This window comes from Pseudomonas sp. FBCC-B35 (assembly GCF_059133755.1).
Genome location: NZ_CP101439.1, coordinates 4,701,065 through 4,756,801 on the forward strand (window position 1 = coordinate 4,701,065; position 55,737 = coordinate 4,756,801).

Annotated in this window: 55 protein-coding genes (2 of these 55 only partly in view); 28 read left to right on the forward strand and 27 right to left on the reverse strand. The window is 61.8% G+C overall.

All coding sequences use genetic code 11. From position 1 onward, the window contains the following. Positions 1–158, forward strand: the end of a protein-coding gene (argB, locus tag NMB38_RS21460; protein ID WP_023532327.1) for an acetylglutamate kinase. It extends 751 nt beyond the left edge of the window; 158 of the gene's 909 nt are visible here — the last part of the coding sequence; the start codon falls outside the window, past its left edge; its stop codon occupies positions 156–158. Positions 159–260: 102 nt separating this feature from the next. Here argB and pyrE read toward each other — a convergent pair whose 3' ends face one another. Then, the gene (pyrE, locus tag NMB38_RS21465; protein ID WP_027913370.1) at positions 261–902 is read right to left on the reverse strand and encodes an orotate phosphoribosyltransferase; all 642 of its coding nucleotides are present in this window, start codon (positions 900–902) and stop codon (positions 261–263) included. 80 nt (positions 903–982) lie between these two features. Here pyrE and crc point away from each other — a divergent pair, with 80 nt between their 5' ends. Then, positions 983–1,762 carry a catabolite repression control protein Crc gene (crc, locus tag NMB38_RS21470; protein ID WP_023532406.1) on the forward strand — a complete coding sequence of 260 codons (780 nt, stop codon included), beginning with the start codon at positions 983–985 and terminating at the stop codon, positions 1,760–1,762. A 34-nt stretch (positions 1,763–1,796) separates the two neighbouring features. On the opposite strand, the gene NMB38_RS21475 is transcribed toward crc, so the two are convergent. Both NMB38_RS21475 and rph read right to left on the reverse strand, forming a co-directional pair. Continuing rightward, positions 1,797–2,165 carry a DUF4870 domain-containing protein gene (locus NMB38_RS21475; RefSeq protein ID WP_028686777.1) on the reverse strand — a complete coding sequence of 123 codons (369 nt, stop codon included), beginning with the start codon at positions 2,163–2,165 and terminating at the stop codon, positions 1,797–1,799. A 22-nt stretch (positions 2,166–2,187) separates the two neighbouring features. Next, positions 2,188–2,910: a ribonuclease PH gene (rph, locus tag NMB38_RS21480; protein WP_023532860.1), complete on the reverse strand. Its 723-nt coding sequence runs from the start codon at positions 2,908–2,910 to the stop codon at positions 2,188–2,190. A gap of 225 nt (positions 2,911–3,135) precedes the next feature. Here rph and NMB38_RS21485 point away from each other — a divergent pair, with 225 nt between their 5' ends. Continuing rightward, complete coding sequence (locus tag NMB38_RS21485; RefSeq protein ID WP_027913369.1) at positions 3,136–3,999, forward strand: YicC/YloC family endoribonuclease; 864 nt, start codon at positions 3,136–3,138, stop codon at positions 3,997–3,999. Positions 4,000–4,012: 13 nt separating this feature from the next. After that, on the forward strand, positions 4,013–4,633 hold the full coding sequence (gene gmk / locus NMB38_RS21490) for a guanylate kinase (RefSeq protein ID WP_027913368.1): 621 nt from the start codon (positions 4,013–4,015) through the stop codon (positions 4,631–4,633). Between the two features lie 63 nt (positions 4,634–4,696). On the opposite strand, the gene NMB38_RS21495 is transcribed toward gmk, so the two are convergent. Together NMB38_RS21495 and NMB38_RS21500 are read right to left on the reverse strand one after the other, a co-directional pair. Beyond that, a complete protein-coding gene (locus NMB38_RS21495; protein WP_345956461.1) occupies positions 4,697–6,238 on the reverse strand; it encodes an APC family permease in 1,542 nt (513 codons plus the stop codon). A 109-nt stretch (positions 6,239–6,347) separates the two neighbouring features. Beyond that, on the reverse strand, positions 6,348–7,730 hold the full coding sequence (locus tag NMB38_RS21500; protein ID WP_345956462.1) for a glutamine synthetase family protein: 1,383 nt from the start codon (positions 7,728–7,730) through the stop codon (positions 6,348–6,350). Positions 7,731–7,936: 206 nt separating this feature from the next. On the opposite strand from NMB38_RS21500, the gene NMB38_RS21505 reads away from it, so the two are divergent. The 5 genes from NMB38_RS21505 (at position 7,937) to NMB38_RS21525 (ending at position 12,671) form a co-directional block, all read left to right on the forward strand. Then, positions 7,937–8,809: a LysR family transcriptional regulator gene (locus tag NMB38_RS21505; RefSeq protein ID WP_027913365.1), complete on the forward strand. Its 873-nt coding sequence runs from the start codon at positions 7,937–7,939 to the stop codon at positions 8,807–8,809. Between the two features lie 237 nt (positions 8,810–9,046). Beyond that, positions 9,047–9,310: a DNA-directed RNA polymerase subunit omega gene (rpoZ, locus tag NMB38_RS21510; protein WP_012312123.1), complete on the forward strand. Its 264-nt coding sequence runs from the start codon at positions 9,047–9,049 to the stop codon at positions 9,308–9,310. 59 nt (positions 9,311–9,369) lie between these two features. Continuing rightward, complete coding sequence (gene spoT / locus NMB38_RS21515; RefSeq protein WP_027913364.1) at positions 9,370–11,478, forward strand: bifunctional GTP diphosphokinase/guanosine-3',5'-bis pyrophosphate 3'-pyrophosphohydrolase; 2,109 nt, start codon at positions 9,370–9,372, stop codon at positions 11,476–11,478. 23 nt (positions 11,479–11,501) lie between these two features. Continuing rightward, positions 11,502–11,882 carry a RidA family protein gene (locus tag NMB38_RS21520; RefSeq protein ID WP_009684531.1) on the forward strand — a complete coding sequence of 127 codons (381 nt, stop codon included), beginning with the start codon at positions 11,502–11,504 and terminating at the stop codon, positions 11,880–11,882. A gap of 57 nt (positions 11,883–11,939) precedes the next feature. Beyond that, complete coding sequence (locus NMB38_RS21525; protein ID WP_027913363.1) at positions 11,940–12,671, forward strand: hypothetical protein; 732 nt, start codon at positions 11,940–11,942, stop codon at positions 12,669–12,671. 60 nt (positions 12,672–12,731) lie between these two features. Here NMB38_RS21525 and NMB38_RS21530 read toward each other — a convergent pair whose 3' ends face one another. Continuing rightward, positions 12,732–13,583, reverse strand: coding sequence for an SDR family oxidoreductase (locus NMB38_RS21530; protein ID WP_027913362.1), 852 nt, complete (start codon positions 13,581–13,583; stop codon positions 12,732–12,734). Between the two features lie 165 nt (positions 13,584–13,748). Between NMB38_RS21530 and exbB the strand changes: the two genes are divergently transcribed. From exbB to NMB38_RS21560, 6 genes are all read left to right on the forward strand, one after another. Next, complete coding sequence (exbB, locus tag NMB38_RS21535; RefSeq protein ID WP_028686778.1) at positions 13,749–14,711, forward strand: tonB-system energizer ExbB; 963 nt, start codon at positions 13,749–13,751, stop codon at positions 14,709–14,711. A 3-nt stretch (positions 14,712–14,714) separates the two neighbouring features. Continuing rightward, positions 14,715–15,143, forward strand: coding sequence for a TonB system transport protein ExbD (exbD, locus tag NMB38_RS21540; protein WP_027913360.1), 429 nt, complete (start codon positions 14,715–14,717; stop codon positions 15,141–15,143). After that, positions 15,140–15,871 (forward strand): energy transducer TonB, encoded by a 732-nt coding sequence (locus NMB38_RS21545; protein ID WP_027913359.1) that lies wholly within the window; start codon positions 15,140–15,142, stop codon positions 15,869–15,871. The genes exbD and NMB38_RS21545 overlap by 4 nt, the downstream gene beginning before the upstream one ends. Before the next feature lie 94 nt (positions 15,872–15,965). Continuing rightward, positions 15,966–16,892, forward strand: a complete 927-nt coding sequence (locus tag NMB38_RS21550; RefSeq protein WP_023532770.1) for a hydrogen peroxide-inducible genes activator — start codon at positions 15,966–15,968, stop codon at positions 16,890–16,892. Between the two features lie 3 nt (positions 16,893–16,895). Further along, positions 16,896–18,974: an ATP-dependent DNA helicase RecG gene (recG, locus tag NMB38_RS21555; RefSeq protein WP_027913358.1), complete on the forward strand. Its 2,079-nt coding sequence runs from the start codon at positions 16,896–16,898 to the stop codon at positions 18,972–18,974. 75 nt (positions 18,975–19,049) lie between these two features. Next, entirely contained in the window at positions 19,050–20,453 is a 1,404-nt protein-coding gene (locus NMB38_RS21560) for an aminoacyl-tRNA deacylase and HDOD domain-containing protein (protein WP_027913357.1), read from the forward strand. A 32-nt stretch (positions 20,454–20,485) separates the two neighbouring features. Here NMB38_RS21560 and NMB38_RS21565 read toward each other — a convergent pair whose 3' ends face one another. The 4 genes from NMB38_RS21565 to NMB38_RS21580 form a co-directional block, all read right to left on the reverse strand. Further along, complete coding sequence (locus NMB38_RS21565) at positions 20,486–20,860, reverse strand: hypothetical protein (RefSeq protein WP_028686779.1); 375 nt, start codon at positions 20,858–20,860, stop codon at positions 20,486–20,488. A 146-nt stretch (positions 20,861–21,006) separates the two neighbouring features. Beyond that, complete coding sequence (locus NMB38_RS21570) at positions 21,007–21,306, reverse strand: HU family DNA-binding protein (RefSeq protein WP_023532344.1); 300 nt, start codon at positions 21,304–21,306, stop codon at positions 21,007–21,009. A gap of 189 nt (positions 21,307–21,495) precedes the next feature. Next, positions 21,496–22,644, reverse strand: a complete 1,149-nt coding sequence (locus NMB38_RS21575) for an NAD(P)/FAD-dependent oxidoreductase (RefSeq protein ID WP_027913355.1) — start codon at positions 22,642–22,644, stop codon at positions 21,496–21,498. Between the two features lie 14 nt (positions 22,645–22,658). Further along, positions 22,659–22,826, reverse strand: a complete 168-nt coding sequence (locus NMB38_RS21580) for a rubredoxin (protein WP_023532601.1) — start codon at positions 22,824–22,826, stop codon at positions 22,659–22,661. A gap of 167 nt (positions 22,827–22,993) precedes the next feature. On the opposite strand from NMB38_RS21580, the gene NMB38_RS21585 reads away from it, so the two are divergent. Both NMB38_RS21585 and ubiA read left to right on the forward strand, forming a co-directional pair. After that, positions 22,994–23,551 carry a chorismate--pyruvate lyase family protein gene (locus tag NMB38_RS21585; protein WP_027913354.1) on the forward strand — a complete coding sequence of 186 codons (558 nt, stop codon included), beginning with the start codon at positions 22,994–22,996 and terminating at the stop codon, positions 23,549–23,551. Then, positions 23,551–24,441, forward strand: coding sequence for a 4-hydroxybenzoate octaprenyltransferase (gene ubiA / locus NMB38_RS21590; RefSeq protein ID WP_028686782.1), 891 nt, complete (start codon positions 23,551–23,553; stop codon positions 24,439–24,441). Before NMB38_RS21585 ends, ubiA begins: the two co-directional genes overlap by 1 nt. 94 nt (positions 24,442–24,535) lie before the next feature. On the opposite strand, the gene NMB38_RS21595 is transcribed toward ubiA, so the two are convergent. Continuing rightward, positions 24,536–24,907 (reverse strand): COG4315 family predicted lipoprotein, encoded by a 372-nt coding sequence (locus NMB38_RS21595; protein ID WP_028686783.1) that lies wholly within the window; start codon positions 24,905–24,907, stop codon positions 24,536–24,538. A 172-nt stretch (positions 24,908–25,079) separates the two neighbouring features. On the opposite strand from NMB38_RS21595, the gene phoB reads away from it, so the two are divergent. The 3 genes from phoB (at position 25,080) to NMB38_RS21610 (ending at position 28,671) form a co-directional block, all read left to right on the forward strand. Next, positions 25,080–25,769: a phosphate regulon transcriptional regulator PhoB gene (gene phoB, locus NMB38_RS21600; RefSeq protein ID WP_023532543.1), complete on the forward strand. Its 690-nt coding sequence runs from the start codon at positions 25,080–25,082 to the stop codon at positions 25,767–25,769. 114 nt (positions 25,770–25,883) lie between these two features. Continuing rightward, positions 25,884–27,191 (forward strand): phosphate regulon sensor histidine kinase PhoR, encoded by a 1,308-nt coding sequence (gene phoR / locus NMB38_RS21605; protein WP_027913351.1) that lies wholly within the window; start codon positions 25,884–25,886, stop codon positions 27,189–27,191. Positions 27,192–27,330: 139 nt separating this feature from the next. Next, entirely contained in the window at positions 27,331–28,671 is a 1,341-nt protein-coding gene (locus NMB38_RS21610) for a hemolysin family protein (protein ID WP_027913350.1), read from the forward strand. Positions 28,672–28,704: 33 nt separating this feature from the next. Here NMB38_RS21610 and NMB38_RS21615 read toward each other — a convergent pair whose 3' ends face one another. The 8 genes from NMB38_RS21615 to NMB38_RS21650 form a co-directional block, all read right to left on the reverse strand. After that, positions 28,705–29,601 (reverse strand): M23 family metallopeptidase, encoded by an 897-nt coding sequence (locus NMB38_RS21615; RefSeq protein ID WP_027913349.1) that lies wholly within the window; start codon positions 29,599–29,601, stop codon positions 28,705–28,707. 110 nt (positions 29,602–29,711) lie between these two features. Next, a complete protein-coding gene (locus NMB38_RS21620; RefSeq protein ID WP_345956464.1) occupies positions 29,712–30,608 on the reverse strand; it encodes a response regulator in 897 nt (298 codons plus the stop codon). 165 nt (positions 30,609–30,773) lie between these two features. Continuing rightward, a complete protein-coding gene (gene phoU, locus NMB38_RS21625; RefSeq protein WP_027913347.1) occupies positions 30,774–31,544 on the reverse strand; it encodes a phosphate signaling complex protein PhoU in 771 nt (256 codons plus the stop codon). A gap of 106 nt (positions 31,545–31,650) precedes the next feature. Then, positions 31,651–32,484: a phosphate ABC transporter ATP-binding protein PstB gene (gene pstB, locus NMB38_RS21630; RefSeq protein WP_028686784.1), complete on the reverse strand. Its 834-nt coding sequence runs from the start codon at positions 32,482–32,484 to the stop codon at positions 31,651–31,653. Positions 32,485–32,588: 104 nt separating this feature from the next. After that, positions 32,589–34,205, reverse strand: coding sequence for a phosphate ABC transporter permease PstA (pstA, locus tag NMB38_RS21635; RefSeq protein WP_173645903.1), 1,617 nt, complete (start codon positions 34,203–34,205; stop codon positions 32,589–32,591). 71 nt (positions 34,206–34,276) lie between these two features. Beyond that, a complete protein-coding gene (locus tag NMB38_RS21640; RefSeq protein ID WP_104926653.1) occupies positions 34,277–36,565 on the reverse strand; it encodes an ABC transporter permease subunit in 2,289 nt (762 codons plus the stop codon). 137 nt (positions 36,566–36,702) lie between these two features. Further along, entirely contained in the window at positions 36,703–37,701 is a 999-nt protein-coding gene (locus NMB38_RS21645) for a phosphate ABC transporter substrate-binding protein PstS (protein WP_088522815.1), read from the reverse strand. A 158-nt stretch (positions 37,702–37,859) separates the two neighbouring features. Then, on the reverse strand, positions 37,860–39,149 hold the full coding sequence (locus NMB38_RS21650; RefSeq protein ID WP_023532734.1) for an MFS transporter: 1,290 nt from the start codon (positions 39,147–39,149) through the stop codon (positions 37,860–37,862). 352 nt (positions 39,150–39,501) lie between these two features. Between NMB38_RS21650 and NMB38_RS21655 the strand changes: the two genes are divergently transcribed. Together NMB38_RS21655 and NMB38_RS21660 are read left to right on the forward strand one after the other, a co-directional pair. Further along, the gene (locus NMB38_RS21655) at positions 39,502–39,900 is read left to right on the forward strand and encodes an acyl-CoA thioesterase (protein ID WP_003253317.1); all 399 of its coding nucleotides are present in this window, start codon (positions 39,502–39,504) and stop codon (positions 39,898–39,900) included. 70 nt (positions 39,901–39,970) lie between these two features. Next, on the forward strand, positions 39,971–40,876 hold the full coding sequence (locus NMB38_RS21660; protein ID WP_111475533.1) for a D-hexose-6-phosphate mutarotase: 906 nt from the start codon (positions 39,971–39,973) through the stop codon (positions 40,874–40,876). Positions 40,877–40,891: 15 nt separating this feature from the next. Here NMB38_RS21660 and NMB38_RS21665 read toward each other — a convergent pair whose 3' ends face one another. From NMB38_RS21665 to NMB38_RS21685, 5 genes are all read right to left on the reverse strand, one after another. Next, positions 40,892–41,425 carry a DUF3299 domain-containing protein gene (locus tag NMB38_RS21665; protein WP_049695282.1) on the reverse strand — a complete coding sequence of 178 codons (534 nt, stop codon included), beginning with the start codon at positions 41,423–41,425 and terminating at the stop codon, positions 40,892–40,894. Between the two features lie 47 nt (positions 41,426–41,472). Next, entirely contained in the window at positions 41,473–41,718 is a 246-nt protein-coding gene (locus NMB38_RS21670) for a GlsB/YeaQ/YmgE family stress response membrane protein (RefSeq protein ID WP_023532347.1), read from the reverse strand. 108 nt (positions 41,719–41,826) lie between these two features. Continuing rightward, positions 41,827–42,909 carry a 5-(carboxyamino)imidazole ribonucleotide synthase gene (locus tag NMB38_RS21675; protein ID WP_049695281.1) on the reverse strand — a complete coding sequence of 361 codons (1,083 nt, stop codon included), beginning with the start codon at positions 42,907–42,909 and terminating at the stop codon, positions 41,827–41,829. Positions 42,910–42,919: 10 nt separating this feature from the next. Continuing rightward, positions 42,920–43,411, reverse strand: coding sequence for a 5-(carboxyamino)imidazole ribonucleotide mutase (gene purE, locus NMB38_RS21680; protein ID WP_023532690.1), 492 nt, complete (start codon positions 43,409–43,411; stop codon positions 42,920–42,922). A 257-nt stretch (positions 43,412–43,668) separates the two neighbouring features. Beyond that, a complete protein-coding gene (locus tag NMB38_RS21685; RefSeq protein WP_027913339.1) occupies positions 43,669–44,586 on the reverse strand; it encodes a LysR substrate-binding domain-containing protein in 918 nt (305 codons plus the stop codon). A gap of 182 nt (positions 44,587–44,768) precedes the next feature. Here NMB38_RS21685 and aspA point away from each other — a divergent pair, with 182 nt between their 5' ends. The 4 genes from aspA to NMB38_RS21705 all read left to right on the forward strand — a co-directional run bounded on the left by aspA (position 44,769) and on the right by NMB38_RS21705 (position 49,659). Beyond that, positions 44,769–46,193, forward strand: a complete 1,425-nt coding sequence (aspA, locus tag NMB38_RS21690) for an aspartate ammonia-lyase (RefSeq protein WP_023532531.1) — start codon at positions 44,769–44,771, stop codon at positions 46,191–46,193. A 177-nt stretch (positions 46,194–46,370) separates the two neighbouring features. Continuing rightward, positions 46,371–47,363 carry an AraC family transcriptional regulator gene (locus NMB38_RS21695; protein WP_028686789.1) on the forward strand — a complete coding sequence of 331 codons (993 nt, stop codon included), beginning with the start codon at positions 46,371–46,373 and terminating at the stop codon, positions 47,361–47,363. Between the two features lie 149 nt (positions 47,364–47,512). Beyond that, the gene (locus tag NMB38_RS21700) at positions 47,513–48,556 is read left to right on the forward strand and encodes a histone deacetylase family protein (protein ID WP_027913337.1); all 1,044 of its coding nucleotides are present in this window, start codon (positions 47,513–47,515) and stop codon (positions 48,554–48,556) included. Then, positions 48,556–49,659, forward strand: a complete 1,104-nt coding sequence (locus NMB38_RS21705) for a polyamine ABC transporter substrate-binding protein (protein ID WP_494354863.1) — start codon at positions 48,556–48,558, stop codon at positions 49,657–49,659. Before NMB38_RS21700 ends, NMB38_RS21705 begins: the two co-directional genes overlap by 1 nt. 49 nt (positions 49,660–49,708) lie before the next feature. Here the strand turns inward: NMB38_RS21705 and pdxR are convergent, their stop codons facing one another. Next, on the reverse strand, positions 49,709–51,238 hold the full coding sequence (gene pdxR, locus NMB38_RS21710; RefSeq protein ID WP_490805763.1) for a MocR-like pyridoxine biosynthesis transcription factor PdxR: 1,530 nt from the start codon (positions 51,236–51,238) through the stop codon (positions 49,709–49,711). Between the two features lie 124 nt (positions 51,239–51,362). Here pdxR and NMB38_RS21715 point away from each other — a divergent pair, with 124 nt between their 5' ends. Together NMB38_RS21715 and NMB38_RS21720 are read left to right on the forward strand one after the other, a co-directional pair. Next, the gene (locus NMB38_RS21715; RefSeq protein ID WP_027913334.1) at positions 51,363–51,809 is read left to right on the forward strand and encodes a GNAT family N-acetyltransferase; all 447 of its coding nucleotides are present in this window, start codon (positions 51,363–51,365) and stop codon (positions 51,807–51,809) included. A gap of 6 nt (positions 51,810–51,815) precedes the next feature. Next, positions 51,816–52,493, forward strand: a complete 678-nt coding sequence (locus tag NMB38_RS21720) for a GNAT family N-acetyltransferase (RefSeq protein WP_404697685.1) — start codon at positions 51,816–51,818, stop codon at positions 52,491–52,493. Positions 52,494–52,564: 71 nt separating this feature from the next. On the opposite strand, the gene oadA is transcribed toward NMB38_RS21720, so the two are convergent. Both oadA and NMB38_RS21730 read right to left on the reverse strand, forming a co-directional pair. Continuing rightward, positions 52,565–54,373, reverse strand: coding sequence for a sodium-extruding oxaloacetate decarboxylase subunit alpha (gene oadA, locus NMB38_RS21725; protein ID WP_027913332.1), 1,809 nt, complete (start codon positions 54,371–54,373; stop codon positions 52,565–52,567). A gap of 97 nt (positions 54,374–54,470) precedes the next feature. Then, positions 54,471–55,737 carry the 3' portion of an acetyl-CoA carboxylase biotin carboxylase subunit gene (locus NMB38_RS21730; RefSeq protein WP_027913331.1) on the reverse strand. Its footprint extends 149 nt past the window's final position, so the window shows 1,267 of its 1,416 coding nt (coding positions 150–1,416); its start codon lies beyond the right edge, outside the window; it ends in the stop codon at positions 54,471–54,473.

Here is a 55,737-nt window from a genome sequence, read left to right on the forward strand (position 1 = left end):
GCATGCTTCCGAAGATCAAATGCGCCCTGGATGCGGTGCAAGGCGGCGTGAACAGCTCGCACATCATCGATGGCCGCGTGCCGAACGCGGTGCTGCTGGAAATCTTCACCGACAGCGGCGTGGGCACCTTGATCACCAACCACAAGTCGCTTTCCTGACCTGCCAGGCCTGTCGCCGCCAAGCCGGCGACAGGCCAGAACTGGCGGCACAAAAAAGGCGACCTCAAACCGAGGTCGCCTTTTTCGCTTTCAGACCCTGGGTCAGATCCCGTACTGCGCCCGGTAGGCCTCGACCGCAGGCAGGTGCTGCTTGAGTTGCGGGTCGTCAGCCAGGAACTCCAGCACCTGGGTCAGCGAGACGATGCTGACCACCGGTATGCCGAAGTCGCGCTCCACTTCCTGGATGGCCGACAGCTCGCCATTGCCACGCTCCTCGCGGTTCAACGCGATCAGCACGCCAGCGGCGTTGGCCTGCTGCGCCTTGATGATTTGCATGACTTCGCGAATGGCGGTACCGGCAGTGATCACGTCGTCGATGATCAGCACATCGCCTGCCAGAGGCGCACCGACCAGGCTGCCGCCCTCGCCGTGATCCTTGGCTTCCTTGCGGTTGAAGCACCAGGGCACATCTTGCCCATGCTGGTCAGCCAGCGCGACGGCAGTGGTCGCGGCCAGGGGAATACCCTTGTAGGCCGGGCCGAACAGCACGTCGAACGAGATCTTGCTGTCGACGATGGCGGCGGCGTAGCAACGCCCCAGCTCGGCCAGTGCCGAACCTGTGTTGAACAGGCCAGCGTTGAAGAAGTACGGGCTGGTACGCCCGGACTTGAGAGTGAACTCACCGAAACGCAGGACCCCGCGATCGATGGCAAAACGGATGAAGTCGCGCTGATACGGCTGCATGGAAAGTCCCGGACACCACGGATTTAGCTAAATGGGTTGAGCTCGGGTATCATACACGCACGAGATTTATGGGGCCATTTATGCGGATCATCAGTGTGAACGTTAATGGCATTCAGGCTGCGGCCGAGCGTGGTTTGCTCAGCTGGCTACAAGCCCAGAATGCCGACGTCATCTGCCTTCAGGATACCCGCGCCTCGGCCTTTGAACTCGATGACCCAGCTTTCCAGCTCGATGGCTATTTCCTTTATGCCTGCGACGCGGAGGTGCCTGCCCAAGGTGGTGTGGCCCTTTATTCGCGCATGCAGCCCAAGGCAGTCATCACCGGCCTGGGCTTCGAGACAGCCGACCGTTACGGGCGTTACCTGCAAGCAGATTTCGACAAAGTCAGTATTGCCAGCCTGCTCCTGCCTTCGGGCATGAACGGGGATGAAGACTTGAACCAGAAATTCAAGTTGATGGACGACTTCGCCAAGTACCTGGACAAGCAGCGTCGCAAGCGCCGTGAGTACATCTACTGTGGGTCGTTCTATGTTGCCCAGCAGAAGCTCGACATCAAGAACTGGCGTGACAGCCAGCAGTCGCCGGGTTTCCTGCCGCCAGAGCGTGCCTGGATGGATGCCATCACCGGCGAGATGGGTTACGTGGATGCCCTGCGCGAAGTCAGCCGTGAGGGTGACCAGTACAGCTGGTGGCCGGACAACGAGCAGGCCGAAATGCTGAACCTGGGCTACCGGTTCGACTACCAGATCCTCACCCCAGGCCTGCGCCGCTTCGTGCGCAACGCGCGCTTACCACGTCAGCCGCGCTTCTCCCAGCATGCGCCATTGATCGTCGACTACGACTGGACGCTGACTATCTGAACAACCAGTGGGGCTGCCTTGCAGCCCCACTTGGCTATTTGATCGGCCGCCAGATCATCGGGTAGCGGTAAGGCTTGCCTTCGTTGGCGCGTACCGCAGCGATGACGATCAGAATCATCACCGCCACTGACAGCACGGCAAACAGCACCAGCCCGATCACCACGAATATCAGCAGCAGGCAGATGAACCCTGCCACGGTCACGCTGATCTGGAAATTCAGCGCTTCCTTGCCCTGCGCATCGATGAACGGGTCCTGCTCGCGCTTGAGGTGCCACAGCACCAACGGCCCCAGCAGGTGCCCGAGCGGGATCACCAGGCCAAGGAGCGCGGAAAGGTGACAGAGCATCGCCCACTGCCTGACCTCGGCACTGGGCGGGATGATCGAAATATTCGGATCGGTCATGCCTGCACCCTCCTGATCAGGTTCAGTCTGCCAGCGCGGCTTGCTGCAGCTGGAAGATCTCGTCCATGCCCTTCTGCGCCAGGGCGAGCATGGCGTTGAAGTCTTCTGGCTGGAACGGCGCACCTTCTGCCGTACCCTGCACCTCGATGAAACCGCCAGCGCTGGTCATGACCACGTTCAGGTCGGTTTCGGCTGCCGAGTCCTCCAGGTAGTCCAGGTCGAGCACCGCTTCACCCTGATACATGCCCACCGACACGGCGGCGATCATGTGCTTGAGCGGGTTGCCCGCCTTCAGGCCACCACGCTTCTTGATCACGGCCAAGGCATCACAGACGGCAACCATGGCACCGGTGATGGAGGCTGTACGGGTGCCGCCATCGGCCTGGATGACATCGCAATCGATGTACAGCGTAATGTCACCGAGCTTGCTCATGTCCAGCGCTGCGCGCAGTGAGCGGCCGATCAGGCGCTGGATCTCCAGCGTGCGACCGCCTTGCTTGCCACGGCTGGCTTCGCGTTGGTTACGTTCGCCCGTCGAGCGCGGCAGCATGCCGTATTCGGCGGTCAACCAACCTTGGCCCTGGCCTTTGAGAAAGCGCGGCACGCCGTTTTCCACGCTGACCGTGCAGATGACTTTCGTGTCACCGAACTCGACCAGTACCGACCCTTCGGCGTGCTTGGTGTAGTTGCGGGTGATGCGGATCGAGCGGAGCTGATCGGCGGCGCGACCACTTGGACGTTTCATCTGGGATACCTGTACTGGGACATTGAATCTGGCAGGCATTATAGAGCCCGTAGCCTAGTGAGGACACGCCTATCGTCGCTGACGGTCGTGCGCGCCTGCATTTGCGACGGTCCTGTCCGTCGCTCAGGCGCACTGGCGCATTGGGTCGCAAGGCCCCAGTGCGCTACAATCCTGCGCCTCGCAGCCAGCAGGCTGCCATGTCCAATCTTTACGCGAGGTACCCCCATGGTGCACAGCATGACCGCGTTTGCGCGGGTCGAGCGCGCCGGCAGCCAAGGCACCCTGGTCTGGGAGCTGCGCTCGGTCAATCACCGTTACCTGGAGCCGCACCTGCGCCTGCCCGATGCCCTGCGCGACCTTGAAGGTGGCGTGCGCGAAGGCCTGCGCCAAGGCCTTTCCCGAGGCAAGGTGGAATGCACCCTGCGCCTGAACGAGGACAGCAGCGGCAAGCCGTTGCAGGTCGACCGCGAGCGCGCTGCGCAGCTAGTGGCCGCCGCCGAGCAAGTGGCAGCGCTGATCCAGCAGCCGGCGCCGCTCAACCCGTTGGAAGTGCTGTCCTGGCCGGGCGTACTGGTCGCTGACGCCAGCGACCCACAGGCACTCAATGCCCAAGCCATGGCGCTGTTCAACGACGCGCTTGCCGAACTCAAGGCCGGGCGTCAGCGCGAAGGCCAGGAATTGGCCCGTCTGATCAACGAGCGCCTGGACAGCATGGCCGAAGAGGTCACGACGCTGCGAGCGCTGGTGCCACAGATGCTGGCCGCGCAACGCCAGAAGATCCTGGATCGCTTCAACGACCTTCAGGCCGAAATCGACCCGCAGCGCCTGGAGCAGGAAATGGTCCTGCTGGCCCAGAAGAGCGACGTGGCCGAGGAGCTTGATCGCCTCGACACCCATGTCGCCGAAGTACGGCGCGTACTCAAGGGTGCAGGTGCCGCCGGGCGCCGCCTGGATTTCCTGATGCAAGAGCTCAATCGCGAAGCCAACACGCTCGGTTCCAAAGCCTTCGATCCCCGCAGCACGCAGGCGGCGGTCAACCTGAAGGTCCTGATCGAACAGATGCGTGAACAAGTACAGAACATCGAGTAAGGCCACACCGACCATGAACCACACCAGCGGCACCCTCTATATCGTTTCCGCTCCGTCCGGCGCCGGCAAGACCAGCCTGGTCAACGCCCTGACCCAGGACGACAAGCAGATTCGTGTTTCCGTCTCGCACACCACCCGGGCCATGCGTCCTGGCGAGCAGCATGGTGTGAACTACCACTTCGTCGAGCATGACGCGTTCAGGGCACTGATCGAACAGGGCGATTTTCTGGAGCATGCCGAGGTGTTCGGCAACTTCTATGGCACCTCTCGCAGTGCATTGCAGCAGACGCTGGACCAAGGCTTCGACCTGATCCTGGAAATCGACTGGCAAGGCGCGCAGCAGGTACGCAAGCTGATGCCACAGGCGTTGTCGGTCTTCATCCTGCCGCCAAGCCAGGCCGCATTGCGCGAGCGCCTCGATGGCCGCGGCCAGGACAGCGACGCGATCATCGCCGGGCGCATGAAAGAGGCCGTCAGCGAGATGGTGCATTACGACGAGTACGACTACGTGATCATCAACGATGTTTTCGATACGGCACTGGCGGACTTGAAAGCCGTGTTCCGCGCCAATCGCCTGCTCCTGAAGAAGCAGCAACACCGCCATGGGGCGCTGCTCGAGCAGTTGATCGGCTGACGCGCGCGGGCCTTCCGGAAGGCCCTCGCGCAATCTTCTGCACGTCGCAGGTAGTGGCCCTGGTCAGTCCCGCAACGGCAAGGTAGCGTGCTGACGCAGCGTGGCTCCCAGGAAGTAGGCGGGGGCTCGCAGCCGGGACATCAGCATCAGCACGATCCCCAGGACGGAAATAATCCCCGCGATCACGAAGACCAGCCCGACCCCGCCGACGTGCGAGCCACTGCCGAAGTCCGGCGAGGCGCTGTCGATGGCTGTGCGCACGAAGATCACCGACAGGATGACACCGCCCACCAAAGGGCATAGCCCGCGCATGAGCAAATGCCGAAGGCTGCCGAACAGACTGCTGCGGAAATACCAGACGCAGGCGAACGCCGTGAGTGAGTAATAGAAGCAGATCATCATGCCCAGGGCGGTGATGGTGTCGGCCAGTACGTTTTCGCTGAGCGTGCGCATGGTGACGTAGAACAGCCCGGCGGCCACCCCGGCGCATACCGTGGCGTAACGCGGCGTCTGCGAGCGCGGGCAGACCTTGGCAAACTTCTGCGGTACCGCCCCGTAATAGCCCATGGCAAGCAAGGTGCGCGCAGGCGAAACGAAGGTCGATTGCAGGGAAGCAGCGGTGCTGGCCAGTACCGCGATGGACATCAGGATCGCCAGCGGCCCCATGACCGGGCCGGCCAGATGGGCGAACACGTTTTCCTGGATGCGCGGGTTGTTCAGGCCCAGCCCCGACTCGCTGGTGCCGGCGAACTGCAACGTGGCAATGGCCGTCAGCAAGTACAGCCCCAGAATCAACAACACGGTCCAGGTGGCCGCCTTGCCCGGAACCTCTTCGCTGCCTACCGATTCTTCACTGACGGTCAGGCATACGTCCCAGCCCCAGAAAATGAAGATCGACAACGACAGCCCGGCGGCGAACGCCGAGAAGGATTCGACCCCGAACGGGTTGAACCAGGCGAAATCGAATGCCAGGGGCGGTGGCGCCGTCGTTTCGCCGAATGCTGCGAAGGCGAAACCAACCAGTACCAGCAGTTGCAACGCCACCAGACCGTACTGCACGGTCATGGTCGTGGTCATGCCCCGGCAACAGATCCACACGGCCAAGGCGATGAACACGCAACAGGTCACGATATTGATCAGCAAGTTGTCGGCAAGCGCCGCCAGTCCAGGGTTGCCTGTGATCTGGCCGAGGAACAGGTAGAAAAAGTCCACTGCCACACCGGCCAGGTTCGACAGCACGATGGTGGTCGCCACCACCAGCCCCCAACCGCCGATCCATCCAATCATCGGGCCGAAGGCTCGCGCCGACCAGGTGAACGACGTACCGCTGTCCGGCTCGGCCGAATTCAGCTCGCGATAGCCCAGGGCGACCAGCAGCATGGGCAGGAACCCGACGATGAACACCGCCGGCAGGTGAGCGCCGACCTCGCGCACGGTCGGGCCCAAGGCGCCGGTAAGGGTGTAGACCGGGGCGATGGTGGAGATGCCCAGCACCACGCTGGCCAACAGCCCTAACCGGCCTTTGGCCAGGCCCTTGCCACCCTGTTGGATGCTTTCGCCAGCCGCCACATCGGGTGGGCGGCCGGCTTCTGTGTAATCGCTCATGAATATCAGCCGTAGTGTTGGAATTGTTTTTAACAAGCCTCTCGCCAAGGCCTGCCCACTCAGAGCCCGCTGCAAAACCTTCCCCTGGCTTCATGCAGGCGCCTTGGCGCTACACGGTGTGCAGGTACCAGTTGTATTCGAGGTCGGAAATCGACACCTCGAATTCGGCCAGCTCGCTGTCCTTGCAGGCCACGAAGATATCGATGTAATGCGCACTGATGTACCGCTTGAGCACTTCGCTGTCTTCCAGCGCGCGCAGCGCGTCGCGCAGGTTGTTCGCAAGGCTCTGTTCCAGTTGCTCGAAGGCATTGCCTTCAATGGGCGCCTGCGGCTCGATCTGATGGGTCAGGCCATGGTGAACGCCAGCAAGAATCACCGCAAGCGTCAGGTAAGGGTTGGCGTCTGCACCTGCCACGCGATGTTCCAGGCGGGCGCTGTGGCTGTTTTCTGTGGGCACACGCAGGGCCACGGTACGGTTATCCAAGCCCCAGCCTGGGGCGTTTGGTACATTGAACTGGGCGCCGAACCTGCGATACGAATTGATGTTCGGGCACAGGAAGGCCATCGACGCGGGAAGTGTCTCCAGTACACCGCCGATGGCATGGCGCAGCGCTTCGCACCTGAGCGGTTCGTCGCTTGCAAAGAGGTTCTTGCCGCTGTGTTTTTCTACAAGCGACAGGTGAACATGCAGACCATTGCCCGCCTGATCGGGATAGGGCTTGGCCATGAATGTCGTGTCCATTTCATGGTCGTAGGCAACGTTCTTGATCAGGCGCTTGAGCAGGATCGCTTGATCACAGGCTTTCAGAGGGTCGGCCACGTGATGCAGATTGACCTTGAACTGCGCAGGCGCGCTTTCCTTGACGATGGCATCGACAGGCAAGCCTTGGGCCTTTGCCGCTTGGAGGATGTCCTGCAAACAGTCGGCGTACTCGTCCAGGTCGTCGATGAAGTAGGCCTGGGTCGAATGCGCACGCTTTCCGGACAACGGCGAGCGCGGCGGCTGCGGTCGCCCATTGAGGTTGTCCTGATCGATCAGGTAAAACTCGAGCGCCAATGCAACGCGCAGGGTCAGGCCAAGCGCTTCGAACCGGCCCACGACCTGACGCAAGACTTCGCGCGGATCGGCGAAGAACGGCTGGCCGTCCAGTTCGTGCATGGTCATGAGCAACTGGGCGGTGGGGCGCTTCTGCCAAGGTTCATGCGCAAGCGTACCGGCAATGGGGTGGCAGATGCGATCGGCATCGCCCATGTCCAGGCCCAGTCCAGTGCTTTCCACGGTAGCGCCGTTGATGTCGAGCGCAAACAGCGATGCTGGCAGATTGATACCTCGCTCATACACCTTGTGCAAGCTCGTCCGCTCGATGCGCTTGCCACGCACGACTCCATTCATATCGGCAATCAGCAAGTCGACGTATTGGGTGTCGGGGTGTGCCTGCAGGAAGTCATTCATCTCGCGTGAGAAGCGGGCGCACGGGGCTAGCGACGTCATGGCTGTACATCCTTTGCTTGGCTGCGGCGATGTGGAGAGACGGCTGGCGCCTGGTAGGCGACGATGGTTGCAGCTGTTGTTGTTTTCACTTTCCCATCGTGGGGATCGGTAACCGCAGCGGGCGCATTGATTCCCGGGGGTCGTTTCACTATAAAATGGCCCTGACGCAACAGACATTGGCAATTCGGCAACGAGAGCGTGCACCGATGCAATATCAAATTACCCATGCCGACCTTTCGCTGGTCCTGGCGTTGGAACGCGGGCGCTCTCTGGCCAAGGCGGCCGAGTTGCTCAAGGTGGACGTGTCGACCGTTTTCCGGTCGATACGTCGCCTGGAATCAGCGCTGGGCACGGCCCTGTTCGTCAAGAGCCGCAAAGGCTACTTGCCCACCGACACTGCACAGGCCCTGGCCGAGCAGGCCGAGCGCGCAGAACAGGCACTCGAGGCGGCGCGCATTGCCATGACCAGCGGTGAACAGGTCGTCAGTGGTACCGTGCGGCTGACCTGCACGGAGGCCGTCATGCACAGCCTGCTGCTGCCTGCACTGGCCGACTTCATGCAGAATTACCCCGCGCTGTCGCTGGAGATGGGCACCTCCAATGTGTTCGCCAACCTCAGCCGGCGAGACGCAGACATCGCCCTGCGCCTGACCAACACGCCGCCCGAGCACCTGGTGGGGCGCAACCTGGGTTCGACTTCCTATGTGATATGCGGCCAACCCCATTGGCGCGACCGCCTCGGTGAAAGCGCCAGCGCGGTGCCATGGATCGCGCCGGATGACGCCATGCAGGACCATCCGACGGTGGTCTGGCGCAACCAGCAACACCCTGGCCTGAGCCCGCGCTACCAGTGCAGCGGTATGTCCACCATTGCCCAACTGGTCACCGCTGGCCTGGGCGTGGCAGCGCTGCCGGACTACATGGTGCATAGCCTGCCAGGGGTCGATGCACTCAGCGGGCCGTTGCCGGGTTGCGACACCCAGTTGTGGCTCTTGACCCGACCGGACTGCCGCGCGCTGCGCTCGGTGCAGACCCTCTTCGAGGAGCTCACCCCACGGTTGCGTGACGCAATGCTCTGAGGTTATTGTCAGGGCCATTGCAAGGCGTCTATGGCGGTCCTTGCACTGCGTTCCAGCGGTATGATCAGGCCTGGCAAACGCGGACATGCATCGAAGTACCTGAATGATTCGCACCGCACCGCACGGCGACGCTCGACAAAACAGCGCTTCCCTATTGGCTGGTGAATTTTTATACTATCGAGTCCGCCTGCCCACTAATGGGCTGCACGCCTACCGCATTTGCTACTGAGGAAGACCATGGCCCGCGTAACTGTTGAAGACTGCCTGGAACACGTGGATAACCGTTTTGAGCTGGTCATGCTCTCGACCAAGCGCGCTCGCCAGCTGGCGACCGGCGGTAAAGAGCCACGCGTTGCATGGGAAAACGACAAGCCTACCGTCGTCGCCCTGCGCGAAATCGCCGAAGGCATCGTGACCAACGAATTCATCGCCGCTGAAGAAATTGTCACCGAGGATCCGGTCTTTGCCGCGTTCGAGGACGAGTCGAACGAGGCTGTCTGATTGATGCCCGGTCGACGTCGCGAGGCGCAAGGCCCCCTATCTCGGCAGGAGGCTAAGCCATGCCGGGTATAGAGGCCTTGGCCGAACGGCTGTCGACTTACCTAGGCCCCGAACAGGTCAACCTGGTACGGCGCGCCTACTTCTACGCCGAACAGGCGCACGATGGGCAACGTCGTCGCAGCGGTGAGCCCTACGTGACGCACCCGCTGGCCGTGGCCAGCATCCTTGCCGACATGCACATGGACCATCAAAGCCTGATGGCGGCCATGCTCCATGACGTGATCGAAGACACTGGTATTGCCAAGGAAGCCCTCAGCCAGCAATTTGGCGAGACGGTTGCCGAGCTGGTGGACGGGGTCAGCAAGCTGACCCAGATGAACTTCGAAACCAAGGCCGAGGCGCAAGCCGAGAACTTCCAGAAGATGGCCATGGCCATGGCACGCGACATTCGCGTGATCCTGGTCAAGCTGGCCGACCGCCTGCACAACATGCGCACCCTGGAAGTGCTGTCCGGCGAGAAACGGCGCCGGATCGCCAAGGAAACCCTCGAGATCTACGCCCCCATCGCCAACCGCCTGGGGATGCACACGGTACGCGTCGAGTTCGAAGACCTTGGCTTCAAGGCCATGCACCCGATGCGCTCGTCGCTGATCCATCGCGCCGTCAAGAGTGCACGGGGCAACCGCAAGGAAATCGTCGCCAAGATCGAGCAGTCGCTGGCCAACTGCCTGGCTGCCGACGGTATCGAAGGCGAGATCAGTGGTCGACAAAAACACCTCTATGGCATCTACAAGAAGATGCGCGGCAAGCGTCGCGCCTTCAACGAGATCATGGACGTGTATGCCTTCCGCATCATCGTCGACAAGGTCGATACCTGCTACCGCGTCCTCGGTGCCGTGCACAACCTGTACAAGCCGTTGCCAGGGCGGTTCAAGGACTACATCGCCATTCCCAAGGCCAACGGCTACCAGTCGTTGCACACCACCTTGTTCGGCATGCACGGCGTGCCCATCGAAATCCAGATCCGTACGCGCGAAATGGAAGAGATGGCCAACAACGGTATCGCTGCGCACTGGCTGTACAAGGCCAATGGGGATGAGCAGCCCAAGGGCAACCATGCCCGTGCCAGGCAGTGGGTCAAAGGCATTCTTGAATTGCAGCAGCGTGCAGGCAACTCGCTGGAGTTCATCGAGAGCGTCAAGATCGACCTGTTCCCGGACGAGGTTTACGTTTTCACGCCCAAAGGCCGCATCATGGAGCTGCCCAAGGGCTCCACTGCCGTGGACTTCGCCTACGCGGTGCACACCGACGTCGGCAACAGCTGCATCGCTTGCCGTATCAACCGGCGCCTGGCACCGCTCTCCGAGCCGTTGCAGAGTGGCTCGACGGTAGAGATCGTCAGCGCACCAGGGGCCCGACCCAATCCGGCCTGGCTCAATTTCGTGGTCACCGGCAAAGCGCGCACACATATTCGCCATGCGCTCAAGCAGCAGCGCCGCTCCGAATCCATCAGCCTGGGCGAGCGGCTGCTCAACAAGGTGCTGACCGGTTTCGACAGCGCGCTGGAACAGATTCCGCGCGAGCGCGTGCAGGCCATCCTCAGCGAATACCGCCTGGAGTTGATCGAAGACCTGCTCGAAGACATCGGGCTGGGCAACCGCATGGCCTACGTGGTCGCTCGCCGCCTGCTGTCTGCAGAAGGCGAGCAACTGCCGGCCCCTGAAGGCCCGCTGGCGATTCGCGGCACCGAAGGCCTGGTGCTCAGCTATGCCAAGTGTTGTACGCCGATTCCGGGCGACCCGATCGTGGGCCACCTTTCGGCGGGCAAGGGTATGGTCGTGCACCTTGAGAACTGCCGAAACATCAGTGAAATTCGTCACAATCCCGAGAAATGCGTCCAGCTTTCCTGGGCCAAGGACATCACTGGCGAATTCAACGTCGAATTGCGCGTAGAGCTGGAGCACCAGCGCGGCCTGATCGCCTTGCTGGCCAGCAGCGTCAACGCGGCCGATGGCAACATCGAGAAGATCAGCATGGACGAACGCGACGGCCGTATCAGCGTGGTCCAACTGGTGGTCAGCGTGCACGACCGCGTGCACCTGGCGCGTGTGATCAAGAAGCTGCGTACCCTGACTGGTGTAGTTCGCATCACCCGCATGCGTACGTAGTCCGCCAACCGCAAGGAGTCATCATGAGCAAGACCGTCATCAACAGCGACAAGGCCCCTGCCGCCATCGGCACCTACTCGCAGGCGATCAAGGCCGGTAACACCGTGTACATGTCTGGCCAGATCCCGCTGGACCCCAAGACCATGGAACTGGTCGAAGGCTTCGAGGCCCAGACCGTCCAGGTGTTCGAGAACCTCAAGGCTGTGGCCGAAGCAGCAGGCGGTTCGTTCAAGGACATCGTCAAGCTGAACATCTTCCTGACCGACTTGAGCCATTTCGCCAAGGTCAACGAGGTAATGGGTCGCTACTTCGAGCAGCCTTATCCCGCTCGCGCCGCCATTGGCGTAGCCGCGCTGCCAAAAGGCGCGCAGGTCGAGATGGACGCCATCCTCGTCATCGAGTGATGCCCCAGGCGGCGAGCATTGCCCTCGCCGCCCTCTCTCTCCTGAAAGGTTCCCGTCATGCGCATAGCTTTGCCTCTCACGCTGGCAGCCCTGGTTCTGGGCGGCTGCGCCAGCCACAAACCTGAAGACTTCAACGGCACCTGGATCAATCAGGACGCCATCACTGCGGCCGTCAAGCAAGGCAACCTTCGCCAGGCCCTGAACGAGCATGGCCCGGTGTTCGAGTGGAAGCTCGATGTTGCCACCCAGCGCGCCAGCTACAGCAATGGGTTCGAGGCCTCGGACGGTCAGCTCAGCGCCAATGACAAGCAGTGGCTGGCCACCTTCGAAGGCGGTGCCACCGAGCAATTGTCGCTGGACGGCGACGAACTGCAAACGGTCGACCAGCAGGGCGCCAAACAGCGCTTCGAGCGCGCCAAGACGCCCAGTGGCAACAATGCGCCATTGGGAAGCAGCTTCGAGCAGGCGCTGTATCAGGCCTGGCTCGGCGGCGCCTGGACGATCATGGAGGGCCCAGGCAAGGGTGCCAACGTGACGTTCAGCGACAGCGGCAACGTCACCGGCCTACCTGGTCCGGATCGCTTTGCCCTGTGCCTGGCCGGTGATTGCGCAACGATGGGCGGCAGCAATGACAGCCTATGGCTGGAGCGCAACCAGCGCGGGGCGCCATTCATCATCAAGCGCAATGGCAACCAGCTGGAAATCTTCCAGGCGGTAAACCGCGCCCAGCCGGATGAAATGCCGATGCTGGCCGCCGGCAAGCGTCAGTGGCTCCTGCAACACAACTGACCCTACCCGTCCAGTCAGCGCTCAGGTAGCACGCAGGCTACCTGAGCGTCAGCCAGGCGATCACTGCCCAAGGATTGCCCCGTAGCCTTCCTTGTAGCTGGGGTACTGCGGCGACCAGCCTAGCCCCCGTGCGCGGGCGTTGCTGCAGCGCTTGCTGCCCGTGCGACGCACTCGCTCCTCATCGGACCACTGCGTGACCCCCAACTGATGACGCAGCCAAGTTACGACGTCGGCCAGTGGCGCCGGGCTGTCGTCCACGCCGATGTAGCAATCGTCCAGCGCCTTGCCTTCGCTGTCGCATTGCAGCAGGAATGCCAGCAGACTGGCAGCATCGTCTACATGAATGCGGTTGCCATACAAAGGCGGTTGCTCGGCGACGCGATAACCCTGACGCACCTGACGCAACAGCCACTCGCGGCCTGGGCCATAGATGCCGGTCAGGCGAACCACGCTGGCTGGGACAGCACCGGATAACGCCAGCCTTTCAGCCTCGAGCATGATGCGCCCCGAGTAGCCGTCAGGTTCGGTGGCCGATTGCTCATCAACCCACTCGCCCCCCTTTTGCCCAAATACGCTGCTGCTGGATACGAACAAAAGGCGTCGTGGTCGTTGCCCTCGCTCGGCCAGCCAGCGCTGCACATGACGCAACCCCTGGACATACGCCGCCTCATAACCTGCCTCGTCATGCTGGCTGGCAGCCACGCAATACACCAGGTAGTCAGGTGCCTGCTCAGGCCAGGCGGCTGGAATGGTCGGGTCCGACAGATCAGCCGCGATCGGCACTACACCTTCAGGCAACTGCGCCACCGAACGGCGCAAACCGCTGACCTGCCAACCACGCGCTAGCATTTGTCGCGCGAGGCGACTACCGACGTCACCACATCCTACGATCAACACACTCAAGTCAGACATCTGAAGCCCTCTAGGGCCGATTACTCAGCCCGCCTGCAGGAGAAAAAGCAACAATATTACTTTTGTTAACAAGAATTACTTGCAATAATGGCGGCCAAATTGTTCTCGGCCTGCCTCGAGGCCTTGAAGAACGCTCACCCATCATCTTCATCAGGTCCGGCCAGCATGACACGTACCCAACCTTTCGCTTCGCCAACCCCATCGCGCGCCTGGCGCGCCACCGCTGCGCTGATTCTCAGCCTGGCGCTGGCCCCGGTCGCCATGGCCGATGAGCCCAATGCCACCGCTCCGGTAACGGCGCCGGCGGCCAGCGCTGCAGCGCCCGCTAGCGCTCCGGCCGGCGAAGCGGCACCGGGTACCGTCGCACCGGCTCCTGTTGCTGCAGACCCTAACGTGCAAGCCCTGGTGGAAGATACCTCGCTCGGCATGGCCCATGACCTGTCGCCCTGGGGCATGTACAAAAACGCCGATGTCGTGGTCAAGGCCGTCATGATCGGCCTGGCCATCGCCTCGATCATTACTTGGACCATCTGGATCGCCAAAGGCTTCGAATTGATGGGTGCCAAGCGCCGCCTGCGCGGGGAAATCGCCCGCCTGAAGAAATCGGCCAGCCTCAAGGAAGCCAGCGAAGTCTCCAACAAGGAAGGCACCCTGGCCCACACCCTGGTTCACGATGCGCTCGAGGAAATGCGCCTGTCGGCCAATGCCCGTGAAAAGGAAGGCATCAAGGAGCGCGTGAGCTTCCGTCTGGAACGACTGGTCCACGCCAGCGGACGTAACATGAGCAGCGGCACGGGCGTGCTGGCCACCATCGGCTCCACTGCGCCCTTCGTGGGCCTGTTCGGCACCGTGTGGGGCATCATGAACAGCTTCATCGGCATCGCCAAGACCCAGACCACCAACCTCGCCGTGGTCGCCCCGGGTATTGCAGAAGCGCTGCTGGCCACTGCACTGGGCCTGGTTGCCGCCATCCCCGCCGTGGTCATCTACAACGTCTTCGCCCGCTCTATCGCCGGCTACAAGGCGCAGGTGTCCGACGCGTCGGCCCAGGTACTGCTGCTGGTCAGCCGTGACCTGGACCATCAGGGCAGCGATCGCGCCGCCCCGCACATGGTGAAAGTGGGGTAAGCCATGGGCCTGCATCTGAACGAAGGTGGCGACGACCTCGCCGAAAACCACGAAATCAACGTGACGCCGTTCATCGACGTGATGTTGGTACTGCTGATCATCTTCATGGTCGCAGCGCCCCTTGCCACGGTCGACATCAAGGTCGACCTGCCTGCCTCGACGGCCAAGCCGGCGCCCAGGCCCGAGAAGCCTGTCTTCGTCAGCGTCAAGGCCGACCAGAAGCTCTATGTCGGTGATGACCCGGTTCCGGCGCCCGAGCGCCTTGGCCCGATGCTGGACGCCAAGACCAAGGGTGACAAGGACACCACCATTTTCTTCCAGGCCGACAAAGGCGTGGATTACGGTGACCTGATGGAAGTGATGAACAACATGCGCGCGGCCGGCTACCTCAAAGTCGGTCTGGTAGGTCTTGAGACGGCAGCCAAGAAATGACGAAGACGCGGCACAATCTGGCGCGTTACAGCGGCAGCCTGGCGCTCGTGCTGGGTGTCCATGCCGTCGCTGTGCTGCTCATGCTCAACTGGTCGGTGCCCCAGGCCATCGAGCTGCCCCCGGCAGCCATGATGGTCGAGCTGGCACCACTGCCGGAGCCTGCGCCACCACCTCCTCCCAAAGCAGTTCCCCAACCACCGGCGCCGGTCGAAGAACCCCCGCTGCCGAAGGTAGTGGAAGCCCCTAAACCCAAAATCGCCATTCCCAAGCCGCCCAAGCCGAAGGCCAAGCCACAGCCGCCCAAGCCTGAGAAAAAGCCTGAGCCGCCGAAGGAAGCGCCGCCTACCAAGGAAACGGTAGACGCACCACCCAGCAATACGCCGCCGCAGAAATCCGCAGCACCGGCACCGAGCGTCGCATCCAACAGCACCGCACTGCCGACCTGGCAGAGTGACCTGCTGCGCCACCTGGCGAAGTACAAGCGATACCCGGAAGACGCGCGCCGCAGAGGCTTGCAGGGCATCAATCGCCTGCGCTTCGTGGTCGATGCCGAGGGCAAGGTCGTGTCGTATTCACTGGCCGGGGGGTCGGGTAGCGCGTCACTGGACCGGGCGACCATGGAAATGATTCGGCGAGCGGGCAAGGTGCCCAAACCGCCGGCTGAGCTGCTGAACAACGGGACGATCGAAGTCGTCGCGCCGTTCGTGTACTCACTGGACCGCCGCTGACGCTTTTGTTTCTGTCACAAATCGGCAAGTCTGATAACGTGCGTCTATCGATTGCAGCCGCTATGCTGGGCTCGCAACTTCATGGACGCACGTTATGACCCTCACAGAACTCCGTTACATCGTCACACTCGCCCAGGAACAGCACTTCGGCCATGCAGCCGAGCGTTGCCACGTGAGCCAGCCTACCCTTTCGGTGGGTGTGAAGAAGCTCGAGGATGAGCTCGGCGTACTGATCTTCGAGCGCAGCAAGAGCGCGGTGCGCCTCACGCCGGTTGGCGAAGGCATCGTGGCCCAGGCTCAGAAAGTCCTCGAACAGGCTCAGGGCATCCGCGAGCTGGCCCAGGCCGGCAAAAACCAATTGACCGCTCCGCTCAAGGTGGGCGCGATCTACACGGTCGGCCCTTACCTCTTTCCTCACCTGATCCCACAGCTGCACCGCGTGGCACCGCAGATGCCGTTGTACATCGAGGAAAATTTCACCCATGTGCTGCGTGAGAAGCTGCGTAACGGTGAACTGGATGCGGTGATCGTCGCCCTCCCCTTCAACGAGGCCGACGTGCTGACCCTGCCGCTCTACGACGAGCCTTTCTGCGCACTGATGCCAGCCGACCACCCATGGACGGCGAAGAAAACCATCGATGCGGCATCGCTCAACGACAAGAGCCTGTTGCTGCTGGGCGAGGGTCACTGCTTCCGCGACCAGGTGCTGGAGGCGTGCCCCACCTTGAACAAGGGCGGTGAAGGCGCACGCCACACCACGGTCGAATCCAGTTCGCTGGAAACCATTCGCCACATGGTGGCCTCTGGGCTGGGGGTCTCTATTCTGCCGCTGTCGGCCGTGCACAGCCATCACTATGCACCGGGCGTGATCGAGGTGCGCCCGCTGACTGCACCAGCGCCATTTCGTACCGTGGCGATCGCGTGGCGCGCCAGTTTCCCGCGGCCCAAAGCCATCGAGATTCTTGCCGACTCGATCCGCCTGTGCTCGGTCGCCAAAACGCCCACTGAGCAAACTGCCTGAGCCATGAGTGAGTTGTCGAAGGTACCGGTCACGGTACTCAAGGGTGTCGGAGACGCCATGGCGCAGAAGCTTGCCAAGGTGGGCCTGGAGAACCTGCAGGATGTGTTGTTCCACCTGCCCTTGCGCTACCAGGACCGCACCCGCGTGGTGCCGATCGGGCAACTCCGGCCGGGGCAGGATGCGGTGATCGAGGGCGTGGTCAGCGGCGCGGACGTGACCATGGGCAAGCGACGTAGCCTCGTCGTTCGTCTCGGCGACGGGAGCGGCGTGCTGAGCCTGCGCTTCTACCATTTCAGCAACGCACAGAAGGAAGGGCTCAAACGCGGCACCCACCTGCGTTGCTACGGCGAAGCCCGGCCGGGCGCGTCGGGCCTGGAGATCTATCACCCGGAATACCGTGCACTGAACGGCGACGAACCGCCGCCGCCGGTCGAACAGACGCTTACCCCGATTTACCCGTCCACCGAGGGGCTCACCCAGCAACGGCTGCGCCTGCTCTGCCAACAGAGCCTCGCCCTGCTCGGGCCGCGCAGCTTGCCGGACTGGCTACCCGAGGAGCTTGCACGCGATTATCAGCTGGCCCCGCTGGACGATGCCATACGTTACTTGCACAACCCGCCGGCTGACGCCGACCTCGATGAGCTTGCCGAAGGCCACCACTGGGCCCAGCACCGCCTGGCATTCGAAGAACTGTTGACCCACCAGCTGTCGCAGCAGCGACTGCGCGAAAGCCTGCGCAGCCTGCGCGCGCCGGTGCTGCCCAAGCCCTCGCGCCTGCAGGACGAGTACCTGGCCAATCTCGGCTTCAAGCCTACCGGGGCGCAGCAGCGGGTCGCCAATGAAATTGCCTACGACCTCAGCCAGCACGAACCCATGCTGCGCCTGGTTCAAGGTGATGTGGGGGCCGGCAAGACCGTGGTTGCGGCACTGGCAGCCCTTCAGGCGTTGGAGGCGGGTTACCAGGTTGCGCTGATGGCGCCTACCGAGATTCTTGCCGAGCAGCACTACATCACCTTCAAGCGCTGGCTGGAGCCACTGGGCATCGAAGTCGCCTGGCTCGCTGGCAAGCTCAAGGGCAAGGCCCGGGCCAGTGCACTGGAGCAGATCGCCGTCGGTGCGCCAATGGTGGTGGGTACCCATGCCCTGTTCCAGGAAGAGGTCAAGTTCAAGCACCTCGCCCTGGCCATCATCGACGAGCAGCACCGTTTTGGCGTCCAGCAGCGCCTGGCCTTGCGCAAAAAGGGTGTGAATGGCGAGTTGTGTCCGCATCAGCTGATCATGACGGCGACGCCCATTCCGCGTACGTTGGCCATGAGCGCCTATGCTGACCTGGATACGTCCGTGCTGGACGAATTGCCTCCCGGGCGTACACCGGTCAACACGGTGCTGGTGGCCGACAGCCGCCGCTTCGAAGTGGTCGAACGGGTACGCGCTGCCTGCGCTGAAGGCCGTCAGGCCTATTGGGTCTGTACCCTCATCGAAGAGTCTGAAGAGTTGACCTGCCAGGCCGCCGAGAGCACTTACGAGGAACTTGGCAGCGCCCTGGGCGAGTTGCGGGTCGGGCTGATTCACGGGCGCATGAAACCGGCAGAAAAAGCCGAGATCATGGCCCAATTCAAAGCCGGTGATCTGCAACTGCTGGTTGCCACGACCGTGATCGAAGTCGGCGTCGATGTGCCCAACGCCAGCCTGATGATCATCGAAAACCCGGAACGCCTGGGGTTGGCCCAGCTGCACCAGTTGCGTGGGCGGGTGGGCCGTGGCAGCGCTGCCAGCCACTGCGTCCTGCTGTATCACCCGCCCTTGTCACAGGTGGGCCGCGAACGCCTGGGCATCATGCGCGAAACCAACGATGGCTTCATCATCGCGGAAAAGGACCTGGAGCTGCGCGGCCCTGGCGAGATGCTCGGCACGCGCCAGACGGGCCTGCTGCAGTTCAAGGTCGCTGACCTGATGCGCGATGCCGATCTGCTTCCGGCCGTTCGTGATGCAGCCCAGGCATTGGTGGCCCGCTGGCCGGAACATGTCAGCCCCTTGCTTGAACGCTGGCTGCGTCACGGGCAGCAGTACGGCCAAGTCTGACCCAAGTGGTCAATGGATCCAGCCTCCCGGCGAGGCTGGTTATACTTCGCTTTTAGGAATCAGTGGACACGGACCATGACTCAAGCTGCCTTGGACACCGCAACCCCACAAACACCGTCGGTTATCCGGTTGCTGCTCGACAAGCTCGGCGTCGCCTACCGTGAGGTGTTGGCACATTCACGCCCGCCGGCTCAGGCCTGTGTGCAGGCGGTGCTACTGGACGACGAGGTGGGCGCACTCATGGTGCTGCTGCCGCAAAGCCAACTGCTGGACCTGAGCCGGCTTACCGAGCTGACCGGCCGCACGCTCACCGCTGTGCCGGTGCCCCGCTTGCGCCAAATGCTGGAAAAACACCATCTCAAGGTTCTCCCGGGCATACCGGCGCTGACCAGCTCACCTTGCCAGTACGAAAAAAGCCTGCTCGAACCGGCGACCGTATTCATCCAGTCAGGCCAAGAGGGCCTGCTGCTGGCCATCGACCGTGACCCGTTCAAACGCCTGCTGAGCAAAGCCAGCGCCAGTGCCTTCGGGCAGGAGGTGCAGGCCATTACCCTCAACCTGGACCGCCCGGACGATGACACCCGCGAGATCAACCAGGCAGTTCAGGCCTTCACTGCGCGACGCATTCAGAAGCGGCTCGAAGAAACCATTGAAATTCCGCCTCTGGCCGATACCGCGCAGAAGATCATGAAGCTGCGTGTCGACCCCAATGCCAGCATCGACGATATCACCGGCGTGGTGGAAACCGACCCGGCACTGGCGGCGCAGGTCGTGAGCTGGGCGGCATCGCCCTATTACGCCTCGCCCGGCAAGGTACGCTCGGTCGAAGATGCGATTGTCAGGGTGCTGGGTTTCGATCTGGTGATCAACCTGGCCTTGGGCCTGGCGATGGGCAAGACGCTCAGCCTGCCCAAGGACCAGCCTCAGCAAGCGACGCCTTACTGGCAGCACTCTATCTACACGGCAGCTGTCATCGAGGGTCTCACTCGTGCAATGCCCCGTGCCGAACGACCCGAGGCAGGGCTCACCTACCTTGCCGGCCTTCTGCACAATTTCGGGTACTTGCTGCTGGCGCATGTGTTTCCGCCGCATTTTTCGCTGATCTGCCGGCACCTGGAGGTCAACCCACATCTATGCCACACCTATGTGGAGCGCCACCTGTTGGGAATCAGCCGAGAGCAGATTGGTGCCTGGCTGATGAAGCTGTGGGACATGCCCGAGGAGTTGTCCACGGCGCTGCGCTTCCAGCATGACCCCACCTACGACGGCGATTATGCAGCCTTTCCCAACCTGGTTTTCCTCGCCACCCGATTGCTTCGCTCACGGGGTATCGGTTCGGGCCCGAAAGAGGAGATTCCCGATGCATTGCTTGAGCGGCTCGGGCTTTCCCGCGACAAGGCCGAGGATGCCGTGAACAAGGTACTCGATGCCGAGGCCTTGCTGCGCGAGCTTGCCTCTCAGTTCGCGGCGCCGCACTGACTGACAGGGGCGCTAGCTCGGCCCCTGCGCGGTCAATGCTTCTTTTTTGGTTTCAGGTACTTCATCAGGCCCTGAAACCACATCACCAAAGCCGGGTTGCCCTTGATCTGGATCGCCTTGTCCTGGATGCCCTGCATGAATGCCAGCTGCTTGTTGCGCGCCTGCAAGGTAGTGAAGCCATAGGCAGCGTCCTTGAAGGCGATGGCGAAGGCAGGCTGCGCGAACGCGCCACTTTTGCTACGGATGCGTTCGTTGGCGACGATGAAATGACGGACGATCCTGCCATCGAGGGTCTGCATCTGGAATACCAGATCCTTGCCCTTGAGCTGCTGCTGGAAAGCCGGATTGTTTCGGCTTGCCCTGGCCATCAGCAGGCCCATGACCCAGAGAAGTAAGCGGAACTTCATTCAAGCGTCTCGTATAAAAAGTGACTGTGAGCGCCAGTTTATCCGCTTTATATGCTTTGCAGGGGCTCAACGAATCTTTTTTCGCATGCAACGGCAACGGGCGCTGTCAGCGCCCGTTCGATCGTCATGACGCTGACAGGCCTGGGTTATTTCGTCTTTTTGGCAGGCTTGGCAGGCACGTTGATACTGTCGCGCAAATTCTTGCCTGGCTTGAAGGCTACCGTGTTACTTGCCTTGATCTTGACGGGCTCACCCGTCTGCGGGTTTTTACCGGTCCGCGCCCCACGATGACGCTTCTCGAAGGTGCCGAAACCCACCAGCGTCACTGTATCGTTGTTCACAGCCTGGGTAATGCTTTCGAGGATCGCGTTCAGCACCTGGTTGGCCTGGTCTTTGGTCAGGTCGGTCTTCTCGGCGATGACAGCGGCGAGTTCTGGTTTGCGCATGATGATGAAGCCTCTTTGACGGGATTCTTGTTGTTATGCCGTGCCGCCTCGTGGGCAGCGTTCAAGGCGCCACAGGCTCTAAGCCGCAGCAGACGAGTGTGAGAATGGCACGCGCTTGAGTACCGCGCCAGTATCGGTACGGCCATAATGCATGCGCAAAAAAGGCATACACGACAGTTCGGGCGCCATTTACGCCATAACCGGTGGCAGCTGGCGATTGAGGGTCAGTCGTTCCATCACGGCATTGCCCGTAAGGGCGTACCCGATCAGCTGGCCATCGGCTGCATGGCAGAGCGCCTTGACGTCATTGCCCTCCCCCTCCGCCTGCCACGTCCCGACTTGTCCATTCGGTGGTGGCGAAACCACCAGAGGACAGGCAGGCGTCTTGACCGTGATGGGCATGGGCCCATAGCTGACGGCAGTGGGGGTGCCTGTCAGCGTCTGCGCCAGTGCTCGAACACCACTCATCAACGGCATGACGTACAGCAGGTTGATGCCGTCCACCTCGGCGCAGTCGCCCAAGGCGTGGATATTGGCATGAGAGGTACGCAGAAACCGGTCCACACGGATACCCCGCCCCGTCTGCAGGCCCGCTGCGGCAGCCAGGTCCGTTCGGGGGCGCAGGCCTACGGCCGACACGACCAGATCGCATGCGATGACCTGGCCGTCGGACAACTGTGCGCACACGCCGTCACCCTGGCGCTGCAAGCGCGTCAGCACGGGCCCGAGATGAAAACGAATACCGATACCCTGCAGCCCGCCCTGTACCGCCTGTGCCGCCGCCGGGTGCAACAGGGTGGGCATGATCTGCTCGCAGGGCGCGACCACGTCGACCTCGAAGCCGCCAAGACGCATGTCGTTGGCAAACTCACAGCCGATAAGACCGGCGCCCAGGATCAACACCCGCTGCTTGCCGTCAGCCGCAGCACGCAGGCGCGCGTAGTCTTCAAGGTCGTTGATCGGGAACATCAGGTCGCTGGCATCCCCTTCGACAGGCACGCTGATGGTCTGTGCACCCAGCGCCAGGACGAGGTCACGATAGGGCACTGCCTCCTCGCCGATCCACAGGCGCTTGTGGCCTGGGTCGATACCCGTTATGCGCGTATGCGTGCGCACCTCGACGTTCAATTGCTCGGCCATGGCGCCGGGCTCGGCCATGCACAACCCCTCGGCGTCCTTCTGCTTGGCAAAGCCGGTCGAAAGCATGGGCTTGGAATAGGACCGCCCATCATCGGCAGTGATCATCAGCACGGGTGTGAGCGCATCAAACTTGCGCAATTCCCGGGCGAGGTTGTAGCCCGCAAGCCCGGTGCCGATGATGACTATAGGAGGCGTCATAGGGGTTTCCTCGATCAACCGATGGCGATCATTTCAAAGTCGCTCTTGCCAACCCCGCAGTCCGGGCAGAGCCAGTCTTCGGGTACGTCTTCCCAACGCGTGCCGGGTGCGATTCCATCATCCGGCCAGCCATCGGCTTCGTCATAGATCAGACCGCAGACAATACATTGCCACTTTTTCATCGGAACGGGTTTCCTCGGTTCAGGCTCGGCTTGGGTTTGAACTTGCGGCCTCTTCACGGGCCAAGGTGCAATCGAAAGGCTTTGTAGCGGCCCTGCCGGCAGTATGCAAGCAGTCGGGGCATTCATGCTAAGCTCGCGGCCTCTTTGGTTGTAACAAGCAGACCGACGTGTCGTACCCAACCCCGCACGCAGCCGCTGTCGCGTGGCTAGCGTATCCACAGGTGCAGGCCAGCCTCGCCCCCTCCATGCTGGACTGGTTATTCGATGAGGGCTCGCTCACACGTCGGCTGACTCGACTGTCCGGCGACGATTTCTGCGTAACGCCACTGTTCGAAGGCTGGCAGCCGCTGCGCGAGGATGAATGCCTGGCCCTTGGTATCGCACCCGGCGCCCAAGGTTGGGTCAGGGAGGTGTTCCTGCGCGGGCATGGCCAGCCGTGGGTATTTGCCCGCAGCGTGGCCAGCCGTGTGGCGCTGGAACGTGGCGGCCTGGACCTCGAGTCGCTCGGCAGTCGCTCGCTGGGCGAGCTGCTGTTCTGCGACCGAGCGTTCACCCGCCACCCCTTGCAGGCATGCCATTACCCCGAAACCTGGCTGCCCGCTGAAGTCGCAAGCCCAGGCCTGTGGGGACGCCGTTCACGCTTCTCCCGAGATGGACTCGACCTGCTTGTCGCCGAAGTATTTCTGCCGGCGTTGTGGCAGGCGGCACGCGAGGATACCCGTTGATGTACGTGCAACTGCTCAAGTCGTTGAACCGCCTTCACCCGCGCGCCTGGGACTTTGTCCAGCTAAGCCGTATGGACAGGCCCATCGGCATTTATCTGCTGCTCTGGCCAACCCTGTCGGCGGTGTGGATTGCCGGTCAGGGTTCACCGACGTTGGCCAATGTGCTGATCTTCGGGTTGGGTGTGGTGCTCATGCGCGCCGCCGGTTGCTGCATCAATGATTTTGCCGACCGCAAAGTGGATGGGCACGTCAAGCGCACCGCCGATCGACCTTTGGCCAGTGGGCGTGTACGCCCACGCGAAGCGCTGACGCTGTTTGCCGTCCTGGTGGGCGTGAGTTTCCTGCTGGTGCTGTGCACCAACAGCGAAACCGTCTGGCTTTCGTTCGCGGCGGTCGCGCTCGCGTTCTGCTACCCCTTCATGAAGCGCTACACCTATTACCCACAAGTGGTGCTGGGCGCCGCCTATTCATGGGGCATTCCCATGGCCTTCACCGCGGCCGGAGGTGAGCTGCCGGCCGCCGCCTGGCTACTGTACATCGCCAATCTGCTGTGGACGGTGGCTTACGATACCTACTACGCCATGGTCGATCGCGACGATGACCTGAAGATCGGTGTGAAGTCCACGGCCATCCTGTTTGGCGAGGCTGACCGGGTGATCATCCTGAGCTTGCAGGGGCTTTCGCTGGGCTGCCTGATGCTGGCCGGCAGCAGCTTCGCCCTCGGCGGCTGGTTCTACCTGGGCCTGCTGGGCGCCGCGTGCTGTTTCGTCTGGGAATTCTGGTCCACACGCCGCCTGGACCGAGAGGCATGCTTCAAGGCGTTCCTGCACAACCACTGGGCCGGGTTGCTGGTGTTCATGGGCGTGGTACTGGATTACGCGCTGCGTTGAGCGGTGCGCTGAGGCGCGGTACCGCCTCAGCAAGGTCCGCGTGGTCCACACCGCATGGCGACCTGTTCAGGTGAGAGGCCGTGTGGCTAACCCATCAGGGTTTGGCAATGTGCCAGACGTCCTTGACCCCGTCACCGTGCCTGTCCCCCGCCTGCTTGTCCTTGACGAAGGTATACAGCGGCTTGCCGGCATAGGCCCATTGCTTGCTGCCGTCATCGCGCATGACCACGGTCCATTTGCCTTCGGCTGCCTGATCCTCGGCCTTGACCATCAAGGGCGGCCAATTGCTGGCACACTCGCCGTTGCACATCGACTTGCCACCGGTGTCCTTGTCGAAGGTATAGAGCGTCATGCCCTGGTCATTCACCCACATGCCCTCCTTTTCCATGGCCGGCTCGGCCAAGGCGATGCCCGGTAGCGAAAAGGCCGCGCAAAGGGCCATCCAGCTCAGCGTATGTCGTGTCATTGGATTCACCGTGTCGTGAGGAAAAGGTTCGGTTGCAGGCGCAACCGCCGCCCTGTGAAGCCTAGCCCAGTCATTGAATGTCGCGAGAACCGCCAATACCCTGTCACACAGCTGCAATAATTCCGTTATCTAATGCGGGGCCAAGACAGCGAATCCAGGAGAGGTTTTGAGCATGGCTGGCAGGAATATTCTGATCGTCGACGACGAGGCGCCCATCCGCGAGATGATTGCCGTGGCCCTGGAGATGGCAGGTTATGAGTGCCTGGAAGCAGAAAGCTCCCAACAGGCCCATGCCATCATCGTCGACCGTAAGCCGGACCTGATCCTGCTGGACTGGATGCTTCCCGGCACCTCGGGCATCGAGCTGGCCCGGCGGCTGAAGCGCGACGAGCTGACCGGGGACATTCCGATCATCATGCTTACCGCCAAGGGCGAGGAAGACAACAAGATCCAAGGCCTGGAAGTGGGTGCGGACGACTACATCACCAAGCCGTTTTCGCCGCGTGAACTGGTGGCCCGCCTCAAGGCAGTGCTGCGACGCACCGGCCCCAGTGATGGCGAGACCCCCATCGAGGTCGGCGGACTGCTGCTGGACCCTATCAGCCATCGCGTCACCATCGATGGCAAGCCGGCCGAGATGGGGCCTACCGAGTACCGCCTGCTGCAATTCTTCATGACCCACCAGGAACGCGCCTATACCCGCGGCCAGTTGCTGGACCAGGTCTGGGGGGGCAATGTCTACGTCGAGGAACGCACGGTCGATGTCCACATTCGCCGCTTGCGAAAGGCGCTGGGTGAGGCCTATGAAAATCTGGTACAAACGGTGCGCGGCACAGGCTACCGCTTTTCGACCAAGGTCTGACCTGAAACGCAGCTCTCGGCTCAAGGCCGTCGAATGGACGTGAACGCGCTACCGATCCGCTTCTGCGTGCAGGTTCGTACTTGCTGTTGATCGCTGGATTCGAAGGATCCCCAATTGAACCAGAACTGGCATGCGACCCTGATCCGCCACCTGCTGCTGTTGATCACCCTCTGCCTGATCGGTGGCCTGATCAGTGGCTACTATGGCTGGAGCCTGGCCATTGGCCTGGCCCTCTACCTGGGCTGGACGCTCAAGCAACTGCTGCGCCTGCATGCCTGGCTGCGCAATCACCAACCGGACGAAGCACCGCCTGACGGCTACGGCCTGTGGGGCGAGGTGTTCGACAGCATCTACCATCTGCAACGCCGGGATCAGCGTGTACGTGGCAGGCTTCAAGCAGTGATCGACAGGGTACAGGAGTCCACCGCGGCGCTACGTGACGCGGTGATCATGCTCGACAGCCACGGCAACCTGGAGTGGTGGAACCGCGCAGCCGAGACGCTCCTGGGCTTCAAGACACCCCAGGACGGCGGCCAGCAGGTCACCAACCTGGTGCGACATCCGCGCTTCAAGGAATACTTCGAAGCCGAGAACTATGTCGAGCCACTGGAGATTCCCTCACCCATCAACGATCGCATGCGGGTGCAACTGCACATCACACGCTACGGCAACAACGAGCACCTGATGCTGGTTCGGGACGTGACCCGCATCCACCAGCTCGAACAGATGCGCAAGGATTTCGTAGCCAACGTGTCCCACGAACTGCGAACGCCGCTGACCGTGATCGCCGGCTACCTGGAAACCCTGCTGGATAACGTCGAGGACGTGAACCCCCGCTGGCGTCGAGCGTTGCAGCAGATGAGCCAACAGGGCTCGCGCATGCAAACGCTGCTCAACGACCTGCTGCTGTTGGCCAAGCTGGAGGCCACCGACTACCCATCCGACAACCAGCCAGTGGCCGTGGACACCCTGCTCAATGCGATCAAGCAGGACGCGCAGGCGTTGTCCGGGCCCCGCAATCAGCGCATCACCCTGGAAGCCGAGCCAGGCATCTGGCTCAAAGGCAGCGAGTCGGAATTGCGCAGCGCTTTTTCCAACCTGGTATTCAATGCCGTCAAGTACACGCAGGACGAGGGCAGCATTCGCATTCGTTGGTGGGCCGATGCCCAGGGCGCCCATCTGTCGGTGCAGGACTCAGGGCCCGGCATCGATGCCAAGCACCTGCCACGGCTGACGGAGCGGTTCTATCGGGTGGATTCGAGCCGTGCGTCCCATACCGGTGGTACGGGCCTTGGGCTGGCCATCGTCAAGCATGTGCTGATGCGCCACCGCGGGCGCCTGGAGATCAGCAGCGTGCCAGGCCACGGCAGCACCTTCACCTGCCATTTTGCAGCGGCGCAACAGATCACGGGCACGGTTTGAGGCCGTTCGGGCCACTTTGCAGCACCGATCAATGGGCTGCCCTTTGCTTTTGCGGCCCTAGCCGCTACATTTGATCCCTTGCGCCGGCTGGAGCCGGCACTTTTCTCATCTTCAAGACGGATCCCGTAAAAACTCCATCATGGACCCTTCCCCTGGTATCAGCTTCACCTCCCTGTTCGCCGATTTCGGCATGATCATTTTTGCTTTGGTCCTGGTGCTGCTCAACGGCTTCTTCGTCGCCGCCGAGTTCGCCATGGTCAAGCTGCGCGCAACCCGCGTGGACGCCATCGCCGAGCAGCACGGCTGGCGCGGCAGCATTCTGCGCAAGGTTCACAACCAGCTCGATGCCTACCTCTCGGCATGCCAGCTCGGCATCACCCTGGCTTCGCTAGGGCTGGGCTGGGTGGGCGAGCCGGCCTTCGCGCACTTGCTCGAACCGCTGCTGGCCTACTTTGGCGTCGATACCCCCGAGCTGATCAAGGCCGTCTCGTTCTTCGTCGCCTTCTTCGTGATCTCCTACCTGCACATCGTGGTCGGTGAGCTGGCGCCCAAATCGTGGGCCATTCGCAAGCCGGAACTGTTGTCGCTGTGGACCGCAGTACCGCTGTACCTGTTCTACTGGCTGATGTACCCGGCCATCTACCTGCTCAATGCCAGCGCTAACACCATCTTGCGCATTGCCGGCCAAGGCGAACCCGGCCCGCACCACGAGCATCATTACAGCCGGGAAGAGCTCAAGCTGATCCTGCACTCCAGCCGTGGCCAGGACCCAAGCGATCAAGGCATGCGCGTGCTGGCATCCGCCGTGGAAATGGGTGAACTGGAGGTGGTGGACTGGGCCAACTCTCGCGAAGACATGGTCATCATTGATGCCCATGCCCCGCTCAAGCAGATACTGGCCCTGATCCGTCGTCACAAGTTCAGCCGCTACCCGGTGTACGACACCGAGCGTGAGGAGTTCACGGGCCTGCTGCACATCAAGGACCTGCTGCTCGAACTCGCCGAACTCGAGCACCTGCCAGAAACCATTGACCTGGAAGACCTGGCTCGTCCCCTGGAGCGCGTTTCCAGGCACATGCCGCTGTCCCAGTTGCTCGAGCAGTTCCGCAAGGGCGGTGCGCACTTCGTGCTGGTCGAGGAGGCCGATGGCAAGGTCATCGGTTACCTGACCATGGAGGATGTGCTGGAAGTGCTGGTGGGCGACATCCAGGACGAACACCGCAAGACCGAGCGCGGCATCCTGGCCTATCAGCCAGGAAAGCTGTTGGTGCGCGGCGATACCCCGCTGTTCAAGGTCGAACGCTTGCTGGGCGTGGACCTGGACCATATCGAGGCAGAAACACTGGCCGGCCTGGTCTACGAAACGCTCAAGCGCGTACCGGAAGAAGAAGAAGTGCTCGAGGTCGAAGGGCTGCGCATCATCGTCAAGAAGATGAAAGGCCCCAAGATCGTGCTGGCCAAAGTGCTCAAGCTGGACTGAGCTTATAAAACCCCTGGCTCGGTCCAGCCCTGATCAGGGGTTGCCTGCGGTGTAGTCGGGCAGCCCACTGATCGGCCGGTCGAACCGATAGGGAATCGACTCGAGCGCCAGCCCCACGTTGCGCTGAACCACGAAGTGCAGATGGGGCCCGGTGCTGTTACCCGTGTTGCCCGACCTGGCCAGCACCTGCCCTTGGCGCACACGCTGCCCAGACGCGACCACGATCGACCCCCTCATCAAGTGCAGGTACACCCCCATGGTGCCGTCAGGGTGCAGGATGCGGACAAAGTTGCCCGAGGGATTGTCCCCTCGCCCGCTCTGCTCGCTACGCGTGCTCACCACCACCCCTTCGCGTGCCGCCACAATGGTCGTGCCTTCGGGCATGGCGATGTCCATTGCATAGCGCCCTTTGGGCCCGAAGTGGCTGAACCTGCCATTGGGCCCCTGGGTCACCCGAAACGGCCCACCCACCCATGGAAACGCATAACGATAACCTTGCGGGCGCTTGCCGGGGTCGCCCATGGCTTGCAGCAGCGTCGAACGGTAGTTGAGCAACTTGCCTGGCTGTCCCCGGACGATGCTGAGTACTTGCGTCGATCGCGGCGGCAACAGACGCCGCACGGTTCGCGGCGCATCGCCACCCTGCGCATTCACCAGATTATCCAGGCGCAGTTCCACCTGCACCGCGACTGGCAATTCGTTGCGGGCCGAGAAGCTCACACCGCCCTGAAACACGATCGCGTTGAGGCGCACGTCGTGTTCGTTGATTTCCACGGTGGACTCATCCACGACCGTGGGCTTGATGCCCGGGCCGGGTCGCTGCGCATAGGAAACCCTGCCCGTTTCGTCGGTGACGGGGTGCAGTGTCACCCCCAGGCTAGAGGCGCTGACCAGGGTTAACGTACACAGCAGCAGAAAGCGCAGATGCATGATGATGGCTTTTTGACAGTGGAGGACCTGTCCAAGCCTAGCAGCAGGCACCCTGTTCACCATGACAGTTGGTCGGATGCTGCTGGCCAGCTTGCTGTTGCGGCGGCCCGTCAGGCCCCTGGCGTGAAATGCTTCTGGGCAGTGCCGCGGGCGATCAGGCGGGACAGGTAATCCAGCTTCTGGGCGTCTTGATCGACGAACTTGAACGTCAATTGCAGCCAGTCGCTGTCCGGCTTGGGCTCGAAGGCCGCCACCGCGTGCAGATAACCGTTCAAACGCGCCACCTCTGCGTTTTCGCCCTGCTCCAGGTTCAGCACAGCGCCTTCGAGTACCTGCGGCAGTGTCTCACTGCGCCGCACGACCAGCAGGGCTTCCTTCAGGCTCAACGCCTTGATCACGCAGGCCTGCATGCCGCTCGCCAAACGCAGCTGGCCCTGGCCGCGACCGCTGGGTGCGGGTGTCGCTGCGCTGGGTTTGGCAGGGGTGGCGGCCACCTTGGTTGGAACAGGTGCTGGCGCAGCCACCTTGACGGCTTCGGGCCGCCCAGCCGTCAGGGCGTTGAGCGAGTCATTGGCGAACGCGGCATTGGCCCGCGCAGGCCCTGGGCTCATGAGGCTGTCGAGCTTGCCGATCTTGGCCAAGGCCTTCTTTACCTTGGTCAGCAACTGCTCGTTGGTGAACGGCTTGCCGACGAAATCCGACACGCCGGCCTGAATCGCCTGGATGACATTTTCCTTGTCGCCACGGCTGGTCACCATGATGAACTGAAGGCCCTTCAGCTCAGGTTGCTGACGGCACCAGGTGAGCAGCTCCAAGCCCGACATTTCCGGCATTTCCCAGTCGCACAGCACCAGGTCGAACGCTTCCTTGCCCAACAGGGCCATGGCCTTGCGACCGTTGACGGCATCCTCCACGGTCATGCCAGGAAACGCGTTGCGCAGGCACTTACGGATCAGGTCACGGATAAATGGCGCGTCATCCACCACCAGCACATTCACTTTACTCATCGATACTCCTTCTGAACCCGACTAGCCTACTGCCATTTGCTGGCCACTTGCTACCACCTGTGTGTTACGCCGGGTCATCTACAGCCGGTCGATGGTCTCTGGCACCTCCAGGCGGACTAACGAAAACGCCCGGCACAAGCCGGGCGCCGATGCTCGGAGAGAACTTTATTTATCGTCCGCCTCGGCTGGAACATTAGGTATTTCACCATCGACACTGGCTCGACCCTGCACCTCCGCGGTCATGCGCTTGAGGCCCATGTGGCGTACATCGGTGCCGCGCACCAGGTAGATCACCAGTTCGGAGATGTTGCGTGCATGGTCGCCGATGCGCTCCAGCGAGCGCAGGACCCAGATGACACTCAGCACACGGGAGATCGAGCGGGGATCTTCCATCATGTAGGTCACCAGCTCGCGCAAGGCTGTCTTGTATTCACGGTCGATGGTCTTGTCGTATTGAGCCACCGACAAGGCCAGGTCGGCATCGAAGCGGGCGAAGGCGTCGAGTGCGTCGCGCACCATGTTGCGCACCTGATCGCCGATGTGCCGAACTTCTACATAGCCCCGCGGGGATTCACCCTCCTCGCAGAGCTGGATGGCCCGCCGGGCGATCTTGGTCGATTCGTCACCGATACGCTCAAGGTCGATCACCGATTTGGAGATGCTGATGATCAGGCGCAGGTCCGATGCCGCCGGCTGGCGACGCGCCAGAATGCGCAGGCATTCCTCGTCGATGTTGCGCTCCATCTGGTTGATCTGCTCGTCGACCTCGCGCACCTGCTGAGCCAGGCCGGAATCGGCCTCGATCAGCGCAGTGACCGCATCGTTGACCTGTTTCTCGACCAGCCCGCCCATGGCCAGCAGGTGACTGCGAACCTCTTCGAGCTCGGCGTTGAACTGCTGGGAAATATGATGCGTCAGGCTTTCTTTGTTGATCATGCTGTGGCTCCGCGAAGCTGCTGGCTGCGAGCTTCAAGTCGTTCGAGGCGTGCCCCTGCCTGCGCCGAGTGCCTCCACCCGGCGAGCAGCAGTGCGCGGTGCTTCTTCAGCCGTATCGGCCAGTGATGTAGTCTTCGGTCTGCTTCTTGGCGGGGTTGGTGAACAGGGTATCGGTGTCGCCGAATTCCACCAGTTTGCCCATGTACATGAAGGCGGTGTAATCCGATACCCGGGCCGCCTGCTGCATGTTGTGGGTCACGATGACGATGGTGAACTTGGTTTTCAACTCGTAGATGAGCTCTTCGACCTTGAGCGTGGAAATCGGGTCCAGCGCCGAGCAAGGCTCGTCCAGCAACAGGACCTCGGGCTCTACCGCGATGGTGCGTGCGATGACCAGGCGCTGCTGCTGCCCACCGGACAGACCCAGCGCCGACTCGTGCAGACGGTCCTTGACTTCGTCCCACAGTGCCGCGCCCTTGAGGGCCCACTCTACGGCCTCGTCCAGGACCCGCTTTTTATTGATGCCTTGAATCCGCAGGCCATAGACCACGTTCTCGTAGATGGTCTTGGGGAAGGGGTTGGGTTTCTGGAACACCATGCCCACGCGGCGACGCAGCTCGGCTACGTCCTCGCCCTTGCGGTAGATGTCATGGCCGTACAGGTTGACGGCGCCTTGCACACGGCAGCCGTCTACCAGGTCGTTCATGCGGTTGAAGGTGCGCAGCAAGGTGGACTTGCCGCAGCCGGACGGGCCAATGAACGCCGTCACGCGCTGCTTGGGAATATTCATGCTGACATCGAACAGGGCCTGCTTGTCACCGTAGAACAGGCTCAGCCCAGGCACTTCGATGGCAACCGTTTCCTCGGCCAGGCGCAGGCCCTGTTTGCTGCGGCCCAGGGCGGACATGTCGATGCCGTGGTTAGGCGGTTGTTGCTGCATGGTCTCACTCCATTGGGAGCTGCCGGCGTATGGCCGCCAGTAGCACGTTGGGACGAAGCGGACGCCTCGCGTCGGCGACGCCGCTTGAACGTTCGACGCCTGGCTCAGCTGTCGAGCGCCTTGTATTTCTCACGAAGGTGGTTACGGATCCACACGGCCGACAGGTTCAGTGTCGCGATGACCATCACAAGCAGCAGTGCCGTGGCGTACACCAGTGGCCGCGCCGCTTCCACGTTCGGGCTCTGGAAGCCCACATCGTAGATATGAAAGCCCAGGTGCATGATCTTCTGATCCAGGTGCAGGTAGGGGTAATTGCCATCCACCGGCAGCGACGGCGCCAGCTTGACCACGCCCACCAGCATCAGCGGTGCGACTTCACCCGCGGCGCGAGCAACGGCCAGGATCATGCCGGTCATCATGGCCGGGCTGGCCATGGGCAGAACGATCTTCCACAGCGTTTCGGCCTTGGTGGCACCCAAGGCCAACGAACCCTCGCGCAGGGTGCGCGGAATGCGCGCCAGCCCTTCCTCGGTGGCCACGATCACCACCGGCACGGCCAACAATGCCAGTGTCAGTGACGCCCACAACAGGCCCGGCGTGCCCAGGGTGGGCGCCGGCAAGGCTTCGGCGAAGAACAGGCGATCGATCGAGCCGCCCAGCACGTACACGAAGAAGCCCAGGCCGAAAACGCCGTAGACGATGGCCGGTACACCGGCAAGGTTGTTGACGGCGATGCGGATCAGGCGTGTCACCGGCCCCTGCCGGGCATACTCGCGCAGATAGACCGCTGCCAGCACGCCAAAGGGCGTGACGATCACGGCCATGATCAGGGTCATCATCACCGTGCCGAAGATGGCCGGGAAGATACCGCCCTCCGTGTTGGCCTCACGCGGGTCGTCGCTGAGAAACTCCCACACCTTGGCGAAGTACACCCCCAGCTTGGCCAGGGTCGACATGCCGTTGGGCTGGATGGCATGGACCACCTTGCTGAGGTTGATCTCGACTTCACGGCCATTGCCATCGCGCGCCACCAGTGTGTCGCGGGCAAAATCCCGATGAAGCGTGGTCAGGCGATCTTCGATGGCTTTGTAGCGGCTGTTGAGCTCGGCGCGGTCAGCCTCGATGTCAGCCTGGGCCGCTGCGTCCAGCTTGCCTTCGAGCTCGAGTTTGCGCGCCTGCAGGCGCAACCGCTCCAGGCCATGGTTGATGGCACCGATGTCTTTCTTCTCCAGCGCTTGCAGCGTCTTGTTGAGCTCGCTGGCCCGGGCCAGGCGCGCTTGCAGCTCACCCCAGGCCGCAGCCCCTTGCGCCACCACTCGGCCTTGTTCCTTGACGCTCACCAGATAGCCATAGAAGTTGCCCCACTCGCGGCGTTCCAGGGCCATCAGCTGTTCGGGGCGCTGCTGATCGACAAGCCAGTCGCCCACGACCCAAGTGAAGTCGCTGCCATTGAGGTCCCGGTTTCCGACCTTGATCAATTCGCGTGTCATGAACTCCGGGCCCTGGTCGGGCACGGGCAAACCGGCGCCCTTGAGGCGCGCACGCGGCACTTCTTCCTGCTGTACCACTTCACCGATGACCGTCTGCTGGGCCTGGCCCGGCACGGCGTAGGTGGCCTGGATCAAATCGGCCGGCCAGAAATGCCCCAGGCCGCGTACGGCGATCACTGCCAGCAGGCCAACGGTCATGATCACCGCCATGGCCACCGCGCCACCGCTCATCCATACACCGGGGGCACCGCTCTTGAACCAGCCTTTGAGGGAATCCTTTTTCACGGATCGCTACCTTTCTATCAAAGCGACGAGTATTTCTTGCGCAGACGCTGGCGAATCAGCTCGGCCAAGGTGTTCATGACGAAGGTGAACATCAGCAGCACCAACGCGGCGAGGAACAGCACCCGGTAGTGACTGCCCCCGACTTCGGATTCCGGCATTTCCACCGCTACGTTGGCAGCCAGCGTGCGCATGCCTTCGAACAGGTTCATCTCCATCACCGGTGTATTACCGGTGGCCATCAGCACGATCATGGTTTCACCGACGGCCCGACCCATGCCGATCATCAGCGCCGAGAAGATGCCGGGGCTGGCGGTCAGGATCACTACCCGGGTGAGGGTCTGCCAAGGCGTTGCACCCAGTGCCAGGGAGCCCAGCGTCAGGCTGCGCGGCACGCTGAAGACGGCGTCCTCGGCAATCGAGTAGATGTTGGGAATGACGGCAAAACCCATCGCGATCCCGACCACCAGTGCATTGCGTTGGTCATAGGTGATACCCAGGTCATTGGTGATCCACAGGCGCATGTCGCCGCCAAAGAGCCAGCTTTCAAGGTACGGGCTCATGCCAAGGGCAAACCAGCCGGTGAGTAGAATGACCGGGATAAGAATGGCCGCCTCCCAGCCATCCGGTACCCGCAGGCGAATGGATTCAGGCAGCCGGCTCCAGGTGAACCCTGCCAGCAGGATGCCGACCGGCATGAGCAGGAACAGGCTGAAGACCCCTGGCAGGTGGCCTTCCAGGTAAGGCGCCAAAAACAGCCCCGCGAAGAACCCCAGGATGACCGTGGGCATCGCCTCCATCAGTTCGATCACCGGCTTGACCTTGCGGCGCATGCCAGGGGCCATGAAGTAGGCTGTGTAGATCGCGGCGGCAATGGCCAGCGGCGCGGCAAGGATCATGGCGTAGAAGGCAGCCTTGAGCGTACCGAAGGTCAGCGGCGAAAGGCTCAGCTTGGGCTCGAAATCGGTATTGGACGCGGTCGACTGCCACACGTACTTGGGCGCGTCGTAATTCTCGTACCACACCTTGCCCCACAGCGCGCTGAAAGACACTTCCGGATGGGGGTTGTGCAGCTTCAATGGCAGCAACCTGCCGGGCTCTTCGATCATGACCCGGTTGGCGCGCGGTGACAGGGCAAGGATACCCGGGCCCTGGGCCACGGACTCGACCAAGAGGGTGCGGTGCGCCGTGCTGTGGAAAACACCCAGCTTGCCTTCTGCGTCCAGGGCGATGAAGCCCTTGCGGCGCTCTTCGGCGTCAATCTGCACGATGGGCGACGTGCCCAGCTGGAAGGTACGAATCTGCTTGAAACGGGATTCCCCGTCCGGGTCACGGGCCATGAACCACTGGGCCAGCCCACCGTGCGAGTCACCGATGATCAGTGAAATGCCGCCTACCAGCTGCGCAGTGGCCGTCACTTCGGTATCAGCGCTCTGCGCCAGGGTGTAGCGCCCGTTGAGGCTCTTGTCGCGCAGGCTGAACACGTCGGCAGTGGCACGACCATTGATCACGTACAGCCACTGCTGGCGCGGATCGATGAAGATGTTCTTCACCGTTTCGGTCATTTGCGGCAGCTCGATGCGGGTCTGCTCGGTCGTGACTTCGGCGGTCATCATGTTTTCGCTGCGCGTCAACGCGATGACCTGCAGGTGCGCCCCCGTGGAGCCAGCCAGCAACAGCGTGTCGCCATTGACGCTGGCGCTGACGTGCTCCAGCACCCGCGCCTGTTCATCCAGCACGAAAGGCTGTTTGCCATAGGGGTAGTCGATGGTCGGCGTAATGGTTTTTTTGTTGTCGGGGTAGGTGATCTTGTAGGTATGGGTGAACACCAACGCCTGGCCATTGGACAACCCCAGCATCACCATCGAGCTGCCTGGCTGGTCGGTACCGATCGAAGAGACCTGTACGCCGGCAGGGATGGGCAGGTCGACGCGCTCGAGCGCTTCGCCGGTCTTGGTGTCGAAGAACAGCACCTGGCCCTGGTCCGAAACCCGCATGCCAACCAGGTTCTGCTCCTCGAGGGCGATCATCAGCGGCTTGCCCGCCTCCTCCTTGAGCCAGGCAGGTTGCAATGCCTGCTTGCTGGTCAGCTCGGCGCCCTGGAATAACGGAAGGACCACATACGCCAGGTAAAAGAAGATCAAGGTGATCGCGGCCAGCACAGCCAGCCCGCCCACCAGCACATACCAGCGCGTCAGGCGGTCCTTGAGCGCACGCAGGCGTCGCTTGCGCTGCAACTCCGGCGTGTTGAAATCGATGCGTGCAGGCTGGGAATCTTGGGTCATTGTGGAGTTGGCCAGATCATTCATGGGGCACACCCTAGCGGTCCCGTATGACAAAAACATGACAATGCAGTGACGCACGAAAGCCCGAAGCACAGTAAGGCTGGCCCCGGGCTGGGAGTGCTGAAGAGGCTAGCCCAACGGCTTGCCCCTGCAGGGTTCGATTACTGCTTGGCGACGTTGCCGGCGTGGGACAGGCCCAGGTCGGCCAGGGTCTTGTCGACGACTTTGGCAGGCAGCGGGATGTAGCCATCCTTGACGACCACCTGCTGGCCGGCCTGCGACAGTACCAGCTTCACGAACTCGGCCTCCAGCGGGGCCAGCGGCTTGTTCGGCGCCTTGTTGACGTAAACGTACAGGAAGCGCGAGAGCGGGTAGCTGCCGTTCAGGGCGTTGGTCTCGTTGTCCTCGACGAACTCGCCGCCCTCCTTCTTGGCCAGCGGCACGGTCCTGACGCTGGCCGTCTTGTAGCCGATACCCGAGTAGCCGATACCGTTGAGCGACGAGCTGATGGACTGCACCACCGAGGCGGAACCAGGTTGCTCGTTGACGTTGGGCTTGAAGTCACCTTTGCACAGGGCTTCTTCCTTGAAGTAACCATACGTGCCGGACACCGAGTTACGGCCGAACAGCTGGATCGGCTTGTTGGCAAGGTCGCCGGTTACTCCGGCATCGCCCCAGGTCTTGATCTCGGCCTTGCCACCACACAGGCGGGTCGAAGAGAAAATGGCATCGACCTGGGCCATGGTCAGACCCTTGATCGGGTTGTCCTTGTGCACGAACACCGCCAGGGCGTCGACCGCAACCGGAATGGCAGTCGGTTTGTAGCCATACTTCTGCTCAAACGCCTGCAATTCGACGTCCTTCATCTTGCGGCTCATGGGGCCGAGGTTGGCGGTGCCTTCGGTCAGCGCCGGTGGCGCAGTGGACGAACCCGCTGCCTGGATCTGGATGTTGACGTTCGGGTATTCCTTTTTGTAGGCCTCGGCCCACAGGGTCATCAGGTTCGCGAGGGTATCGGAGCCGACGCTGGAGAGGTTGCCCGAAACACCCGTGGTCTTGGTGTAGGTCGGGATAGCAGGATCGACAGCGGCCACTGCGTTGGCGGTTGCAACGCCAGCGGCGGCAAAGGTAAGGGCCGCCATCAAACGCTTCAATTTCATGCCTTGCTCCTAGCTGGAATGGGGGTGCAGAGAGGGAACGGGGGCCAGTATCTGCAGCGCGCATGAACACGATATGACTTGATTGTGACAATTGGATGAAATGCCATCATCGTGTCGAAGCGCTGCTACAGGGAGCAAGTGTCAGTGGCCAAGGCGATTCAACGCTTGTTGGCGAGCAAGTACAGACCTACCGAAAAGCCGACCATGCACAGGACAGCCACATAGTAAGCGGGCGCCATGGGGCTGACCTTCAGAAGCCCGGTTACCGCCATCGGCGTCAGGCCGCCAAAAATGGCATAGGCGACGTTGTAGGAAAACGACAAGCCGCTGAAGCGCACCGCAGCCGGAAATGCCTTGACCATCACGTAGGGCACTGCGCCAATCACGCCCACGCACAGGCCGGTCACCGCATACAACGGGAACAACAGCTCGGGCCGTGTGGGCAAGCTGTGGTAAAACGCCCAGGAACTGACCAACAGCATCAGGCTGCCGACCACGAACACACGGCCCGCGCCGAAGCGATCGGCCAGGCTACCGGCGCCAATGCAACCCAGGCTCAGCAGCACGATGGCCAGGCTGTTGGCCTTGAGCGAGTCGGTAGGGCTGATGTGGTAGATGCTCTGCAACAAGGCTGGCGTCATGAGGATCACCACCACGATGCCTGCCGACAGCATCCAGGTCAGCAACATGGACAGCACGATGGGCCCGCGATGATCGCGCAGCACCGCCCGCAGCGGCAGCTCTTCGGCCAAGGCTTTGCGTTGCTGCATTTCTGCGAACACCGGGGTTTCATGCAGCCAACGGCGCAGGTAGACCGAAAACAGACCGAACACACCGCCCAGCAGAAACGGAATTCGCCAGGCATAGCTGGCCACTTCTTCAGCGCTGTAGACGCTGTTGATCAAGGTCGCGACCAGCGAGCCCAGCAAGATACCGGCCGTCAAACCGGCAGTGAGCGTGCCGCAGGCATAGCCGGTATTGCGCGCCGGCACGTGCTCCGAGACGAATACCCAGGCGCCCGGCACTTCCCCGCCGATGGCCGCCCCCTGGATCACCCGCATCAACAGCAACAGGATCGGCGCCCACAGGCCAATCTGCGCGTAGGTCGGCAACAGGCCCATGATCAGGGTGGGCAGGGCCATCATGAAGATGCTCAGGGTGAACATCTTCTTGCGGCCCAGCAGGTCGCCGAAATGCGCCATGATGATGCCGCCCAGGGGCCGCGCCAGATAGCCTGCGGCAAAAATGCCGAACGTCTGCATCAACCGCAGCCACTCTGGCATGTCGGCTGGGAAGAACAGCTTGCCGACCACGGTGGCGAAGAACACGAAGATGATGAAGTCGTAGAACTCCAGCGCCCCGCCCAGCGCAGACAGCGAAAGGGTCTTGTAGTCACTGCGGGTCAGCGGCCGCGGGGCCTGCTCGATACTGCTCGGCGCGGAAGTCATCACGGTTATTCTCTTTATAGGGCAAGGCCACACGGGATGCGGCTTGTTCAAGGCGAAGGCGAAGATAGCAAATTGCCGAACGCGGCTGAAAGCGACACGCAATCCATACCGACCTGCAAGAACGCATGGTCGTCGCTTGCGTAGATGCTCTATATACTGGCGTTTCGTACGAAATGTGTCCTGCTAGCGTGGGATATTGTGCGAAAACTCCGGTCACTATACTCAGACGGTTTCGAAGCATGTCCCACGGCCGTCTCGTCATACGAATCGGCGTAGTATGTTGTCAGCTGAATCGTTTACCGGCCTAAGCGCCGCATCCAGGAAAAGCGTCACGGGTCAGAGGCCCCACCGCATGATTGAGCTCGAACAAGAAGATCCAATTCCGCAGGGTGACCTTGCTTTGCAGATCACCGCACTGCCACGCGAAACAAACGGCTTTGGCGATATCTTCGGCGGCTGGCTGGTCGCCCAGATGGACCTGGCAGGTACCGCCATGGCCAGCCGTGTTGCCGGTGGCCGCGTCGCTACCGTGGCGATAGATCGCATGGCGTTTCTGGTACCGGTGGCCGTGGGCGCACAGTTGTCCTTCTATACCCAGACGCTGGAGATCGGGCGCAGCTCCATCCAGATGATGGTCGAGGTATGGAGCGACGATCCACTGTCCAGCGAATGGCGCAAGGTGACCGAAGCCGTCTTCGTCTTCGTCGCAATCGATGGCAGCGGCCGCACCCGTTCCGTCCCTCGTCGCTGAGGCCTGCCGGCGGTAAACTCATTGCCTGCGCCCGGGTCCAAGGCCCACTGGCAACCAATGAGATGACACAATGGCCACCTTCCAGGTAACGACCGAGCAACATGGCGAGCTTCACTGCTGGCGTATCTGCAGTAGCTTCGCCGAACTACTGATCGCCCGCCAGGGTGCACAGGTCCTCAGCTACCAGCGCACAGGCGAGCCGCCGTTGCTGTGGTTGAGCGACAAGGCCATTTTCCGCCAGGGGAAGTCGGTTCGGGCAGGGGCGCCTGTGTGCTGGCCATGGTTTGGCGACCTGCAGCGCAACCCTGAAACCGTCCAGTCCATGTACCACGCGGAACAAGCGCCAGCCCACGGCCTTGTCCGCACGCGTGACTGGCAATTGCTGAGCCTGGAGGAAGTGGGCGAAACCCTGCGGATCGAGTTCGAAATGGCCGAAGCGCAAGGTGGATTGCCCGGGTGGCCGCACACCGTGGCGCTGAAGCTGGTGGTCGTGCTGGACGAGGCGTTGACGCTGCAACTGACCAGCCGCAACCTTGGCGATAGCCCGGTCACTATCAGCCAGGCCCTGCACAATTATTTTGCCGTCAGTGATGTGCGCCAGGCCAAGGTCGACGGTGTCGAGGGGTTGGCTTACATCGAAACCCTGGCCGACTGGCAACAGCGCCTGCAGCAGGGTGCGCTGGCGTTTACCGGCGAGACGGACCGGATCTATCTGGATACGCCGCCAACGCTGAGCATCGTCGACCCGGCCTGGGGCAGGCGGATCATCCTGACCAGCAGTGGATCCCGCTCGGCGGTGATCTGGAACCCCTGGACCGCACGGGCCAAGGAATTGCCGGACATGGCCGATGACGGCTGGCAACGCATGCTGTGCATCGAGACGGCGAACGTCTGGGACGACGTGGTGCAGTTGCAGCCCGGGGCCAGCAGTTCGCTGGGGGTCAGGATCGATTGTGAAGTGACCCCGCGCGACTAGCCACTCGGACACGCCTCAAAGATCGGCGTCCACCACTACCCTCACCTTCGCGGCGTCCAAGGCATAGGCCGCGTCGGCCAGGTCGTTGCTGACCTTTTCCACCTTCAGCGTGCCGCTGACCCACAGCGGCGTGTAGATGTCATCGATCTTCAGCCCTTTTGGATAGCGCACCAACACCAGCTGGTTGGGTGGCGGTGGCGGGACGTGGATGCATGCACCTGGGTATGGCACCAGGAAGAACAAGGTGCTGTGGCCCTTGGCATCGCTTTCAAGCGGCACGGGGTAGCCACCCAGGCGAATGCTCTTGCCGTTCAGGGCGGGCACGGTTTTCGTCGAGTACATGACCGCCGGCAGCCCCTTGCTCTGCTTCAAGCCACCTTTGGCGGTGAAGGTGCCCATGGCTTCGGGAGAGTTATGGTCGATTTCGGGCATCTGCTCGAGCGCCTTCTGGTCCGACTTGGGCATCAGTTCCAGCCAGTCGGTCTCGGGCAATTCGGCATGGGCCAGGGAGCTGGCCGACAACAGGAGGGCAATGAAGAAGGCACGCATGGAATGCTCGGCAACTCGGGATGAATTGCCGGCATTCTAACCAGTATTCAGCGTTTCTTGATGAATCCGTAGATCACCAGGAGAAGGATGGCGCCTACCAGTGCGCCAAAGAAGCCGGCTGCCTGACCTGCCTGGTAGATACCAAGCGCCTGACCGCCATAGGTGGCCAACAGCGAGCCCGCGATACCGAGCAGGATGGTCATGATCCAGCCCATGCTGTCGTCGCCCGGTTTGATGAAACGAGCCAGCAGGCCGACGATGAGGCCGATGAAGATGGTTCCGATGATACCCATGGCAATCCCCTTGCAGTAAAGATGGAACAAGCCAAAGCCTAGGCAGCGCTTTGGCTTGTTGCCACTTCAGAGGGCCAGCCGGATGCAGAAGTTCGAATTGGCGCTCGATCAGTTGCCGATCAGCGCCTGGACTTGCGCAATCTTGTGCTCGAGTGTGGCCATGTCCTGGCACCGCAATGTGGCATGGCCAACCTTGCGTCCGGCCTTGAACGCCTTGCCATAGTGGTGCAGGTGGCAGTCGTCGATGGCCACGACCTGCTCCACTGGGGGGACTTCACCGATGAAGTTGAGCATGGCGCTCTCTCCGACCTTGGCAGTCGAACCCAATGGCAAACCGGCGATGGCACGCACGTGGTTTTCGAACTGGCTGCACTCGGCGCCTTCGATGGTCCAGTGCCCAGAGTTGTGCACGCGCGGTGCAATTTCATTGGCCTTGAGCCCACCGTCGACCTCGAAGAATTCGAACGCCATGACCCCGACATAATCGAGTTGTTGCAACACGCGACCGACGTAGTCTTCAGCCAGCGCTTGCAACGGATGCGCCTGACTGGCGACCGACAGGTGCAGGATGCCGCTGTCGTGCGTATTGTGCACCAGCGGATAGAACCGCGTTTCACCATCGCGGGCCCGGACCGCGACCAGCGATACTTCACCGGTAAAGGGTACGAAGCCTTCGAGCAGGCACGGCACGCTGCCCAGTTCGGCAAAGGTGCCGACCACGTCTTGCGCGGTGCGCAGGACTTTCTGGCCCTTGCCGTCATAGCCCAGGGTGCGGGTCTTGAGCACCGCTGGCAGGCCGATGCTCGCCACTGCGGCGTCCAGGTCTGCCTGGGACAGGATGTCGGCGAACGCGGGGGTGGGGATCCCCAGGTCACGGAACATGCTTTTCTCGAACAAGCGGTCACGGGCGATGCGCAGGGCCTCGGCACTTGGGTACACCGGCACGAACTGCGAAAGAAACGCCACGGTCTCGGCCGGAACGCTCTCGAACTCGAAGGTAACCAGGTCAACCTGATCGGCCAGCTGACGCAGGTGTTCCTGGTCGCCATAGCCCGCGCGCAGGTGCTCGCCCAGAGAGGCGGCACAGGCATCGGGCGCCGGGTCGAGGAAGGCGAAGTTCATGCCCAGCGGAGTACCCGCCAGTGCTAGCATGCGGCCCAACTGGCCGCCACCGATTACACCGATTTTCATGGGTTGAACCTCAAGCCTGACGCGGATCTGGATTGTCCAGCACGGTGTCGGTCTGTTCCGTGCGGAACTGCTTCAACGCCGCGTGGTACTGAGGGTGCTTGGCGCCAAGGATGCTGGCCGACAACAGCGCGGCATTGATTGCGCCCGCGCGGCCGATGGCCAGGGTGGCAACCGGCACGCCGGCAGGCATCTGTACGATCGACAGCAACGAATCAACGCCCGAAAGCATCGACGACTGCACTGGCACGCCCAGCACCGGCAGGTGGGTCTTGGCCGCGCACATGCCAGGCAAGTGGGCTGCACCACCGGCACCGGCGATGATCACCTCGATGCCCCGGCCATCAGCCTCTTCGGCGTACTGGAACAGCAGATCCGGCGTACGGTGGGCGGAAACTACCTTCACCTCGTAAGGAATGCCGAGTTTTTCCAGCATATCGGCGGTGTGGCTAAGGGTGGACCAATCGGACTTGGAGCCCATGATCACGCCAACCAGTGCACTCATCGTCGAGCCTCTCCTGCAAGCGCCTTCTGGCGCGCTAAAAGCAACAAGCCACGCAGGTGGACCGGCGTGGCTCGTCATACGGATTATGAATCGACCGGGTCGGCCGAAGGCGCAGGATTGTAGCGTATTCATGGAGGGAGCGCCCACCCCCATAAGCACATGCCGGATCAAAGGGCAAGCTGTCTCGCGGGACAAGTTTTCCCGCTCGAACGGCTATGGCTACAGCGACAAGAATCGCGGATTATCTGAAATACACTTCAAATTGATGCCTCGCCCTGAACGCCGGTCGACTCCAGTTTGCGCCACAGCAAACGGACGTTGGCCTTGCGGACCAAGGCGCAGCGGTACAGGCGAATTTCCAGCGGCACGTGCCACTGGCTGCCACCACAGATCGCAAGTTCTCCACGCTCCAGTTCGCCGCGCATGGACAGGCGCGGTACCCATGCCACCCCCATCCCCTCCAGGGCCATGCTCTTGAGGCTGTCAGCCATGGCGGTTTCATAGACGGTGGTGTAACGCAGATTGCGCTGGCGCAGCAGCAGGTTCACCGAACGACCCAGGAAGGCACCGGCGCTGTAGGCCAATAATGGCACGCTGGTTTCACCCTCCAGGGTAAACAACGGTTTGCCTTCTGCATCCACGGCACAAACGGGCAGCATTTCGGTGGTGCCCATGTGCAGCGAGGGAAAGATTTCGGCATCCATCTGCAAGGCTGCGTCAGGGTCGTAGAACGCTAGCATCAGGTCGCAGCCGCCTTCCCTCAAGGCATGCACTGCATCGCCGACGTTGGTGGCAACAAGCCGGGTGGCGATGTTCAGCCCATCGTTGCGCAGTTGGGCCACCCAGCGTGGGAAGAAGCCCGATGCGAGCGAGTGCGCGGCTGCCACTTGAATCACTTCGCCCTGACCACCTTCAAGATGATGCAAATGGCGAAGAATTTCGCTCAGCTGGTCGACAACCGTGCGGGCCGTTACCAAAAACAGCTGGCCCGCCTCTGTCAGCTCGATGGGGGTGCGGGATCGGTTGACCAGGGTAAGGCCCAGGGCCGCCTCCAGGCTACGAATCCGCCGGCTGAAGGCCGGCTGCGTTACGAAGCGCCGCTCCGCCGCCTGGGAAAAACTGCGGGTCGAGGCCAGGGCACTGAAGTCCTCCAGCCATTTGCTTTCTAGGTTCATCGGGCCGCTCCCCTGCCGTGCACCAAAATGGAACACGCTCGAAAATCAATCGGCGTCACATCTATCACTATGCCGTTTGTGCATAGGTTAGCGTGCAACAGCATTGGCCGCAAAAACACCTTAGGGCCTAGGATTGGCGCCATTCCGGCATGTGCCGGGTCAAACTCGAGATGATATTTATCATGTCCGCTGCTGCATCGTTCCGCGTCGAAAAAGATCTGTTGGGCACCCTTGAAGTTCCTGCCGATGCCTACTACGGCATCCAGACCCTGCGCGCTGCCAACAACTTCCACCTCTCTGGCGTTCCTCTGTCGCACTACCCCAAGCTGGTCGTGGCCCTGGCCATGGTCAAGCAGGCCGCTGCCGACGCCAACCGTGAGCTGGGCCACCTGAGCGATGCCAAGCACGCTGCCATCAGTGCAGCCTGCGCCCGTCTGATCAAGGGCGACTACCACGAGCAGTTCGTGGTCGACATGATCCAAGGGGGTGCCGGTACCTCCACCAACATGAACGCCAACGAAGTCATCGCCAACGTCGCGTTGGAGGCCATGGGTCACCAGAAAGGTGAGTACCAGTACCTGCACCCCAACAACGATGTGAACATGGCGCAGTCGACCAACGACGCCTACCCCACTGCTATTCGCCTGGGCTTGCTGCTGGGTCACGACGCCCTGCTGGCCAGCCTTGAGAGCCTGATCCAGGCCTTCGCCGCCAAAGGCAAGGAATTCGACCACGTACTGAAGATGGGTCGCACCCAGCTGCAGGATGCCGTGCCGATGACCCTGGGCCAGGAATTCCGCGCCTTCGCCACCACCATGACCGAAGACCTGCAGCGTCTGCGCTCGCTGGCACCTGAGCTGCTCACCGAGATCAACCTGGGTGGCACCGCGATTGGTACCGGCATCAACGCCGACCCGGGCTACCAGGCCCTGGCTGTACAGCGTCTGGCAACCATCAGTGGCCAGCCGCTGGTACCGGCTGCGGACCTCATCGAAGCCACCTCCGACATGGGCGCCTTCGTACTGTTCTCCGGCATGCTCAAACGCACCGCGGTCAAGTTGTCGAAGATCTGCAACGACCTGCGCCTGCTGTCCAGCGGCCCACGTACCGGCATCAACGAGATCAACCTGCCGGCTCGTCAGCCCGGCAGCTCGATCATGCCAGGCAAGGTGAACCCGGTGATCCCGGAAGCCGTAAACCAAGTGGCCTTTGCCATCATGGGCAACGACCTGGCCCTGACCGTCGCGGCCGAAGGCGGCCAGCTTCAGCTGAACGTGATGGAGCCGTTGATCGCCTACAAGATCTTCGACTCGATTCGCCTGCTGCAACGCGCCATGGACATGCTGCGCGAGCATTGCATCGTCGGCATCACCGCCAACGAACAGCGCTGCCGTGAACTGGTCGAGCACTCGATCGGCCTGGTCACCGCCCTGAACCCTTACATCGGCTACGAAAACGCCACCCGTATCGCTCGCGTTGCCCTGGAAACCGGCCGCGGTGTGCTTGAACTGGTGCGTGAAGAGAAGCTGCTGGACGACGCGATGCTCGACGACATCCTGCGTCCGGAAAACATGATCGCCCCGCGTCTGGTTCCGCTGAAGGCCTGACCAGAACGCTGTAACCGTCTCACCAGGTCGAGGGACTAGACACCTCTCAACCTTTCCTAAGCCCGGGCGTATGCTTCGGGCTTTTTTTTGCCCGCCCGGTGCCGATTGGCAGCCATCGACGACACTCGGCATACAACTTGCTCGATAATGCGTCCCAGACCCACGGGACCACTCCGCATGCTGCACAGCCACCTGACTACCCTCAACGCGGTTTCGCTGATCCTCAACGTCTTTCAGGCCCAAGGCTGCGAGGCCTCGGAGCTGCTAGCCGGCAGCGGCATAGGCCCAGCGGACCTTGGCCATGCCGATGCACGCATCACGACCCAGCAGGAACTGCAGGTCTGTGCCAACGCCGTGGCCCGCCGGGAGGACATTGGCCTGGAGTTGGGCCAGCGCATGCGCGTGTCTGCCTACGGCATGCTGGGGTACGCGCTGCTGTCCAGTGCCACTTTGGGTGACGCCCTGGGCCTGGCATTGCAGTATCCGGCACTGCTGGGAACAGTTTTCACCTTGCGCCTGCTCGACGACGGCCACCGTGTCTGGCTCAGCGCCAGCGATTACCGGGATAGTCCTGCGCTGAGCGCTTTCAACGCCGAATTCTGCCTGGTGTCGTTGAAGGTCATCTGCGACGACTTGCTAGGCCATGATCTGCCGCTGCTTGGGGCGCGCTTCGAGCACCTGCGCCCGGGTTACCACGCGCGCTACAGGCGCCTGTTTCAGTGCCCAATCACCTTCGCCTCGCCTGACAACGCCTTCGCCTTCGAGCGGCACTGGCTGAACGCGCCACTGCCTCTGGCCGACCCGATCACCCACAAGGCCATGAAGGAGCGATGCCGACGCCTGAACCTAGAATTCACCGGCCGGCAGGCATGGTTGGGGCGCGTTCGCCAACTGCTTGTCAACCAACTGGAAGCGGCGCCGGGCCTGGAGGGCCTGGCACGGCAGATGAATTGCTCGTCCCGTACACTTCGCCGTCACCTGCAGGCGCTGGGCAGCAGCTATCAGCAATTGCTCGATGAGTTGAAGTTCGAACGGGCCAAGGAACTGCTCGCCGACGGGCACATGCCGATCCACCGCATTGCCGAAACGCTTGGGTACAGCGAGACGGCCAGTTTCCGTCACGCTTTTGTGCGCTGGAGTGGCGTGGCGCCGACTCGGTTTCGCGGGTAAGCCTGCTGGTAGGCCTAGGGTAGCTGCCTCACACGATGAAGGTGTTCGACGTTGGCCATATCTATCCCCTTTTGGCCGGTTCAGATGTTCTCGCTGAGCGGCCCCGTTCGTGACAATGAAGGCACGCCAGTACCCACCGGAGAACAACAATGCTGACGATCTATTCCGATGATCACCGCCTGCACCATGGCCGCTGCGAGCTGATCGATGGCAAGCTCATGCCTTGCTTCGAGATGCCTTCGCGTGCCGACCATGTCCTGGCCCAAGTCCGCAAACGCGAGCTGGGTGAGGTCAAAGGCCCTGATGATTTTGGCCGTACGCCATTGCTGCGCGTGCACAGCGCCGATTATCTCGACTTCTTCGAAGGCGCCTGGGCGCGCTGGGCGGCCATGGGCCAGGAGGGCGATCTGCTCCCCTATACCTGGCCTGCTCGCACGCTGCGGGCGGTCAAGCCTACAGGGTTGCACGGCGAGCTTGGTTACTACAGCTTCGATGCAGGTGCTCCGATCACGGCAGGCACCTGGCAGGCCGCCTACAGCGCAGCCCAGGTCGCGCTCACGGCGCAAGCGGCCATCGAGCAGGGTGCCCACGCCGCGTTCGCATTGTGTCGTCCACCGGGGCATCACGCGGCAGGCGACGTCATGGGGGGCTACTGCTACCTGAACAATGCAGCCATCGCTGCCCAGGCCTTCATCGACCAAGGACGGGCAAAGGTTGCCATCCTCGACGTGGACTACCACCACGGCAATGGTACCCAAGACATTTTCTACAGCCGCGCCGATGTTTTCTTCGCCTCCATCCATGGTGATCCTCAGGACGAATTCCCCTTCTTCCTGGGCTATGCCGACGAAACCGGGGCGGGTGCCGGCGAGGGCTGCAATGTGAATTATCCGCTACCGGCGGGCAGTGACTGGTCGACCTGGCGCGCAGCCCTGGAAGACGCTTGCGAACGCATCGCCGCGTATGAGCCTGAGGTAGTGGTGGTGTCGCTGGGGGTGGACACGTTCAAGGATGATCCGATCTCCCAGTTCAAGCTCGACAGCCCTGATTACCTGGAGATGGGCAAGCGCATCGCGCAGCTCGGCAAGCCCACCCTGTTCGTGATGGAAGGTGGCTATGCCGTGGAAGAAATCGGCATCAACGCCGTCAACGTGCTCGAAGGCTTCCAGCGCGCACAACCCGGAGCTCGATAATGGCCACGATCAAACAGCTACTCGCCCCTCTCGTCGCTGCGGTACTGTGCGCAGGCACCCTGCCCGCCCAGGCCGAACAGCGCACGCTGCGCGTGTACAACTGGTTCGACTACATCACCCCGCAGACGCTGACCGACTTCCAGAAGGACAGCGGTGTGAAGCTGGTGTATGACATCTTCGACACCAATGAAGCGCTGGAAGCCAAGTTGCTGACCGGCAACTCTGGTTACGATGTGGTGGTGCCGTCCAACGTGTTTCTGGCCAAGCAGATCGAGGCCGGCGTATTCCAGCCGCTCGATCGCAGCAAACTGCCGAACTGGCAGCACCTGGACCCGGCCCTGATGAAGTTGATCGAAGCCAACGACCCCGGTAACCGCTTTGCCGTGCCGTACATGTACGGCACCATACTGATCGGCTTCAACCCGGCCAAGGTCAAGGCTGCGCTGGGGGAAAACGCACCTGTGGACAGTTGGGACCTGATCTTCAAGGAAGAGAACATCGCCAAGCTCAAGCAATGTGGCGTGGCCCTGCTCGACTCACCCTCCGAGATCATGCCGCTGGCCCTTCAATACCTGGGCCTGCCGCCCAATAGCGAACACCCGCAGGACTACAAGAAAGCCGAAGCCCTGTTGCTGAAAATTCGCCCATCCGTCACCTACTTCCACTCCTCCAAGTACATGGCAGACATGGCCAACGGTGACATCTGCGTCGCTGTGGGCTACAGCGGCAGTTTCTCGCAGGCTGCCAACCGTGCCCGCGAGGCCAACAACGGTGTCGTGGTGGACATGCGCCTGCCCAAGGAAGGGGCGCCGATCTGGTTCGACATGCTGGCAATTCCAAAAAATGCTGCCAATCCGCAGGACGCTCACGTCTTTATCAATTACCTGCTCCGGCCTGAAGTGATTGCGCCGATCAGTGACTTCGTGGGCTATCCGAACCCGAATAAAGACGCTACGGACAAGGTGAGCCCAGCGATTCGCAACAACCCCAACTTGTATCCAACCGCCGATGCAATGACCAAGCTGTATACGCTAAAGCCACTGGCTCGCGATGCAGAGCGCGCACGCACACGGGCATGGACACGCATCAAGTCCGGATCATGACCACCTGCGGCTGGGGTCGTGGCCCCAGCCGCTCTTCACGGTGCGCCGTTCAAGACCGCCAGGCCTTGCGTAGCTTCAGCAAGGCCTCGGCGATTTCCCTTTCAGGCACTGCCGCAAAGCCCACTACCAGCCCTGCCCGTTTATCCACAGGGCACGTGCTGTCATCCAGCCAAAAATGGCTCAAGGGCGTTACTTCCACGCCAACTGCTTCGGCCTGGGCCACCAACGCCCTTTCCCGGCTAACGTTATCCACAGCCAGTGTGACATGCAGGCCAGCTGCGATATCCGGCATGGCGCCCATGCCTTGGATACCGGTAGGCCACCCGGCCAGTATCGCGTCGCGCCGTGCAAGGGCGGCCTTGCGCATGCGCCTTATATGCCGCTGAAAATGCCCACGCGCCATGAACTCCGCCATCACGCATTGACTGCTGATTTCCGAATGCCGGGAGGCCAGCGCCCTGCCCTGGCTGAAGGGTTTGGCCAATGCGGGCGGCAACACAAGATAACCAAGGCGCAGGGCTGGGAAAGCGATCTTGCCGAAGGTACCGACGTACAGGACCCGTCCATGTTGGTCCAGCGCAGCCAAGGGCGCCAGGGGCGCACCGCTGTAACGGTACTCGCCGTCGTAATCGTCTTCGATGATCCAGCCCTGGGTACGGCGGGCCCAGGCCAGCAGCTGTAGGCGTCGGGCCAGGCTCATGGTGACACCTGTCGGGTACTGGTGAGCCGGAGTCACGTAGGCCAGCCGACATTTTTCCAGCCGTTCGAGCTCGGTGCAATCCATTCCCTGTGCATCAACGGCGATACCCTTTACCTCAGCTCCGCTCAAAGCAAAGGCATGGCCTGCGGCGCGATAGCCCGGGTTTTCCACAGCCACGGTATCGCCAGCGCCTAGCAGCAACTGTGAACAAAGACTGATGGCGTCCTGTGCGCCATGGGTGATCACAATTTGTGCAGCTGTACAATTCAGCCCTCGCGAACGGCGCATGTAAGTAGCGATCAGCTCACGCAAGGCGGGTTCACCCGCCGGGTCCCCATAGCTCAACCTGGCTGGAGACGGATTACGCCAGAAAGCCGCTTGCAGCTTGGCCCAGACGTCGAAAGGAAATAGGTCGAACGCGGGCAGGCCGACGCGAAACGCTCGTGGCTTGCCACCTCTGGGGGGTGCCAGATGATGTTTTTCGAGCAGTTGCAAGGCGGTATCAGCACGGCTGTAACTGGATAAATCCTCAGTGTCAAACGAAGAGTTTGTGGATAACCTTGTTGATAACCCAGGGTATAAGCCTGTGGATAGATGTGTGGACAGTTTGCTCGATGTTCCTACATAGGTCCCATCACCGACCCGCGACTCGATGAAACCCTCCGCGTGAAGCTGCTCGTAGGCCTGGACAACGCTGTTGCGCGAAATGCCCAACATCCTGGCTATTTCCCGGGTTGCAGGCAGCCGAGTACCGCTGCCCAGGCGACCATCGAGCATTCGTTCCCGTAGGGCTTGATACAACTGCTGGCTGAGCCCCAGACGGCGGTCTAGCGTGATCCCGGCAGGGTCGAAGGAAAGATCGTGATGCAACTCGCTCACGGCATTGGCTCTATCAAAAGCGGAGTAAATGGCTCTTACCGAGAGCCAATCTTGTGCATAGCATCACCCTTATACCTGCAAACGAACAGGCTGCGCACACGTGCCAGCTGCCAAGGGATAGCCCATGACGAACATTACCGTACGCCCGGTAACTGCCAACGACCACGCCACTTGGCTTGCCCTGTGGCAGGCCTACTTGCAGTTCTACAAGACAGAACTGTCCGAGACGGTCAGTCTCACGACCTGGGGGCGTCTGCTCGATACTCGCGAGCCCACGCACTCGGCGCTCGCCTGGCTGGATGAGAAAGCGGTGGGCATGGTCAACTTCATCTACCATCGTTCCAACTGGAGCATCGAGAATGCCTGCTACCTGCAAGACCTGTACGTGGCTGGCGAGCAGCGTGGCTTGGGTATTGGCCGCCAACTGATTCAGCACGTCTATCAGGCGGCGAGCGCGGACGGCTGCACCAAGGTGCACTGGTTAACCCATGAAACCAATTCCACTGCCATCGACCTGTATGAGCGGGTAGCCGAGCGCTCAGGGTTCATTCAATTCCGTAAAGGGGTTTAGGCCAGCATGAGCGATACATTGAACTGGAAGCCGGCCAGCGCGCCCACGGCGCAGCCTATCGATGGACATTTCATTCGCCTGGAGAAACTCGAGCCTGCACGGCATGGCGACGATCTATGGGAGGTGCTGCAAGGTGCGGCTGCCGATCCAGCGCTGTGGGACTACCTGCCTTATGGCCCATTTGCCGAGCGCGCTGGGTTCGACCGTTGGCTGCAAGCCAACGCTGCGGGTACAGACCCACTGTTCTTCACCGTCATCGATCGCACCTCGGGCCAGGCGCAGGGGCTGCTCAGCTTGATGTCGATCGTGCCCGATCATGGTCGCATCGAGATTGGTCACGTTGCCTTCGGAGCCGCGATGCAGCGAACGCCCAAGGGCACCGAGGCGGTGTATCTGCTGGCAAGACTTAGCTTTGCGCTCGGTAACCGACGCCTCGAATGGAAGTGCAACAACGCCAATGCTCGCTCCAGACGCGCAGCTGAGCGATTGGGCTTCGTTTTCGAAGGCGTGTTCCGAAAGCATCTGGTGGTAAAGGATCACAACCGGGATACCGCCTGGTATTCGATTACCGATGACGAGTGGCCGCAGGTGGCCGCCGCTTTCGAGCGCTGGTTGAGCGCTGAGAACCAAAGCCCGGCAGGTCAGTTGCGAACGCTCGAGGCATGCCGCCTGGCAAGCCCTTGAAGCAACGTACCCTGATAAAAAAGGGGAGCATTGCGCTCCCCCGAGGTTAACCCATGGTCAAGGGATCAGGTTCAGCCCTCGATCTCGATCAGGATTTCGCCCGGCGTCACGCGATCGCCCTTGCCCACGTGGATGGCCACGACCTTGCCCGCGATAGCCGCCTGCACTTCGGTTTCCATTTTCATCGCCTCGGTGATGAGCACAGCCTGCCCGGCTTTGACCGTATCACCTTCCTTGACCAGCACATCGACGATGTTGCCAGGCATGGTGGTGCTGACATGGCCCGGGGCGCTGGCCTGCTTGCGCTTGCTGCTACCGCCGCTGACGAACTCGTTGAGCGGCTCGAACACCACCTCTTCCGGCATGCCGTCGATCGACAGGTAGAAGTGACGCTTGCCCTCTGCCTTGACGCCTACACCGGTGATGTCCACGCGGTAGGTTTCACCGTGCACATCGATCACGAATTCGGTCGGTACGCCTTCTCCGCCCGGGGCGGAAACGGCGCCGGCTTCAGGGATAGGCAGCAGCGCTTCGGGGGCCAGGGTGCCGGCCTCGCGCTCTTCCAGGAATTTGCGGCCAATGTCCGGGAACATGGCGAACGTCAGCACGTCCTCTTCACAGCGCGCCAGGGCCCCGATGTCGGCACGCAGCTTGGTCATCTCCGGTTTGAGCAGATCGGCCGGGCGTACATCGATCACCTCTTCGCTGCCGATCGCTTGCCGACGCAGTTGCTCGTTGACCACCCCCGGCGCCTTGCCGTAACCGCCTTGCAGGTACAGCTTCACCTCGTTGGTGATGGTCTTGTAGCGCTCACCGGCCAGTACGTTGAAGAATGCCTGGGTGCCGACGATCTGCGAAGTGGGGGTAACCAGCGGTGGAAAGCCCAGGTCTTCACGCACACGCGGGATTTCCGCCAGCACTTCGTTCATGCGGTTCAGCGCGCCCTGCTCCTTGAGCTGGTTGGCCAGGTTGGAAATCATGCCGCCTGGCACCTGGTTGACCTGCACGCGGGTATCCACGGCAGTGAACTCGCTTTCGAACTGGTGATATTTCTTGCGTACGGCATAGAAATACAGGCCGATCTCCTGCAGCAGCTCCAGGTCCAGCCCGGTATCGAACTCGCTGCCTTTGAGCGCCGCCACCATGGACTCGGTACCCGGATGGCTGGTGCCCCAGGCGAAGCTGGAAATGGCGGTATCGATATGATCAGCGCCGTTTTCCACAGCCTTGAGCTGACACATGGCAGCCAGGCCCGCGGTGTCGTGCGAGTGAATGAAGACCGGCAGCGACTGCTCGGCTTTGAGTGCCTTGACCAACTCGCCGGTGGCAAACGGGGTGAGCAGGCCGGCCATGTCCTTGATGGCGATCGAGTCGCAACCCATGGCCTCCATCTGCCTGGCCTGATTCACGAACGCCTCGATGGTGTGCACCGGGCTGGTGGTGTAGGCGATGGTCCCCTGGGCGTGCTTGCCCGAGGCTTTGACCGCCTCGATGGCCACACGCAGGTTACGCACATCGTTCATGGCGTCGAAGATGCGGAATACGTCGATGCCATTGACGGCGGCCTTGGCGACGAATGCCCTGACCACATCGTCGCTGTAGTGGCGGTAACCCAGCAGGTTCTGGCCGCGCAGCAGCATTTGCAGGCGCGTGTTGGGCAGTGCTGCACGCAGCTTGCGCAGGCGCTCCCACGGGTCTTCCTTCAAGAAACGCACACAAGCATCGAAGGTGGCGCCACCCCAGACTTCCAGTGACCAATAACCGACCTTGTCGAGTTTCTCGCAGATCGGCAGCATGTCTTCGGTGCGCATGCGGGTGGCCAACAGGGACTGGTGGGCGTCGCGCAGGATCGTATCGGTTACGTGAATCTTCTTGGACATTGTTATCTCCTCGTCGCGGCAAGCTTCGCGCCTCAGTCGGCCTGCACAGACGCGTTGGCGCCGGCTGGCAATCTGGGTTCGCAGCGTGCAGCTGTATTCAAATGCCTGCGTGGGCGGCGATGGCGGCAGCGATGGCCAGGGCCAGCTCTTCGGGTTTGCGCTTGATCGAATAGTTGGTCAGTTCCGGGTGGGTCTCAACGAAGCTGGTGTTGAACTGACCGCTACGAAATTCCGGATTACGCAGGATTTCCTGGTAGTACGCCGCGGTGGTCTTGACCCCCTGAACGCGCATGTCATCCAAGGCCCGCAGGCCGCGATCCATGGCCTCTTCCCACGTCAATGCCCACACCACCAGCTTCAGGCACATCGAGTCGTAGAACGGTGGAATGGTGTAGCCGGTGTAAATGGCGGTATCGGTACGTACACCTGGGCCACCCGGCGCGTAATAACGGGTGATCTTGCCAAAGCTGGGCAGGAAGTTGTTCTTCGGGTCTTCGGCATTGATCCGAAACTGCAGGGCATAACCACGGTGCTGGATATCTTCCTGCTTCACCGACAGGGGCAGGCCCGATGCGATGCGGATCTGCTCACGCACGATATCGATACCGGTGATTTCCTCGGTGATGGTGTGCTCGACCTGCACGCGTGTGTTCATTTCCATGAAGTACACTTCGCCATCGGCCAGCAGAAACTCCACGGTACCGGCATTCTCGTAGTCCACCGCCTTGGCTGCACGCACTGCCAGGTCGCCGATGTACGCGCGTTGCTCGGGCGTGAGTTGAGGGCTCGGAGCAATTTCGATGAGCTTCTGGTTACGCCGCTGGATGGAGCAGTCGCGCTCGAACAAGTGCACGACGTTGCCAAAGCTGTCGCCGAGAATCTGCGCCTCGATGTGCTTGGGGTTGACGATGCACTTTTCCAGGAACACTTCTGCCGAACCGAATGCCTTGGTGGCCTCGGAGATCACACGCGGGAAGTTCTGCTCCAATTCTTCACGGCTGTTGCAGCGGCGGATACCACGGCCGCCACCGCCCGACGTCGCCTTGAGCATGACCGGATAACCAATGCGATCGCCTTCACTGAGCGCCTCGTGAATGTCGGCGACGTTACCCTCTGTGCCAGGGGTGACCGGAACGCCTGCGGCGATCATGGTGCGGCGCGCTTCGGTCTTGTCGCCCATGCGGCGAATGACGTCGGCAGCGGGCCCGATGAACTTGATCCCGCGCTCGGCGCAGATCTCGGCCAACTCCGCGTTTTCCGAGAGAAAACCATAGCCAGGGTGCAGGGCATCGCAGCCCGTTTCCACGGCCAGGTTCACCAGCTTGCGCGGGTTCAAATAACCGGCCAGTGGCTCTGCGCCAATG

What these genes read in the sequence shown, in the direction of transcription:
- NMB38_RS21495 (WP_345956461.1), bottom strand. Translation starts at nt 6,238, where the DNA reads ATGAGCGATTACACAGAAGCCGGCCGCCCACCCGATGTGGCGGCTGGC.
- recG (WP_027913358.1), top strand. Translation starts at nt 16,896, where the DNA reads ATGAGTGAGTTGTCGAAGGTACCGGTCACGGTACTCAAGGGTGTCGGA.
- NMB38_RS21655 (WP_003253317.1), top strand. Translation starts at nt 39,502, where the DNA reads ATGATTGAGCTCGAACAAGAAGATCCAATTCCGCAGGGTGACCTTGCT.
- ubiA (WP_028686782.1), top strand. Translation starts at nt 23,551, where the DNA reads ATGTACGTGCAACTGCTCAAGTCGTTGAACCGCCTTCACCCGCGCGCC.
- NMB38_RS21670 (WP_023532347.1), bottom strand. Translation starts at nt 41,718, where the DNA reads ATGGGTATCATCGGAACCATCTTCATCGGCCTCATCGTCGGCCTGCTG.
- phoB (WP_023532543.1), top strand. Translation starts at nt 25,080, where the DNA reads ATGGCTGGCAGGAATATTCTGATCGTCGACGACGAGGCGCCCATCCGC.
- pstA (WP_173645903.1), bottom strand. Translation starts at nt 34,205, where the DNA reads ATGAGCGGTGGCGCGGTGGCCATGGCGGTGATCATGACCGTTGGCCTG.
- NMB38_RS21610 (WP_027913350.1), top strand. Translation starts at nt 27,331, where the DNA reads ATGGACCCTTCCCCTGGTATCAGCTTCACCTCCCTGTTCGCCGATTTC.
- NMB38_RS21575 (WP_027913355.1), bottom strand. Translation starts at nt 22,644, where the DNA reads ATGACGCCTCCTATAGTCATCATCGGCACCGGGCTTGCGGGCTACAAC.
- NMB38_RS21675 (WP_049695281.1), bottom strand. Translation starts at nt 42,909, where the DNA reads ATGAAAATCGGTGTAATCGGTGGCGGCCAGTTGGGCCGCATGCTAGCA.
- NMB38_RS21645 (WP_088522815.1), bottom strand. Translation starts at nt 37,701, where the DNA reads ATGAAATTGAAGCGTTTGATGGCGGCCCTTACCTTTGCCGCCGCTGGC.
- NMB38_RS21485 (WP_027913369.1), top strand. Translation starts at nt 3,136, where the DNA reads ATGGTGCACAGCATGACCGCGTTTGCGCGGGTCGAGCGCGCCGGCAGC.
- NMB38_RS21475 (WP_028686777.1), bottom strand. Translation starts at nt 2,165, where the DNA reads ATGACCGATCCGAATATTTCGATCATCCCGCCCAGTGCCGAGGTCAGG.
- rpoZ (WP_012312123.1), top strand. Translation starts at nt 9,047, where the DNA reads ATGGCCCGCGTAACTGTTGAAGACTGCCTGGAACACGTGGATAACCGT.
- spoT (WP_027913364.1), top strand. Translation starts at nt 9,370, where the DNA reads ATGCCGGGTATAGAGGCCTTGGCCGAACGGCTGTCGACTTACCTAGGC.
- NMB38_RS21565 (WP_028686779.1), bottom strand. Translation starts at nt 20,860, where the DNA reads ATGAAGTTCCGCTTACTTCTCTGGGTCATGGGCCTGCTGATGGCCAGG.
- NMB38_RS21545 (WP_027913359.1), top strand. Translation starts at nt 15,140, where the DNA reads ATGACGAAGACGCGGCACAATCTGGCGCGTTACAGCGGCAGCCTGGCG.
- NMB38_RS21715 (WP_027913334.1), top strand. Translation starts at nt 51,363, where the DNA reads ATGACGAACATTACCGTACGCCCGGTAACTGCCAACGACCACGCCACT.
- NMB38_RS21530 (WP_027913362.1), bottom strand. Translation starts at nt 13,583, where the DNA reads ATGTCTGACTTGAGTGTGTTGATCGTAGGATGTGGTGACGTCGGTAGT.
- NMB38_RS21620 (WP_345956464.1), bottom strand. Translation starts at nt 30,608, where the DNA reads ATGAGTAAAGTGAATGTGCTGGTGGTGGATGACGCGCCATTTATCCGT.
- rph (WP_023532860.1), bottom strand. Translation starts at nt 2,910, where the DNA reads ATGAAACGTCCAAGTGGTCGCGCCGCCGATCAGCTCCGCTCGATCCGC.
- purE (WP_023532690.1), bottom strand. Translation starts at nt 43,411, where the DNA reads ATGAGTGCACTGGTTGGCGTGATCATGGGCTCCAAGTCCGATTGGTCC.
- NMB38_RS21505 (WP_027913365.1), top strand. Translation starts at nt 7,937, where the DNA reads ATGCAATATCAAATTACCCATGCCGACCTTTCGCTGGTCCTGGCGTTG.
- NMB38_RS21705 (WP_494354863.1), top strand. Translation starts at nt 48,556, where the DNA reads ATGGCCACGATCAAACAGCTACTCGCCCCTCTCGTCGCTGCGGTACTG.
- NMB38_RS21520 (WP_009684531.1), top strand. Translation starts at nt 11,502, where the DNA reads ATGAGCAAGACCGTCATCAACAGCGACAAGGCCCCTGCCGCCATCGGC.
- exbB (WP_028686778.1), top strand. Translation starts at nt 13,749, where the DNA reads ATGACACGTACCCAACCTTTCGCTTCGCCAACCCCATCGCGCGCCTGG.
- NMB38_RS21640 (WP_104926653.1), bottom strand. Translation starts at nt 36,565, where the DNA reads ATGAATGATCTGGCCAACTCCACAATGACCCAAGATTCCCAGCCTGCA.
- gmk (WP_027913368.1), top strand. Translation starts at nt 4,013, where the DNA reads ATGAACCACACCAGCGGCACCCTCTATATCGTTTCCGCTCCGTCCGGC.
- oadA (WP_027913332.1), bottom strand. Translation starts at nt 54,373, where the DNA reads ATGTCCAAGAAGATTCACGTAACCGATACGATCCTGCGCGACGCCCAC.
- aspA (WP_023532531.1), top strand. Translation starts at nt 44,769, where the DNA reads ATGTCCGCTGCTGCATCGTTCCGCGTCGAAAAAGATCTGTTGGGCACC.
- pyrE (WP_027913370.1), bottom strand. Translation starts at nt 902, where the DNA reads ATGCAGCCGTATCAGCGCGACTTCATCCGTTTTGCCATCGATCGCGGG.
- NMB38_RS21685 (WP_027913339.1), bottom strand. Translation starts at nt 44,586, where the DNA reads ATGAACCTAGAAAGCAAATGGCTGGAGGACTTCAGTGCCCTGGCCTCG.
- NMB38_RS21695 (WP_028686789.1), top strand. Translation starts at nt 46,371, where the DNA reads ATGCTGCACAGCCACCTGACTACCCTCAACGCGGTTTCGCTGATCCTC.
- NMB38_RS21595 (WP_028686783.1), bottom strand. Translation starts at nt 24,907, where the DNA reads ATGACACGACATACGCTGAGCTGGATGGCCCTTTGCGCGGCCTTTTCG.
- exbD (WP_027913360.1), top strand. Translation starts at nt 14,715, where the DNA reads ATGGGCCTGCATCTGAACGAAGGTGGCGACGACCTCGCCGAAAACCAC.
- NMB38_RS21550 (WP_023532770.1), top strand. Translation starts at nt 15,966, where the DNA reads ATGACCCTCACAGAACTCCGTTACATCGTCACACTCGCCCAGGAACAG.
- NMB38_RS21580 (WP_023532601.1), bottom strand. Translation starts at nt 22,826, where the DNA reads ATGAAAAAGTGGCAATGTATTGTCTGCGGTCTGATCTATGACGAAGCC.
- NMB38_RS21660 (WP_111475533.1), top strand. Translation starts at nt 39,971, where the DNA reads ATGGCCACCTTCCAGGTAACGACCGAGCAACATGGCGAGCTTCACTGC.
- NMB38_RS21700 (WP_027913337.1), top strand. Translation starts at nt 47,513, where the DNA reads ATGCTGACGATCTATTCCGATGATCACCGCCTGCACCATGGCCGCTGC.
- crc (WP_023532406.1), top strand. Translation starts at nt 983, where the DNA reads ATGCGGATCATCAGTGTGAACGTTAATGGCATTCAGGCTGCGGCCGAG.
- NMB38_RS21525 (WP_027913363.1), top strand. Translation starts at nt 11,940, where the DNA reads ATGCGCATAGCTTTGCCTCTCACGCTGGCAGCCCTGGTTCTGGGCGGC.
- NMB38_RS21720 (WP_404697685.1), top strand. Translation starts at nt 51,816, where the DNA reads ATGAGCGATACATTGAACTGGAAGCCGGCCAGCGCGCCCACGGCGCAG.
- phoU (WP_027913347.1), bottom strand. Translation starts at nt 31,544, where the DNA reads ATGATCAACAAAGAAAGCCTGACGCATCATATTTCCCAGCAGTTCAAC.
- NMB38_RS21615 (WP_027913349.1), bottom strand. Translation starts at nt 29,601, where the DNA reads ATGCATCTGCGCTTTCTGCTGCTGTGTACGTTAACCCTGGTCAGCGCC.
- NMB38_RS21650 (WP_023532734.1), bottom strand. Translation starts at nt 39,149, where the DNA reads ATGACTTCCGCGCCGAGCAGTATCGAGCAGGCCCCGCGGCCGCTGACC.
- NMB38_RS21665 (WP_049695282.1), bottom strand. Translation starts at nt 41,425, where the DNA reads ATGCGTGCCTTCTTCATTGCCCTCCTGTTGTCGGCCAGCTCCCTGGCC.
- NMB38_RS21500 (WP_345956462.1), bottom strand. Translation starts at nt 7,730, where the DNA reads ATGACGTCGCTAGCCCCGTGCGCCCGCTTCTCACGCGAGATGAATGAC.
- NMB38_RS21570 (WP_023532344.1), bottom strand. Translation starts at nt 21,306, where the DNA reads ATGCGCAAACCAGAACTCGCCGCTGTCATCGCCGAGAAGACCGACCTG.
- pstB (WP_028686784.1), bottom strand. Translation starts at nt 32,484, where the DNA reads ATGCAGCAACAACCGCCTAACCACGGCATCGACATGTCCGCCCTGGGC.
- NMB38_RS21560 (WP_027913357.1), top strand. Translation starts at nt 19,050, where the DNA reads ATGACTCAAGCTGCCTTGGACACCGCAACCCCACAAACACCGTCGGTT.